The 57,671-nt window shown below is 58.6% G+C and carries 52 protein-coding genes, 1 pseudogene and 1 riboswitch (1 of these 54 running past the window's edge); of the genes and pseudogenes, 39 read left to right on the top strand and 14 right to left on the bottom strand.

What is annotated here, in order from left to right:
- The 3 genes from GE107_RS12775 to GE107_RS12765 all read left to right on the top strand — a co-directional run.
- On the top strand, positions 1-358 hold the 3' portion of the coding sequence (locus tag GE107_RS12775) for an RNA polymerase sigma factor (protein WP_219640364.1). Its footprint begins 188 nt before the window's first position; 358 of the gene's 546 nt are visible here — the last part of the coding sequence; the start codon falls outside the window, past its left edge; the stop codon is at positions 356-358.
- Positions 359-483: 125 nt separating this feature from the next.
- Entirely contained in the window at positions 484-1,884 is a 1,401-nt protein-coding gene (locus tag GE107_RS12770; RefSeq protein ID WP_219640363.1) for a methyl-accepting chemotaxis protein, read from the top strand.
- 98 nt (positions 1,885-1,982) lie between these two features.
- Positions 1,983-2,339, top strand: coding sequence for a hypothetical protein (locus tag GE107_RS12765; RefSeq protein WP_219640362.1), 357 nt, complete (start codon positions 1,983-1,985; stop codon positions 2,337-2,339).
- 1,040 nt (positions 2,340-3,379) lie between these two features.
- Here the strand turns inward: GE107_RS12765 and GE107_RS12760 are convergent.
- Entirely contained in the window at positions 3,380-4,657 is a 1,278-nt protein-coding gene (locus tag GE107_RS12760) for an ammonium transporter (protein ID WP_219640361.1), read from the bottom strand.
- A gap of 251 nt (positions 4,658-4,908) precedes the next feature.
- Between GE107_RS12760 and liaF the strand changes: the two genes are divergently transcribed.
- The 17 genes from liaF (at position 4,909) to GE107_RS12675 (ending at position 21,357) form a co-directional block, all read left to right on the top strand.
- Positions 4,909-6,045: a cell wall-active antibiotics response protein LiaF gene (gene liaF, locus GE107_RS12755; protein WP_219640360.1), complete on the top strand. Its 1,137-nt coding sequence runs from the start codon at positions 4,909-4,911 to the stop codon at positions 6,043-6,045.
- Positions 6,046-6,049: 4 nt separating this feature from the next.
- On the top strand, positions 6,050-7,105 hold the full coding sequence (locus tag GE107_RS12750) for a sensor histidine kinase (RefSeq protein ID WP_370636401.1): 1,056 nt from the start codon (positions 6,050-6,052) through the stop codon (positions 7,103-7,105).
- Between the two features lie 29 nt (positions 7,106-7,134).
- Positions 7,135-7,776, top strand: coding sequence for a response regulator (locus GE107_RS12745; RefSeq protein ID WP_219640586.1), 642 nt, complete (start codon positions 7,135-7,137; stop codon positions 7,774-7,776).
- Positions 7,777-7,820: 44 nt separating this feature from the next.
- Positions 7,821-8,234: a YugN family protein gene (locus GE107_RS12740; protein ID WP_219640359.1), complete on the top strand. Its 414-nt coding sequence runs from the start codon at positions 7,821-7,823 to the stop codon at positions 8,232-8,234.
- 195 nt (positions 8,235-8,429) lie between these two features.
- On the top strand, positions 8,430-9,965 hold the full coding sequence (locus GE107_RS12735) for a S1C family serine protease (RefSeq protein ID WP_219640358.1): 1,536 nt from the start codon (positions 8,430-8,432) through the stop codon (positions 9,963-9,965).
- Positions 9,966-10,069: 104 nt separating this feature from the next.
- Positions 10,070-10,756, top strand: coding sequence for a response regulator transcription factor (locus tag GE107_RS12730; protein WP_219640357.1), 687 nt, complete (start codon positions 10,070-10,072; stop codon positions 10,754-10,756).
- Between the two features lies 1 nt (position 10,757).
- Positions 10,758-12,221, top strand: coding sequence for a sensor histidine kinase (locus GE107_RS12725; protein ID WP_219640356.1), 1,464 nt, complete (start codon positions 10,758-10,760; stop codon positions 12,219-12,221).
- A gap of 115 nt (positions 12,222-12,336) precedes the next feature.
- Complete coding sequence (locus GE107_RS12720) at positions 12,337-13,293, top strand: 4-hydroxy-3-methylbut-2-enyl diphosphate reductase (RefSeq protein WP_219640355.1); 957 nt, start codon at positions 12,337-12,339, stop codon at positions 13,291-13,293.
- 34 nt (positions 13,294-13,327) lie between these two features.
- Positions 13,328-13,831 carry a DUF2062 domain-containing protein gene (locus tag GE107_RS12715; RefSeq protein WP_219640354.1) on the top strand — a complete coding sequence of 168 codons (504 nt, stop codon included), beginning with the start codon at positions 13,328-13,330 and terminating at the stop codon, positions 13,829-13,831.
- A 316-nt stretch (positions 13,832-14,147) separates the two neighbouring features.
- The gene (gene aroF, locus GE107_RS12710) at positions 14,148-15,209 is read left to right on the top strand and encodes a 3-deoxy-7-phosphoheptulonate synthase (RefSeq protein ID WP_219640353.1); all 1,062 of its coding nucleotides are present in this window, start codon (positions 14,148-14,150) and stop codon (positions 15,207-15,209) included.
- Between the two features lie 310 nt (positions 15,210-15,519).
- Positions 15,520-16,944, top strand: a complete 1,425-nt coding sequence (gene glnA / locus GE107_RS12705) for a type I glutamate--ammonia ligase (protein ID WP_219640352.1) — start codon at positions 15,520-15,522, stop codon at positions 16,942-16,944.
- 127 nt (positions 16,945-17,071) lie between these two features.
- Positions 17,072-17,929 carry a helix-turn-helix domain-containing protein gene (locus tag GE107_RS12700; protein ID WP_219640351.1) on the top strand — a complete coding sequence of 286 codons (858 nt, stop codon included), beginning with the start codon at positions 17,072-17,074 and terminating at the stop codon, positions 17,927-17,929.
- A 51-nt stretch (positions 17,930-17,980) separates the two neighbouring features.
- Entirely contained in the window at positions 17,981-18,343 is a 363-nt protein-coding gene (locus GE107_RS12695; RefSeq protein WP_219640350.1) for a VOC family protein, read from the top strand.
- Between the two features lie 149 nt (positions 18,344-18,492).
- Positions 18,493-18,537, top strand: a riboswitch (PreQ1 riboswitch).
- 48 nt (positions 18,538-18,585) lie between these two features.
- Positions 18,586-19,251 carry a 7-cyano-7-deazaguanine synthase QueC gene (gene queC / locus GE107_RS12690; RefSeq protein ID WP_219640349.1) on the top strand — a complete coding sequence of 222 codons (666 nt, stop codon included), beginning with the start codon at positions 18,586-18,588 and terminating at the stop codon, positions 19,249-19,251.
- Positions 19,248-19,694 (top strand): 6-pyruvoyl trahydropterin synthase family protein, encoded by a 447-nt coding sequence (locus GE107_RS12685; RefSeq protein WP_219640348.1) that lies wholly within the window; start codon positions 19,248-19,250, stop codon positions 19,692-19,694. The genes queC and GE107_RS12685 overlap by 4 nt, the downstream gene beginning before the upstream one ends.
- Positions 19,687-20,412, top strand: a complete 726-nt coding sequence (queE, locus tag GE107_RS12680) for a 7-carboxy-7-deazaguanine synthase QueE (protein ID WP_219640347.1) — start codon at positions 19,687-19,689, stop codon at positions 20,410-20,412. Before GE107_RS12685 ends, queE begins: the two co-directional genes overlap by 8 nt.
- A 243-nt stretch (positions 20,413-20,655) precedes the next feature.
- The gene (locus GE107_RS12675) at positions 20,656-21,357 is read left to right on the top strand and encodes a CTP synthase C-terminal region-related (seleno)protein (protein WP_219640346.1); all 702 of its coding nucleotides are present in this window, start codon (positions 20,656-20,658) and stop codon (positions 21,355-21,357) included.
- A gap of 62 nt (positions 21,358-21,419) precedes the next feature.
- Here the strand turns inward: GE107_RS12675 and thpR are convergent, their stop codons facing one another.
- Positions 21,420-22,010 carry an RNA 2',3'-cyclic phosphodiesterase gene (gene thpR / locus GE107_RS12670; RefSeq protein ID WP_219640345.1) on the bottom strand — a complete coding sequence of 197 codons (591 nt, stop codon included), beginning with the start codon at positions 22,008-22,010 and terminating at the stop codon, positions 21,420-21,422.
- Positions 22,011-22,137: 127 nt separating this feature from the next.
- On the opposite strand from thpR, the gene serC reads away from it, so the two are divergent.
- From serC to GE107_RS12655, 3 genes are all read left to right on the top strand, one after another.
- Positions 22,138-23,226: a 3-phosphoserine/phosphohydroxythreonine transaminase gene (serC, locus tag GE107_RS12665; protein ID WP_219640344.1), complete on the top strand. Its 1,089-nt coding sequence runs from the start codon at positions 22,138-22,140 to the stop codon at positions 23,224-23,226.
- Between the two features lie 198 nt (positions 23,227-23,424).
- Complete coding sequence (gene trmL / locus GE107_RS12660; RefSeq protein ID WP_219640343.1) at positions 23,425-23,904, top strand: tRNA (uridine(34)/cytosine(34)/5-carboxymethylaminomethyluridine(34)-2'-O)-methyltransferase TrmL; 480 nt, start codon at positions 23,425-23,427, stop codon at positions 23,902-23,904.
- Between the two features lie 183 nt (positions 23,905-24,087).
- Complete coding sequence (locus tag GE107_RS12655) at positions 24,088-24,330, top strand: AbrB/MazE/SpoVT family DNA-binding domain-containing protein (protein ID WP_219640342.1); 243 nt, start codon at positions 24,088-24,090, stop codon at positions 24,328-24,330.
- Positions 24,331-24,545: 215 nt separating this feature from the next.
- On the opposite strand, the gene GE107_RS12650 is transcribed toward GE107_RS12655, so the two are convergent.
- Entirely contained in the window at positions 24,546-24,692 is a 147-nt protein-coding gene (locus tag GE107_RS12650) for a hypothetical protein (protein WP_219640613.1), read from the bottom strand.
- 199 nt (positions 24,693-24,891) lie between these two features.
- Here GE107_RS12650 and GE107_RS12645 point away from each other — a divergent pair, with 199 nt between their 5' ends.
- Together GE107_RS12645 and GE107_RS12640 are read left to right on the top strand one after the other, a co-directional pair.
- A complete protein-coding gene (locus GE107_RS12645; protein WP_219640341.1) occupies positions 24,892-25,029 on the top strand; it encodes a hypothetical protein in 138 nt (45 codons plus the stop codon).
- Positions 25,030-25,132: 103 nt separating this feature from the next.
- Complete coding sequence (locus GE107_RS12640) at positions 25,133-26,278, top strand: aminotransferase class I/II-fold pyridoxal phosphate-dependent enzyme (protein ID WP_219640340.1); 1,146 nt, start codon at positions 25,133-25,135, stop codon at positions 26,276-26,278.
- A gap of 24 nt (positions 26,279-26,302) precedes the next feature.
- On the opposite strand, the gene GE107_RS12635 is transcribed toward GE107_RS12640, so the two are convergent.
- Both GE107_RS12635 and GE107_RS12630 read right to left on the bottom strand, forming a co-directional pair.
- Positions 26,303-26,626: a Rieske (2Fe-2S) protein gene (locus GE107_RS12635; protein WP_219640339.1), complete on the bottom strand. Its 324-nt coding sequence runs from the start codon at positions 26,624-26,626 to the stop codon at positions 26,303-26,305.
- Positions 26,623-27,468 (bottom strand): DUF2161 family putative PD-(D/E)XK-type phosphodiesterase, encoded by an 846-nt coding sequence (locus tag GE107_RS12630; protein WP_219640338.1) that lies wholly within the window; start codon positions 27,466-27,468, stop codon positions 26,623-26,625. Before GE107_RS12630 ends, GE107_RS12635 begins: the two co-directional genes overlap by 4 nt.
- A gap of 158 nt (positions 27,469-27,626) precedes the next feature.
- Between GE107_RS12630 and GE107_RS12625 the strand changes: the two genes are divergently transcribed.
- From GE107_RS12625 to GE107_RS12610, 4 genes are all read left to right on the top strand, one after another.
- A complete protein-coding gene (locus tag GE107_RS12625; RefSeq protein WP_219640337.1) occupies positions 27,627-29,522 on the top strand; it encodes a PrkA family serine protein kinase in 1,896 nt (631 codons plus the stop codon).
- Between the two features lie 231 nt (positions 29,523-29,753).
- Entirely contained in the window at positions 29,754-30,140 is a 387-nt protein-coding gene (locus GE107_RS12620) for a LytTR family transcriptional regulator DNA-binding domain-containing protein (protein ID WP_219640336.1), read from the top strand.
- Positions 30,141-30,278: 138 nt separating this feature from the next.
- Entirely contained in the window at positions 30,279-31,052 is a 774-nt protein-coding gene (locus GE107_RS12615) for a class I SAM-dependent methyltransferase (RefSeq protein WP_219640335.1), read from the top strand.
- Positions 31,053-31,122: 70 nt separating this feature from the next.
- A complete protein-coding gene (locus GE107_RS12610; protein WP_370636400.1) occupies positions 31,123-32,484 on the top strand; it encodes an MATE family efflux transporter in 1,362 nt (453 codons plus the stop codon).
- Positions 32,485-33,346: 862 nt separating this feature from the next.
- Here GE107_RS12610 and GE107_RS12605 read toward each other — a convergent pair.
- Positions 33,347-34,231, bottom strand: coding sequence for an SDR family oxidoreductase (locus GE107_RS12605; RefSeq protein WP_219640334.1), 885 nt, complete (start codon positions 34,229-34,231; stop codon positions 33,347-33,349).
- Between the two features lie 150 nt (positions 34,232-34,381).
- On the opposite strand from GE107_RS12605, the gene GE107_RS12600 reads away from it, so the two are divergent.
- A complete protein-coding gene (locus GE107_RS12600; protein ID WP_219640333.1) occupies positions 34,382-36,448 on the top strand; it encodes a putative bifunctional diguanylate cyclase/phosphodiesterase in 2,067 nt (688 codons plus the stop codon).
- 9 nt (positions 36,449-36,457) lie between these two features.
- On the opposite strand, the gene GE107_RS12595 is transcribed toward GE107_RS12600, so the two are convergent.
- From GE107_RS12595 to GE107_RS12565, 7 genes and pseudogenes are all read right to left on the bottom strand, one after another.
- On the bottom strand, positions 36,458-37,864 hold the full coding sequence (locus GE107_RS12595; protein ID WP_219640332.1) for a SpoVR family protein: 1,407 nt from the start codon (positions 37,862-37,864) through the stop codon (positions 36,458-36,460).
- A gap of 86 nt (positions 37,865-37,950) precedes the next feature.
- A complete protein-coding gene (locus tag GE107_RS12590; RefSeq protein WP_219640331.1) occupies positions 37,951-39,039 on the bottom strand; it encodes a cation diffusion facilitator family transporter in 1,089 nt (362 codons plus the stop codon).
- Complete coding sequence (locus GE107_RS12585) at positions 39,026-39,361, bottom strand: ArsR/SmtB family transcription factor (RefSeq protein ID WP_219640330.1); 336 nt, start codon at positions 39,359-39,361, stop codon at positions 39,026-39,028. The genes GE107_RS12590 and GE107_RS12585 overlap by 14 nt, the downstream gene beginning before the upstream one ends.
- 797 nt (positions 39,362-40,158) lie before the next feature.
- Positions 40,159-41,288 (bottom strand): annotated as a pseudogene (locus tag GE107_RS12580) (IS256 family transposase).
- Between the two features lie 349 nt (positions 41,289-41,637).
- Positions 41,638-42,987 (bottom strand): DUF4129 domain-containing protein, encoded by a 1,350-nt coding sequence (locus tag GE107_RS12575; RefSeq protein ID WP_219640329.1) that lies wholly within the window; start codon positions 42,985-42,987, stop codon positions 41,638-41,640.
- A gap of 192 nt (positions 42,988-43,179) precedes the next feature.
- The gene (locus GE107_RS12570; protein ID WP_219640328.1) at positions 43,180-44,322 is read right to left on the bottom strand and encodes a DUF58 domain-containing protein; all 1,143 of its coding nucleotides are present in this window, start codon (positions 44,320-44,322) and stop codon (positions 43,180-43,182) included.
- Between the two features lie 7 nt (positions 44,323-44,329).
- Positions 44,330-45,313 (bottom strand): AAA family ATPase, encoded by a 984-nt coding sequence (locus GE107_RS12565; protein ID WP_219640327.1) that lies wholly within the window; start codon positions 45,311-45,313, stop codon positions 44,330-44,332.
- Between the two features lie 168 nt (positions 45,314-45,481).
- On the opposite strand from GE107_RS12565, the gene helD reads away from it, so the two are divergent.
- The 9 genes from helD (at position 45,482) to GE107_RS12520 (ending at position 55,283) form a co-directional block, all read left to right on the top strand.
- The gene (gene helD, locus GE107_RS12560; protein ID WP_219640326.1) at positions 45,482-47,827 is read left to right on the top strand and encodes an RNA polymerase recycling motor HelD; all 2,346 of its coding nucleotides are present in this window, start codon (positions 45,482-45,484) and stop codon (positions 47,825-47,827) included.
- Positions 47,828-47,851: 24 nt separating this feature from the next.
- Complete coding sequence (gene recQ / locus GE107_RS12555) at positions 47,852-49,681, top strand: DNA helicase RecQ (protein ID WP_219640325.1); 1,830 nt, start codon at positions 47,852-47,854, stop codon at positions 49,679-49,681.
- An 87-nt stretch (positions 49,682-49,768) separates the two neighbouring features.
- Positions 49,769-50,350, top strand: coding sequence for a guanylate kinase (locus GE107_RS12550; RefSeq protein ID WP_219640324.1), 582 nt, complete (start codon positions 49,769-49,771; stop codon positions 50,348-50,350).
- 535 nt (positions 50,351-50,885) lie between these two features.
- Positions 50,886-52,004, top strand: coding sequence for a ribosome small subunit-dependent GTPase A (gene rsgA, locus GE107_RS12545; RefSeq protein WP_219640323.1), 1,119 nt, complete (start codon positions 50,886-50,888; stop codon positions 52,002-52,004).
- Positions 52,005-52,100: 96 nt separating this feature from the next.
- Positions 52,101-52,268, top strand: coding sequence for a GGDEF domain-containing protein (locus GE107_RS12540; RefSeq protein WP_219640322.1), 168 nt, complete (start codon positions 52,101-52,103; stop codon positions 52,266-52,268).
- A 17-nt stretch (positions 52,269-52,285) separates the two neighbouring features.
- Positions 52,286-52,708, top strand: a complete 423-nt coding sequence (locus GE107_RS12535; RefSeq protein ID WP_219640321.1) for a VOC family protein — start codon at positions 52,286-52,288, stop codon at positions 52,706-52,708.
- A gap of 222 nt (positions 52,709-52,930) precedes the next feature.
- Positions 52,931-53,911: an aldo/keto reductase gene (locus GE107_RS12530; RefSeq protein ID WP_219640320.1), complete on the top strand. Its 981-nt coding sequence runs from the start codon at positions 52,931-52,933 to the stop codon at positions 53,909-53,911.
- 267 nt (positions 53,912-54,178) lie between these two features.
- On the top strand, positions 54,179-54,610 hold the full coding sequence (locus tag GE107_RS12525) for an SRPBCC family protein (protein WP_219640319.1): 432 nt from the start codon (positions 54,179-54,181) through the stop codon (positions 54,608-54,610).
- A gap of 211 nt (positions 54,611-54,821) precedes the next feature.
- Positions 54,822-55,283 (top strand): cupin domain-containing protein, encoded by a 462-nt coding sequence (locus GE107_RS12520; RefSeq protein WP_219640318.1) that lies wholly within the window; start codon positions 54,822-54,824, stop codon positions 55,281-55,283.
- 98 nt (positions 55,284-55,381) lie between these two features.
- Here the strand turns inward: GE107_RS12520 and GE107_RS12515 are convergent, their stop codons facing one another.
- Entirely contained in the window at positions 55,382-57,142 is a 1,761-nt protein-coding gene (locus GE107_RS12515) for a methyl-accepting chemotaxis protein (RefSeq protein ID WP_219640317.1), read from the bottom strand.
- Positions 57,143-57,671: the final 529 nt, after the last annotated feature.

Genomic DNA, 57,671 nt, shown 5'->3' with positions numbered 1-57,671 from the left:
CAAACTGATTCCGTGGGCCAAATCGATCGCCTTCAACCTGGCTTCGAACGCCAACCGGGCGAACAAGGCGCAATCCGTCTACGACAGCTATGCGCGTTACTTATCGGATTCGGTTCCGAGTCCGGAGCTCATCGCGGAGCTGTCCGACCTGCTCGGCCGGCTGGACCCGACGACGAGAACGCTGCTGCTGTACAAGTTTTATTACGGCTTCAAGGACGACGAAATCGCGGCCGTCATGGACGTGCCCGTAGGCACGGTGAAGGCCAGAATCCACCGCAGTAAAGCGAGGCTTCAGCAAGCGGAGCGGGAGGAGAGAAGAGCTTCGAACGGTGACGCGAACCGAACGTTCGCTACCTAATGACAATAATTATTCGTGTTTTGGAGGGATCCCCGAGGATTCCTCTTTCTTTTTGTCGCAACGGTGTCTATAATGTTAGAATAACTTACACCAATTGTCGAGAATACGCGACGGAGGGGAGCCAAATGGCGTCACAATGGGCACGTCTATTCCGCTCGAATCATTCTGCCGTTCCTCAAGAGACCGTTCCATCCTCCGAACCGGAAGCGCTCCGGCGGATGGCGGACGAGGCTCTCGTCATCGCGGACAGGCTTGGGGCCGCCGTTTCGGAAGTCGACGGCAGCATGGGACAGCTCGGGATGCTGGCCGACAAAGCGGCGGAGAAGGAAGACCGACTCCGCCGGCACAGCAGCGGCGCAATGGAATCCCTGAAGGAGGCGTTCTCTTCCCTGCAGGAGGTTGCGGGTGCTTCCCAGGAAATCCGCGTCGTTTCGGAAGAAATGAGCTTGCTGAGCAACGAAACGAGAGACGTGGTCATCGATGTCTGCCGGTCGCTGCAGCACACGGACGACGTCATGAACGACCTCTTCGTCAACCATGGAACGATGGAGGAACGGGTCAACGGCCTGATCGCCCAAGCTTCCAAAATCGGGGAGATCAATGCGCTCATTCAGGAAATCGTCGCCCAGACTTCCCTGCTCGCCTTGAACGCCGCGATCGAAGCCGCCCATGCAGGCGAACACGGAAGGGGCTTTTCGATCGTCGCGTCCGAGATCCGCAAGCTTGCCGAACAGAGCGGACAAGCGGTCAAACGCTCTTCCGCCATCGTGCACGAGATCGAAACGGGCATTCAGAGCGTCGTGAGCTCCGTGGATCGGGAGAAGCAGTCCGTTGCCCGGGGGCTCCAAGAGATGGGCAAAATGCGCGGCAGTATGGACGAGATTTTCAATTCCATTCACAAGGTGGACCGGCAGGCGGGCCGGACCCTGCACTATGCCGCCGAGCAGGCGGACAGGACGACGGCGGCGAGTGGGCGGCTGGAGGAAGTCGTCGAAGCGGTCGGGCTCACTATGAAGAGCGTGGAGGACACGCTTGAGCAGAACCGGAGGCAACGGGCGGAAATCGACAATCTGGGCCGGGTATCCGCCGAGCTGAAGGAAGCCGCGGCCGAATTGACCGAATCGGTTCGGAACGCGGGAGCGAAAGCTCGCATAACCGGCGTTTCCGCCGATACGTCGAAGTGGATCGAGATGCTGCGGGCCGTTGCTGAGGATCCGGGGGTGACCGGGATGGACGCAGGGCGGCATCGGGAGATTCTGGGGGCTGCGCTCAGCCGGCTTCCGGGGATGGAAGCGATATGGTCCAACCGGAGCGACGGTTCCTTCGTCTTCTCCGAGCCGGAAGCCGGATTGCTGAACGCCCGCGGGCGGGAATGGTGGAAACGGGCGATGGCGGGGGAAGCGTACGTGTCGGACGTGTACGTATCCGCGATTACGAAGCGGCCCTGTCTGACAGTCTCCATGCCGATCCGGGGGCCCGAAGGCGTCGTGGTTGGCGTCGTTGGCATCGACATTGTGGTTTCTTGACAATAAACCTGACATAAGTGTTCTCAAACGGCCGAAAATCCATTACAATAAGGGAAATTGTGATGAAAGTTAACAAAAATGACGGCAGGTGAGAATACGTGACGGAAGCCACAATCTCCACGCAGCCTTTGTCCGCCGTAAAGAGGAAGACCGCGGAGGTGCACTCTTTGCTGGCCGCCCTCATCGCCAAGCGGGAGCAGGAAATCGTGGAAATCGAGCAGATGGTGGAACGCTACGAGCGCCGGCTCCGGAAGGAAGAGCAGGCCTACCGTTCGTTGTCGCCGCTGCGAAGGATGCTCAGCGGGAAGAAGCCGGATCATCATTTGGCGGTCGAATATATCCATTACGTCAAGAAACCGATGGAGAAGGCCCGTCTTCTGCGCGAAGAGATCGATCGGTACCAGGAGATGCTGGACGGCTCCATCCCGGCCGACTTGCCGGATACGTGGGTCTGACAACGATGTAGCTTTGCTTTGCGAGCCCGCCTCCCTTGCGGCCTTCCCGCGGGAGTTCGGGCTTTTTGACTCGGGTTAGAGTGCCGCAACCCGGTCTGCTGAGTGCTGCAACCCGGAAAAACCCGGTTAGAGCGCCGCAAAGCGGATTGCTGAGCGCTGCAACCCGGAAAAACCCGGTTAGAGCGCCTCAACCCGGTCTGCCGAGCGCTGCAGCCCGGAAAAACCCGGTTAGAGCGCCTCAACCCGGTCTGCCGAGCGCTGCAGCCCGGAAAAACCCGGTTAGAGCGCCGCAACCCGGAATGCTGAGCGCTGCAGCCCGGAAAAACCCGGTTAGAGCACCGCAACCCGGTCTGCTAAGCGCTAGGCTTCAGCCCAAACGAAGACGCGGCAGATAAAGTTCTGCCGCGCTCCCCAACAGCAATCCACAATCTCGCAATCCACAATCTCGCAATCCACAATCTCGCAATCCACAATCTCGCAATCCACAATCTCGCAATCCACAATCTCGCAATCTCAGGTGATTGATGCCTTGCTTGATTGTGTTAGCAATTTTTGTTTATAGCGTATTCTTTGTTGCTAGGTGTTTGGTGCTCGGTACTCGGAACTCGGCACCCGGTACTCGGTGCTTGGTGTTTGGTGCTTGGTGTTTGGTGTTTGGTGTTTGGTATTTGGTATTTGTATTTCGGTGCCCGGTGCTCGGTGTTAGTATTTCGGAACTCGGTGCTCGGAACTCGGAACTCGGCACCCGGTGCTCGGTGTTTGGTGTTTGTATCTCGGTGCTCGGAACTCGGTGCTCGGAACTCGGAACTCGGCACCCGGTGCTCGGTGTTTGGTGTTTGTATCTCGGTGCACGGAACTCGGTGCTCGGAACTCGGTGCCCGGTACTCGGTACTCGGAACTCGGCACCCGGTGCTCGGTGTTTGGTGTTTGTATCTCGGTGCTCGGAACTCGGCACCCGGTGCTCGGTGTTTGGTGTTTGTATCTCGGTGGCACGGAACTCGGTGCTCGGAACTCGGTGCTTGTTGCTTGTTGCTAACCGATCACGACTTGCGAAGGTTCTCCACGTCCAGGAAGTCGTGCTCCTGGCTGTAAGCGGGTACGCCGTGGATGCCGACGTCCAGCCCGATCAGTTCCTCGTCCCGGGATACGCGAACGGGCTTGAAACGCTGGATCAAAGCGAACACGCCCCATGTCAGCGCGAAGCCCCATACCGCCACGACGGCGAGTCCCAGTGCCTGAACGCCGAGCAAGTACCAGCCTCCGCCGTAGAAGAAGCCGGCGTGGGCGGCCGTTCCCGGAACCGCGAACAAGCCCACGGCGAGCGTACCGATGCTACCGCTGATGCCGTGCACCGCGAAAGCGCCCACCGGATCGTCGACGCCTCTGGTCTCGAGCCACTCGCTGGCCAGCACCATCACGATGCCGGAGACGGCGCCGATCAGGATGGCGGCGGCGTCGGACACGAACGCGCAGCCGGCCGTGATGCCGACGAGCCCCGCCAGTGCTCCGTTGATGGCCATCGGCGGATCCGCTTTCCGGTAACGGAGCATCGTGAACAGAATGCACGCGGCGCACCCGGCCGCGGAAGCGAGCATCGTGGTGACGGCGATGTGGCCGATCGATTCGTTGGTCGCGCTCAGTGTGCTGCCGGAGTTGAAGCCGAACCAGCCGAACCACAGGATGAACGCGCCGACCGAGGCGAGCGGCAAGTTCGAAGGCGGAACGATGTTCGTTTTGCCGCCCTCGCCGAACCTTCCGATCCGAGGGCCCAGGAAGATCGCGGCCGCCAGCGCGGCGAATCCGCCCAAGGCGTGGATCGCGGCCGAACCGGCGAAATCGATCATGCCGAGCTTCGCCAGCCATCCTCCTGGCGACCAGATCCAATGTCCCGATATCGGGTAGATCAGACCGCACATGATGAGCGCGTAAACGATATAAGCGCGAAAATGGATGCGCTCGGCGACGGCCCCGGATACAATGGAAATAACGGCGATGACGAAGGCGCATTGGAACAGCCAATACGTGTCATGGGAAATGTTCAGCTGCAGATGGGAAAGGTCGCCTCCCAAGAAGAAGCCGCTCGAACCGATCCAGCCGCCGGCGTCCTTGCCGTACATGAGCCCGAACCCGATGGCGTAGAAGATCAAGGCGCCGAAGGAAATGTCGACGAACACCTTCATGATGATGCTGACCGCGTTTTTCTGCCGTACGAATCCGGCCTCAAGCAGAGCGAATCCGCCTTCCATCAGCAAAATCATGGCTGCCGTCAACACGACCCAGACCGTGTCCAGGCCTCTGGATAAATCCGCTAATTCCATGTTTCCAACTCCTGTTATGTTATAGAAACCTTACATAAAACAATGAAATTCGCCCTCATTATATCGGTGACATTCTACAATGTCAACGAAACGCGTTATGATTATTGACATGGATAAGCATGGAATCGGGGCAGGATCTCCGTCTGCAGACGGAGACCGCTTTCCACCCCGCGCCGCTGTCGGACCGCCGGAGGTTTCCCTTATACTGAGGACAACGAACATCTATCTTGCGACCATCGGAGGTTTACCTTATGCAACCGTCCTTTCTTCACCGTCTGTTCTGGGGAATCGTGCTGGTCGCCGTCGGCGTCGTGTTCCTGCTCAACCAGACCGGCGCGGTTTCGATCGGCATCGGCGAATTAATCGGGACGTTCTGGCCGGCTTTCATCATTCTGTTCGGCTTGCAGGGGCTGCTCATTCAACGATCGGGCGGCTCTCTGTGGAACATCATCGTCATTCTGGTCGGCGTTGTCTTCCTCGGCCGGAACATGGGGTGGTTCGAGTGGGAGCTGAAGGATCTGTTCAGCATGCTCGGCCCCCTTGTCCTGATCCTGTTCGGAATCGGCATGATTGCGAAGGGGGCCAGGCCGCGCAAGGAACGGAGCGGTGACGACCGCCCAAGCTACGGCTGGAATCCCGTCACTCCGCCGCCTGTACCGAACCCGCCGTCCCCCCCGCAGGGACCGCCGCCGGCGCCGCCGCTTACGGACGATCCGAACGCTTCTTTTACCGGCCATTCGCCGGAAAATCCGCCCCCGCCGCCGAAACCGGATTCGGGAGCGGCTCCGAACGAAGGCGCCCCGGTTTTCCGCGATCTTCGCCATGATCACAGCCTTAACCGCCGGCATGAACATTCTTATGAGCGGCTGCACGATAAGATGGAACGCCACGCAGAGCGTATTCGCGAAAAAATGGAGCGTCACGAAGCGCGAATGCGCGAGAGGATGGAACGCAGGGCAGAACGCTGGGAGCGGCATCATCACCACGGGAATTGGGGTTGGAATCCGAACGCCGCCCAGCATAACCGCTTCATCGGCGACGTGCATGTCGGCCACGATTACTGGGAGCTTCGGCCGATGAACATTTCCCTATTCATCGGGGATACGACGCTGGATTTGACGAAAGCGCAAATCCCTCTCGGCGAAACGAAAATTCATGTCTCATGCTTCATCGGCGACGTGAAAGTGTTTGTCCCCAATGATCTCAGCGTCGGAGTGCAAGTCGTCTCCAGCAGCCTGATCGGGGACGTCCGGGTATGGGACCACAAACGCGGAGGGTTCTTCAACCATATGTCCGTGGAAACGCCAAGCTATTCCGATACGGATAAACGGATCGTCTTGATTGCCAGCGCGTTCATCGGCGATGTCCGGGTGACGAAGGTAGGGTAACCGCATGATGCGTCTCGTTCGCAACGGGAAATGGGAAATGGCGATTTATTCGGGTGTCTCCACCCTTGTCATGATGATGCTCGTCTATTTCGGCTGGGTCGCCGTGACCCGGCACGCCCCGAGCATGGAAGCGTGGCTCAGCTGGACAGTCCTTTTCCTGCTCGTCCAGATGGCGGTCGCGTACATGTTCGGCCACCGGAATCAGCGGCGGCTCGACCAGCTGCAGCTCGCTTTCAAACAAGCGGCCGCCGGCAACTGGAACGCGCGGCTGCCCGAACTCGGCCTTGACGCTTATGCGGGCGTGTACCGGGATTTCAACGGCATGCTCTCCCTCTTGGAGGACAGGCTGATGCTGCTTCAGCGTCTGGGCGAGCGGGACATCACGGAAGAGGCGGCTTCCAAAGAAGCCGCGGTATTGGAGGAGCGCAAACGTCTCGCCCGCGACCTGCACGATACCGTCAGCCAGCAATTGTTCGCTTTGCATATGTCCGCGTCCTCCTTGCCGAAGCTGCTGCAGAAGGACGAAGAACAAGCCCGCAAACTGATGGACCAATTGATCGCGATGTCGTCTTCCGCGCAGCGCCAGATGCGGGGACTGATCGCCCAGCTCCGGCCGATGGAGCTGCAGGGCAGGACGCTTGCGGAAGCGCTTGAACGGTGGTTTCCGGATTACTGCCGCCATAACGGTCTGCAAGGCACGCTGGACATCCAGCTCAAGTCGCCGCTGTCGGAAGCGAAGGAGCATCAGCTGTTCCTCGCGATCCAGGAAGCGATGGCCAATGTGGTGAAGCATGCGGAAGCCCAGTCGGTTCGGCTGCTGCTGGGGGAAACGGAGCACCAGGTGAGCTTGCACATTGAAGACGACGGACTGGGCTTCAAGCCGGACCAAGTGCGGGAAGGCGCCTACGGTTTGTCCACGATGAGAGAGCGCGCGCTCAGGTTGGGCGGCGAAGCCGAAATCGTGACCAAGCAAGGAGCGGGCACGCGGGTCCGCATATGGATTCCCAAGTTCGGCATGGAGAAAACGGACGAAGCTAATCGGGGGAGAGATGGACAGTGACGGCACCTGAAGCGAACGTGTGGAACGTGATGATCGTAGATGACCATGAAATGGTCCGCATGGGGCTCAAAACGTATTTGATGCTGGATTCCCGGTTCGAGGTCATCGGCGAAGCCTCCGGGGGCGAGGAAGCGGTGCGGAAGCTGACCCAAGGCGGCTGTGGCGGCAAAATGCCGCACCTGGTCCTCATGGACCTCATGATGCCGGAAATGGACGGGGTGGCCGCGACCCGCGCGCTGCTGCAGAGGTTTCCCGAACTGCGCATCATCATTCTCACCAGTTTTCTGGAGGACGAAAAAGTCGTCGAAGCGATCGAGGCGGGGGCGGTCAGTTACGTGCTTAAAACGGTGTCCGCTGACGAGCTGATCTATGCGATGCAGGGGGCGCTGCGGAACATGCCGGTCATGAGCGGGGACGTCTCGCAGGCATTGACCCGCGGATTGCGCAAACGGTCCGTGCAAGACGAAGACGAAGGTTTGACGGAACGCGAGCGGGAGGTTCTTCTGCTCATCGCGGAAGGAAAATCCAACAAGGAAATCGGGGACGAGCTGCATATCAGCGTGAAAACGGTCAAAACGCACGTCAGCAACCTCCTCATGAAATGCGAGATGGAGGACCGTACCCAGCTCGCGATTTACGCCCACCGCAAAGGATGGGTCAAAGAGGGATAAATGGGCGCGAAATCGGAAACGCTGATGCTTAAAGGGGGATAAGCATGTTTCCGATCTCTTCGCCTTTGACATCGCAAGTGCAGGAATTCGTCCCCTTCCGCAGCGCCGCCGCCGAACGGGGCTTCACCCTGGGCGGCAATTGGGATTACGACCACGGTTCGTTCGATTGCGCCTTGGACGAGGCCAAGCAAGTTTGGCTCCGGCTTCCTTTCGAAGTGACGATCGGAAATTTGGACAGCGAAACCGAGGAAAACGACGCGAAAATCCGATTCGGCGAACCCTACGTGCTGAAACACGTTTATAATGAAGGCTTGGACCGGGAGGCGCATCCCCGGGGGATGGGGGCCATGCTCGACCAATTCTCCGATCCTGTCGACCCGGACGACGGCATCGAGCCCCATTGGATTGAACAGGCGAAACGGAAGATCAGAGAAATCGAGGGCATTTTCCCGGCATAGACGAAATGGACCCGCGCAACAAGAAGTCGCCCGAACCGCGTTCCGGCGATTTTTTGTTTGGGGCTTCTTTCGTGCTCGCCTGTTTTTTACTTCGTCTTCATTTCGGTTTAAGATAGTTTTAAGGTTCGGGCTTCAAGATAGAGTCAAGAAGAAGACAGCACGGCGCGATGACGAAGCGCCAAGGAGGAATGGGACATGGACGATCAAAATAAAAAGCCGGATGAGCTGCAGGGATTTTCCCATAACGAAGATCAAACGAGAGAGCGGCAAACGGATTTCCGCACCGAGAGGGACGATCCGTACGCGGGCATCCGCCGAGAGTCCGAGCCGTATACGTTCGGTCCTTTCGGCCGAACCCAGCCTTATGAAGCGGGAGCCGCTCCCGGGCAAAGCGATCCGGAACAGGCGGAAGTCGTGCCGGCCAGCAGAGAATACCGCCCCTTCACGGTTTCGGGCGGCGTTCGCGGAGGCGCTTGGCAATCCCCGCCGAGAAGAACCTCGCTGCGCGCCCTCTTCGCCTCCTTCATGGTCGGCGTCGTTGTCGTCGGCGGCTTGATGTTCGCGGCGGACCGCGGCAACTGGTTCACCCAGGAAACGTTCGCGGCATCCTCCCAGGGCGAGACGGCCAAAGCCGCAAGCGTCCCGGTGAGCAACGCGGTGGACACCGTGAGACCGAACAATATCGCCAAAATTTTCGAGCAGTCGTCCCCGGCGGTCGTCAAGATCGAAACGTACGTCAAAGCGAATTCCCGCAGAAGCAACAGCCAAATGGACGACTTGTTCCGCCAGTTTTTCGGGGAAGATCCGGGAAGCGGAGATAACGGCGGCGACAATGGAAGCGACAACGGAGGGTCTTTGCAGGAAAGCGGAATGGGTTCCGGCTTCCTCTTCGAATCGAACGGTTATATCCTGACCAACCAGCACGTCATCGCGGACTCGGACGATATCGAAGTGACGGTCGTCGGCCACAACAAGCCGTTTAAAGCGAAGCTTCTCGGCTCCAGCTACGACTTGGACCTGGCGGTGCTGAAAATCGAAGGCACGGGCTTCCCGACGCTGAAGCTGGGCGATTCGAGCAGCTCCAACATGGGCGACTGGGTCATCGCGATCGGCAACCCTTACGGCTTCGACCATACGGTCACGGTCGGCGTCCTCAGCTCCAACGAGCGCGAAATCAGCATCCCCGATTCGCAAGGAACGCGGAATTACCAGCATTTGCTGCAGACCGACGCTTCCATTAACCCGGGCAACTCCGGCGGACCGCTGCTGAATCTTCAAGGCGAGGTTATCGGCATCAACACCGCGGTCAGCTCGCAGGCGCAAGGGATCGGTTTTGCGATTCCGACGAGCACGATCAAGGAAGTGCTCGACAATTTGAAGAGCAACAAGGCCATTCCGAAGAAGCCGGTTCCGTTCATCGGAGCGACGCTCATGACGGTAACCCCGGAAATCGCCGACAAGCTGGGTCTCAGCGGGCAGACGGGTTCGCTGGTACGGGATGTCGTATACGGCTCGCCTGCCTACAAGGCCGATTTGAGGGCCTATGACGTGATCACGGGCATGGACGGCACGGATTACAAGGACAACGAGAGCTTAATCGCCGCCATTCAGAAGAAGAACGTAGGCGACAAGGTGAAGCTGCACGTTATCCGCAACGGACAGAAAATCGATATCACCGTACAAATCGGAGATAAAAACCAATTCACGAACAACGACTTCAACCAACAATAACGAAGGATCGAAAAACGCGGGACGGTTCGGTGACGGACCGCTCCCGCTTTTTCCGTATATCGAGTAAAATAAGGCAAGTGCGCGCGTAGGAAGGAAGGTAGCGGATGAGGCCCCACATTATGGTGATCGACGATGACGAGAAAATCACTTCGCTGCTGCGGCGGAGTTTGGCTTTCGAAGGCTATGAGGTGACGACCGCTTCGGATGGAGCCGAAGGGCTGCGGTTGCTTGGCCAGCGGCAGGCCGATCTGGTCGTGCTGGACGTCATGATGCCGAAGCTGGACGGTTGGGAGGTATGCCGGCGGCTGAGGGAAGCGGGCATCGTTGCGCCCGTGCTGCTGCTGACGGCCAAAGACGAGGTGCAAGACCGGGTCAAGGGCTTGGACCTCGGCGCCGACGACTACTTGGTGAAGCCTTTCGCGCTCGAGGAATTGATGGCGAGAATCCGGGCTCTGCTTCGACGCCGGCCGGAACAAAGCGAAGAGGACGGGCGGCTCCGGTATGACGATTTGGTGCTGGACACGGGCGCCCGGGAAGCGATCCGGGGAGACCGGCGCATCGATCTGACGGCCAAGGAGTTCGATTTGCTGCACCTGTTCATGCAGAATCCGAGACGGGTGCTGTCGCGCGACCAGATCATGGAGCGTATCTGGGGATACGATTACAGCGGGGAATCGAACGTTCTGGAAGTTTACGTCGCCATGCTGCGGCAGAAACTGGAGGAGCAAGGCGGCAAACGGCTGATCCAGACCGTTCGCGGCGCCGGGTACGTGCTGAAAGGGGACAGCTGAAATGTCCATCCGGCTCAGGTTGACATTATGGTACTCCGGTCTGCTGGCCGTGGCGCTGGTGGCGTTCGGAGTCGTCATTTATACGGTCGTTTACCGAAACACGATGAACGATTTGAAGAAGCAGTTGACGCAACTGGCGCTCAGCACGGATGTTTCCTTGACTCAGTTCGGCTTTCGCAGCCGAGCGCCTCGTGGATATGACCCCAACAGCATCTATATCCAACTCATCAGTTACGTGGATGACAAGAAAGGTACAGTCACTCAGAAAACCGAAAATATGGCCCAAAATGACCGGAGAGATGAGTTAACGTTTCCCCACCCCGACATCATTGACGCGGACCAGGACTTCTCCCGCACGGTAATCAACGGAATGCCCTTTTTGGTTTATCAAACGCCGCTTTTCCTGGATTCCGGCAGGCTGGTCGGATTGCTGCAAGTCGGGGCGTACACGGGGAAAGAAGAGCACTTATTCTCTCAACTCCGTACGATTCTTTGGATCGCGGGCGTGATGGGACTCGCCGCGGCCTTCGCTCTCGGCATGTTTCTGTCCCGCAAGGCGCTGCGTCCGATCAACCGGGTGACGGAGGCGGCCGAACGGATCCAGAGCGGCTCCGAGCTCGGTCACCGGATTCCAAGGGAGAAACCGAACGACGAAATCGGCAGGCTCACGGACACGCTCAACAGCATGCTGGCCCGGATCGAGAAAGCTTACAATCACCTGGAGGAAACGAACGCGGCGCAGCGGCGTTTCGTATCCGACGCCTCGCACGAGCTGCGAACTCCGCTTACGACGATCCGCGGCAACATCGACCTCCTTCACAAAATATGGACCGCGGACGAAGGGGCGGAGGAGCGTATGGCCTTGTCGCCGGCCGAACGGAAGGAGATGTCCCTTGAGGCGGTTCGGGACATCGCGGACGAAGCGCGCCGGATGAGCAGCCTGGTGGGCGACTTGCTGTCGCTGGCCCGCGCGGACGCGGGTTACGAGATGGAGATGGAGCCGATCCCTCTGCGGCAGCTGGTGGACGAAGCCGCGCGGCGCGCGTCGTTCCTGCCCCGGCAGGCGGAATGGAACATCGGGCCGCTGGATGCGCTGGAGGACGCTTGGGTCAAGGGGAGCCGGGACTATTTGCTTCAATTGCTGTTTATTCTCATAGAGAACGGATTCAAATATACCCCGGATGGGGAGGTAAGGCTGTTTGCCGTCCGCGACGGGGAAAGGATCGGTCTCGTCGTCGGAGATACCGGCATCGGCATTCCCGCGGAGGATCTGCCCCATATCTTCGACCGCTTCTACCGGGCCGACCCTTCCAGGGGTCAGACTTCCGGTACCGGACTGGGTTTATCGATCGCGAAATGGATCGCGGACATGCACAAAGGCACCTTGGACGTGAAATCGACTCCCGGCGTTGGGAGCGCGTTTACGCTATGGCTGCCTCTGCAGGAGAAACCCGTGTCAGAATGACCGGGAACCGGTCGACTTTTCCCGCCGCGCGGAATCGGCTATAATGGTAACAACCGCACGCTCAGCCGACGCGGGAGTTCCCATCGCCGCATAGGCGGGAAAGCAGGCGCTAAACATGGAAGTACTAAAAATATCCCCCCGAGGATACTGCTACGGCGTGGTGGATGCCATGGTGCTCGCGCTTCAGACGGCGCGCAACCTGGATCTTCCGCGCCCCATTTATATTTTAGGCATGATCGTCCACAACAGCCACGTGACGGAAGCCTTCGAGAAAGAAGGCATCATCACGCTCGACGGCAACGACCGGCTGGAGATATTGGAGAAAATCGACAAGGGCACGGTCATTTTCACCGCGCACGGCGTTTCCCCCGAAGTGCGGAAGCGGGCGCGCGAGAAGGGGCTGACCTTGGTCGACGCGACCTGCCCCGACGTGACCAAGACGCACGACTTGATCCGCGAGAAGGTGGCGGAGGGCTACGAGGTCGTCTACATCGGGAAGAAGGGCCATCCCGAACCGGAAGGGGCGATCGGCATCGCGCCGGGCCGCGTTCACCTGATCGAGCGGGAAGAAGACATCGGCAAGCTGCCGCTTTCATCGGAACGCGTCATCATCACGAACCAGACCACGATGTCCCAATGGGACATCAAGCACCTCATGGCGCGGCTGTTGGAGGCTTTTCCGCAAGCGGAAATCCACAACGAAATCTGTCTGGCGACCCAGGTTCGCCAGGAGGCGGTGGCCGAGCAGGCGAAGGAAGCCGATTTGTGCATCGTGGTCGGAGACCCCCGCAGCAACAATTCCAACCGGCTCGCCCAAGTGTCGGAAGAGATCGCCGGCGTTCCTGCCTACCGCATAGCGGACGTCTCGGAGATCCGGGCCGAATGGCTGCAAGGCATCAAGAAGGTTGCCGTCACTTCCGGCGCTTCGACGCCGACGCCGATCACCAAGGAAGTCATCCAATATCTCGAACAGTTCGATCCCGGCAATCCGGAAACTTGGCCGGTTCGCCGCACCGTGAACCTGAACAAGCTGCTGCCGACCGTCCGGGAGAAATCGGCCCAGGGACAGTAAAGCCCGGCTTCCGACTTCGGAAAGGTAGGTCCGTATGGCACATCGGTTCGTCCGATTCAAGCGTTGGTTGAGATACAAGTATGTCGGCCTGCTTCGCGCAAAAGGCGGAGCTTCCATGGTCGCGATGGGTTTCGCCATCGGGCTGGCGATCGAGATGTTCACGTTTCCGACGTTCGGATTCGCGTTCTTGCTGATCTTTCCGCTCGTCTATTTGCTGAAAGGCAACCTGCCTGCGGCGCTCATCGGCTTCGTCTTCGGCAAGCTCATCTACATCCCGATGGCGTTCCTGCACGCGATCGTAGGCGGCTGGGTGCTGCCCAAGCATTTTACCGTCCACATTCCGTTCCTGTACCCTTGGGTCAACGAAGCTCTCACGACTTCCCTGAAGCTGATCGTAGGCGGGATCATTAACGGTGCCTTGCTCGGCGCGCTGTTCTATTTTCCCATCAAGACCAGCCTGGAGGCTTTCAAAAACAAACGCCGGGAGAAGCGCAAGCTGAGGCGGGGCAGGTTGGAGCCTAAGGTGTCGGGGGAATAACGTTGTCCGCGCGGGCTTATCAAGGCGTTAAGCCTGCCAGGCCGGCTTAAAGTGTCTTGCCTGAGGCGGTTGGCTGGGGTTAAGCCTGCCAGGCCGGCTTAAAGTGTCTTGCCTGAGGCGGTTGGCTGGGGTTAAGCCTGCCAGGCCCGCTTAAAGTGTCTGGCTAGCCCGAATGATGACGCCCCCGAGGTCATGACGAATGGCTTGACAGGGGGCGTCCTTTTCGCTTATAGTTGCTTTAGTACTTAAAAGCGTATAAGCGTCAAAGCGTACAAGCGTCGAAGCGCTAAGTATAATCTTCAGGAGAGTGAACTTCATGATCGTCATTACTTCGCCCCACATCACCGAGGAACGGATCGCCGAAATCGTGCGGCACATCGAGCAAAGCGGCGTTCAGGCGCATGTTTCCCGCGGGACCGACCGGACGGTAATCGGCATCATCGGCAAGGCGGACCCCCATTTGGCGGAGCATCTCCGCTCCATGAAGGGCGTGGAGAACGTCATCAAAATTTCCAAATCCTATAAGCTCGCCAGCCGCGACTTCCACCCGGACGATACGATCATCGAAATCAAGGGCGTGCGGATCGGCGGGGACAATCTGGTCGTCATGGGCGGTCCGTGCGCCGTGGAGACGCCGGAGCAAATCGACGAAATCGCGCGCCTCGTGAAAGCGGCCGGAGGCCAAGTGCTCCGGGGCGGCGCTTTCAAGCCTCGCACCGGGCCCTACAGTTTCCAAGGAATCGGCGTGGAAGGGCTCAAGTGGATGAAGGACGCGGGAGAGAAACATGGCTTGCTCACGATCACGGAGGTCATGGCGCCCGAGTTCGTGGACATCTGCGCGGAATACGCGGACATCCTGCAGGTCGGCACGCGGAACATGCAGAATTTCGATCTGCTCCGCAAGCTGGGCACCGTGCAGACGCCGGTCCTGCTCAAACGCGGAATGAGCGCCACCTATGACGAATGGCTGAACGCGGCGGAATACATCCTGGCCGGCGGCAACCCGAATGTCATGCTGTGCGAGCGCGGCATCCGCACGTTCGAGACGTACACGAGAAACACGTTCGACCTGGCGGCCATTCCGGCCATCCAGGGACTTTCCCACCTGCCCGTCATCGCCGACCCCAGCCATGCCACCGGCCGGCGCGAGCTGGTGGAGTCGATGACCAAGGCGTCCGTCGCCGCCGGCGCGAACGGCTTGATCATCGAAATGCACACGGATCCCGACAATTCCGCGACGGGCGACGGCGTCCAATCGCTGTTCCCGGATCAGTTCGCGCGCCTGCTGAAGGAGCTGGAACAGCTCGCCCCGCTGTGCGGCAAGAAGTTCGATACCGCGAAGGAACCGGCCGAAGCGTTCGTGACCTGGCAGAAATAAACTTCGAAGAGGGACGTTCTCTCCTGAAGGATCGCATTCGGCCATTCACGAACAAACGAACTTATCGTCCAATCGCAGAACGGTCTGCATCCGCAGGCCGTTTTTCGTTGACCGGGAGACGGGTTTCAGGCAATCTTGAAGTTTTTATGAAGAGTGTAAGAATTGCTAACATATCGATAAAAAATACCTGACATAGCTATTGACGCTCTCTAAATCGGAGATTTATAATAGACCACATAGTTGGGTGAAAACTTGAACGTTTCGTCCAAAAATCATATCTAATGTTCGGAAATGAGGAGGAAACACGAAAATGGCTGTTGAAAAAGTGTTGGAACTCATCAAGGAAAAGAATATCGAATTCGTAGATTTCCGGTTCATCAGCTTGGCAGGCCAAGCGCATCACATCACGCTGCCGGCTTCCGAAGTGGACGCGGATACTTTCGTCAACGGCGTAGCCTTCGACGGTTCCTCGATCCCGGGTTTCCGCGGCATTGAAGAATCCGACATGGTCATGATGCCGGACACTGAATCCGTTTACGTGGATCCGTTCACGGCGCATTCGACCTTGGTCGTTATGTGTAACATCTATACGCCGGACGGCGAGCGCTATGAGCGCGACCCGCGTTCGATCGCCCAGAAGGCCGAAGAATACCTGCAAAAATCCGGCGTGGGCACGGCTGCATTCTTCGCTCCGGAATCCGAATTCTTCATTTTCGACGACGTGCGCTACGAAAGCACGATGAACTCTTCTTCCTTCTTCGTCGACTCCGAAGAAGCGGCTTGGAACACGAACCGCAAAGAAGAAGGCGGCAACCTTGCATTCAAAGTCCGCGTCAAAGGCGGATACGTGCCGGTTGCTCCGACCGACTCCCAGCAAGACATCCGCAGCGAAATGGTTCGCCTGATGCAGGAATCCGGCCTGCGCGTCGAGCGTCACCACCACGAAGTGGCGACGGCCGGCCAAGCGGAAATCAACTTCCGCTTCGACACGCTGACCAAAACCGCCGATAACCTGATGAAGTACAAATATATCATCCACAACGTAGCTCGCCAATACGGCAAAGTCGCGACGTTCATGCCGAAGCCGCTCTTCGGCGACAACGGAAGCGGGATGCACGTTCACCAATCGATCTTCAACGAAGGCGAGCCGCTCTTCTACGAGAAAGGCGCTTACGCCAACCTGAGCCAGCTGGCTCTGAACTACATCGGCGGCATCCTGTACCATGCCCCGGCCCTGATCGCGATCACGAACCCGTCCACGAACTCGTTCAAACGTCTCGTTCCGGGTTACGAAGCGCCGGTTAACCTCGTGTTCTCGAAGGGCAACCGTTCCGCGGCGGTCCGCATTCCGGTCGCGGCCGTTACGCCGAAAGGCTGCCGCATCGAGTTCCGCACGCCGGACTCCACGGCCAACCCGTACCTCGCATTCGCCGCGATGCTGCTTGCCGGCCTGGACGGCATCAAGCGCAAAATCGATCCGAAAGCGCTCGGCTACGGTCCGTTCGATACGAACATCTACGAGCTGTCCGACGAAGAGAAGAAAGAAATCCGCAGCGTTCCGGGCAGCCTGGACGAAGCGCTTGACGCTCTCGAAGCGGATTCCGACTTCCTCACCGAAGGCGGCGTCTTCACCAAGGAATTCATCGACAACTACGTGGCGTTCAAACGCGCCGAAGCGAAAGCCGTTTCGATCCGCCCGCATCCGCACGAGTACGGTCTGTACTTCGACTGCTAATCGTCGTCATAGAGCTCTTACCGAAGGGATTCGCCCGTGCGGCGGATCCCTTCTTCGCGTTTCGGGACGTGCTTCCCGGGCTTGCCGGTGGTAAGATGGAATCACAGGCCAAGGAGGGATCAACCTCTTGTCTTACCGCGAGTGGGAACCGCCGGAGGATTTGAAGGACGTCGTCAAATGCTTCTGGCACATGGACAAAACGTACGGAGAAGGAGCGGAAGGCAGCGAAACCGTGTGGCCGGACGGCCGGGTGGAGGTGCTGTTTACCTTCGGAGCCCGATACCGGGTCGCTTCGGACGGGGATCGCGTGCTGCCGGCGTTTTTCGTGATCGGGCCGCTGACGAGGCCGGTGGAGCTGCAGGCGAACGGAAGGCTCCGGCTGTACGGCATCCGACTGCAGGCATGGGGATTCGCGCGTCTGTTTCCCGTTTCGATGCGGCGTTTGAAAGATGCGCTGCTTCCGCTCGCGGCGTTCGCGGACAAGGAGGCCGGCAAGCTGGCTTCCGACCTTGAATCCGGGCCGCGCGAAGAAGCGCAGGAATGCCTTGCTGGTTGGGTGCGCGAGCGCCTGCAAAGCAACGCCCGGCCTCGGGACAAGCAGCTGGCGGAGCTGGCCGCGTTCCTCGAGAAGCCGACCGGCGGGCTTACGATCCAAGAATGGGCGGAAAACGCCGGCTGGTCGATCAGGCAGCTCGAACGCAAGTTCCAGGAAGAAATCGGCCTGCCGCCCAAGCAGCTGTGGCAAATCTACCGCTTTAACGAGGCGCGTCAAACGCTTTTTTTCCATCCGGAGACGGAGCTTATGGAAGTCGCGTATCGCTGCGGCTATTACGATTACCCGCATTTCTCCAAAGCATTCGTCCGTTATTTCGGCATGACGCCCAAATCGTTCCAACGCCGGTTTCGGAATAGAAGGGACGGCCGGCTTGCGGATCCCGAGGATGTCGTTTTCGTACAAGATTTCGAACCCGCGGATCGGACATAATGAAGTCGTTCGCCCAATCGGGTACCGAAACAACGGAGGAGAGATGGACTCGTGATTACGCAAATCGGCACCGTAGCGGTATATGTGGATGACCAGCAGAAAGCGAAAACGTTCTGGACGGAGAAAGCGGGCTTCGAGCTGCGCAGGGAGACGCCGATGACGCCGGAAGCGAGCTGGATCGAGGTGGCGCCGCCGGGAGCCCAGTCCTGCCTGGTCATTTACCCGAAAATGATGATGGCCGCCTCGGAAGAGATGAAGGCTTCCATCGTGTTCCTGTGCGACGATATCCAAGGGACGTTCGAGCGCATGAAATCGGCGGGCGTCAAGTTCCTGGAGGAGCCGAACGCGATGCCCTGGGGCACTTACGCGCGGTTCCAGGACGAAGACGGCAACGAGTTCATTTTAAAAGGGTAACACACGGAGCCGCGCCGAATTTTTTTACGTGTCCGGAAGAATCCGGTTCGCCTCCACGCGACGAAAAGGGTTGCTCCCAAAGCCGGTTCGTTGCTACAATGAAAGCAATCGCATACAAATCCGGGCGGGGCGGCATCAAGCCGGCGCGTCCGGGAGAGGTTCTAGACAAACCCTCTATAAAAAACTAAGGAAAAGCGGCGCCTCCTTGGTGCCGTTTTTTCATGACATGGAGGAATATGGGGATGAAATCCGAAAAAGCCGTCGTCGTCTTCAGCGGAGGACAGGACAGCACGACGTGTCTCTACTGGGCCTTGGAGCGCTTCGCGGGAGTGGGGGCCATTACGTTCGATTACGGTCAACGCCACCGGCGGGAATTGGAGTGTGCCGTGCGGATCGCGAAAGAGCTGAACGTGCCGCATCGGGTGCTCGACATGTCGATGCTCGGCCAGTTGGCTCCGAACGCGCTGACAAGATCCGACATCGCGATCGAACATAAGGAGGGGGAACTGCCTTCGACCTTCGTAGACGGGCGCAACTTGCTGTTCCTTTCGTTCGCGGCCGTGTTCGCCAAACAAGCGGGGGCGCGGCATATCGTGACCGGCGTCTGCCAGACGGATTTCAGCGGGTACCCGGATTGCCGGGACGTTTTCATCAAATCGCTTAACGTCACGCTGAATTTGGCGATGGATTACGAATTCGTCATCGACACGCCGCTCATGTGGCTGTCAAAGGCGCAAACGTGGCAGCTTGCGGACGATTTGGGCGCCTACGAATACGTACGCGACAACACGCTTACCTGCTACGAAGGCATCGTCGCGGGCGGCTGCGGAGAATGTCCGGCCTGCCGGCTGCGCGAGAAAGGGCTGCGGGAGTACGAAACGGCCAAACGCGGAGGCGTACGGTTATGATCCAGCAGATCTATCCGCAGGTTTCGCATCCGTACCGTTACGAGCTGAATAAGGACCTGCAGTTCGCCGCCGCCCACTATGTGCCTTCCGACAGCGCGGGGCAATGCGCCAGCATGCATGGACACACCTATTTCGCCAACGTGACGATCGCCGGAGACGAGCTGGACGGGAGCGGATTTCTCGTCAATTTTTCGGAGATCAAAAAATTGATTCACGACCGTTTCGACCATTCGCTGCTGAATGAGCACGCAGCCTGGTTCGGGGACGATGCTCCCGACCGTTACCCGACGACGGAGAACGTCGCCCGGACGCTGTGCGAACTCGTGCAGGCGTATTTGGACGGGACGCCGAATAAGCCGCGGTGCGTGCAAATCTTCCTTCGGGAGACGCCGACCAGCTATGTGGTATACCGCCCCGGCGATGGGGGTGCCCGCGGTGTCTAACCGGTTCCCCGTCATCGAGATTTTCGGGCCGACCGTGCAGGGAGAAGGGATGGTCATCGGACGGAAGACCATGTTCGTGCGGACGGCAGGCTGCGACTATCGGTGCTCGTGGTGCGATTCCGCGTTTACGTGGGACGGTTCGGGCAAAGACGAAATCCGCATGCTGACGGCGGATGAAATCATGGAGGAGCTGCGTCGGACGGGGGGAGACGCGTTTGACCATGTCACGCTGTCCGGAGGCAATCCCGCGCTGCTTCCCGGGTTGGGGGAGTTGATTGACCTGCTCCATCGGGAAGGCGTTCTGGTCGCCTTGGAGACGCAGGGCAGCCGGTGGCAGGATTGGTTCCTGCTCGTCGACGAGCTGACGCTGTCGCCCAAACCGCCGAGCTCCGGCATGGCGACGGATTGGGACGTTTTGGACGGCATCGTGGAGCGGCTGCAAGCGGGATGCCGGCAGAACAGCCTGAAGGTCGTCGTGTTCGATGAGCCGGATTTCCGTTACGCCGCAGCCGTGCATCGGCGTTATCCGGGGGTTCCCTTCTATCTGCAAGCCGGCAATGGCGACCTGAAAGAGCGGGATTCGTCGCGGCTGCTGGAGCGCCTCATGAGGCGGTATGAATGGCTCGTCGAAAGCGCGATGGCGTCGGCGGAACTGCGCAATGTTCGCGTGCTTCCGCAGCTGCATGCCTGGCTATGGGGCAACAAGCGCGGGGTTTGATCATGCTGGGCCCGTTCGCGATCGCGAATGGGCCTTCGTTCATGATTCAGAAAGTATAAAATCCGCCATCTTTTTTCTGAATCGCCTCCGATAAAACGTCTATCCGTCCGAAAAGGACGGCGTAGCCGTTTTACTTGGTTGGGCACTAAGCTTATCATTCCGTTTATCACCGAAATGATGGTTTACACAGACCTTATGAAGTGATACGATGGACGCTTGAAAAATGACGGGAGGGTGAGGCATTTGATCCGGGTCGGGCTAATCGGCGATTACAAGCCGGAAGTGAAGGCGCACGTGGCGATACCGAAAGCAATTGAGTTGGCGGCAAACGCAATCTCCGTCCCATTCGAGATCGAATGGCTGGCGACGCCGTCGCTTGAACGGGCCGCGGAACGGAAATTGAGGGAATACCATGCGCTCTGGGCCGTACCGGCTACGCCGTACGAGAGCATGGAAGGCGCGTTGAACGCCATCCGCTTCGCGCGGGAGCGGCGGATACCGTTCCTCGGCACATGCGGCGGCTATCAGCACATGCTCATCGAATACGCAAGGAACGTCCTTGACCTGAAGCTCGCCGACCACGCCGAATCGAATCCGGACGCCGAGCTCAAGCTGGTAACCCCTCTGTCCTGTTCGGTGAGCGAGCAAACGCATGCGTTCCGGCTCGTTCCGGGGTCGAAAATGGCGGAGGTCTACGGCACGAACGAGATCAAGGAGCAATACGGCATTTGCAACTACGGCCTGAATCCCGAATTCCGCCATCTGTTCGAGCGAGGAGACATGCGGGTGACCGGTGTCGACGGCAACGGGGAAGCCCGATTGGCGGAGCTGGTCTCGCATCCTTTCTATGCAGGGGCGCTCTACCAGCCGGAACGATCCGCTTTCAAAGCGATCGTCCATCCCTTGATCAAAGCCTTCCTGCGCGCGGCGGCCCAGGTTTCGTAACGCTCGGAGCTGAGGATCCGGGAAACGTCTGACGATGCCCGGCCGCAAAGAACGGGTTGGCGTTATGTTAGCTGCAATGGGAATTCGTGCAATCGTTCGTAGCTGGGACGCCGTCCGAGGTGCGAGAGAAACAGCGTCACCCGGTCGGCCGTCCATGTCAGCGGCATGACGGCTTCTTCTTTCGCGATCGCGGAATGCCATGCGGCTTCAATCGATTGGCGGCTGCATCCGGGCCCGCCGTTCCGTGCCAGCGTGACGTGGGGGCGGAACGGCCGGTCCTCCAGCCGGCAGCCGGCCTCAAGCAGCCCGGGCGCGAGCGCGGCATGAAGCCGTGCCAAAGCGCCGGGCGAGGAAATCTCGTTCAGGCCCAGCCACAGGATGCGGGGAGCCGCGGGCGGACCGAACGTGCCCGGGCCGCTGAGCGCCAGGGGAAAGGGGACGGTGTTCGCGGCCGCCTCCTCCAGGGTACGGCGGATCGCGCTCAGCCTGTCGCCCGGCGTGTCCCCGAGGAAGTGCAGCGTGACGTGCAGATCGTCCGGATGCGTCCAAGTCCGGAAGGGCAGGACGGAAGACATTCGGTTCATCGCGGGGGCGAGCCGGCCGGTTACGGAGGGAGAAAGAGCAATACCGATGAAAATACGAAAGTTATTCATGAGAATTTCACCTTTCGTTCGGAAATAAACTCACTTTCGATGAAAAAGGGCCTTTTTGTGGTTGCTCCCGTATCTCCCCCTTTGTTATGATAGGCCTATCATGATTATAAACGAAGGTGGGAATGTCATGGAGAGCCGCGCCTACAATTTCAACGCCGGACCCGCCGCGCTTCCGCTGGAAGTATTGCGGCAGGCGCAGGAACAATTCGTCGATTTCGAGGGGACGGGCATGTCTCTCATGGAGATGTCGCACCGCGGAAAAACGTACGAAGGCGTACATTACGAGACCGAGAAGCTGCTCCGGGAGCTGCTGTCCATTCCGGACGGCTACAAGGTCCTGTTCTTGCAGGGCGGCGCCAGCACGCAGTTCGCCATGGTGCCGATGAACCTGCTGTCTCCGGGCCGCAAAGCGGCTTACGTTCATACGGGGGCGTGGGCCGCGAAGGCGATCAAGGAAGCGAAAATGTTCGGTGACGTGACGATCGCCGCGACGACGGAAGCCGACGGCTTCATGCGGATTCCCGCCGCAAGCGAACTTGCCGTTCCGGAAGGCGCCGCGTACGTGCATCTGACGAGTAATGAGACGATCGGAGGAACGCAATGGCAGGCCTATCCGGATACCGGTTCGGTTCCGCTCGTAGGCGATCTGTCCAGCGACATTTTGTGCCGTCCCTTGAACGTTTCCCAATTCGGCCTGATCTATGCCGGAGCCCAGAAAAACCTCGGTCCGTCCGGCGTCACGATCGTCATCATCCGCGAGGATCTGCTCGCGCCGCCCGCGCACGCGGTGCCGACGATGCTGCAGTACGCGACCCATGCCAAGAGCGATTCGCTGTACAACACGCCGCCGACTTTCGCCGTCTACATGGTGAACCTCGTGCTGAAATGGGTCAAATCGAAGGGCGGCGCCGAGGCGATGGAACGGATCAACCAGGAGAAAGCCCAGCTTTTGTACGGCGCGATCGACCGCAGCGGCGGCTTCTACCGGGGTTGCTCCAGTCTGGATAGCCGCTCGATCATGAACGTGACGTTCCGGATGGAGAACGAAGAGCTCGAGAAGCGTTTCGTCAAGGAATCGGAGGAGGCCGGCTTCGTCGGTCTCAAAGGACATCGCGACGTGGGCGGCCTGCGGGCATCCATCTATAACGCGGTCCCGGCGGACAGCGTCCGCGCGCTCGTCGAATTCATGGACGAGTTCAAGCGGCGCAACGGGTAAACCGAGGGTGATGGCGAACGGCGGCCCGGCGGCCGCCGTTTTGTTTCGCGACCCGGGCCGTTCGGGTTTGTGCTGCTGGATCGGACTATCTCATCTTTTGGAGTTATCGCCGTTTTGTCCGATGTTTTACCTGACGCAGAGGGATACGGGTACAGAACCGGAATCCCGCGAAAGGTTCCTTGCGCAAGGAGGTTCGACATGCCGTTCCACATCGTACTCGTCCATCCGGAAATTCCCGCGAATACGGGCAACATCGCGCGCACATGCGCCGCAACCGGCACCCATCTTCATCTCGTCCGCCCGCTCGGCTTTTCCACCGACGACCGGGAGCTGAAACGAGCGGGGCTGGATTATTGGTACGCGGTGAACATCACTTATTACGATTCGTTCGAGGAAGTCCAAGCCGCCCATCCGTCGGCCCGGTTCTTTTTCACGAGCACGCGCTCGAAGAGACGGTACTCAGATTTCGAGTTCCGGGACGGGGATTTCTTCGTGTTCGGCAAAGAAACGAAAGGCCTTCCCCAGGAATTGCTGGACCGGCATCCGGACACTTGCATGAGGCTTCCGATGACCGACAAGGTCCGCTCTCTCAACCTGGCCAATACGGCGGCCATCCTGGTTTACGAAGCCTTGAAGCAAACCGGATTTCCGGGACTCGACGTTCCGGCTGGAGAATAATTCCTCCATTCTTTGAATAAATCCGCTAAATGCTGATGAAGTCGACAAGTTTTTTGTCGAAATTTGCAGGATATTAAGCAAATGTGTCGGCGGGGAGGATTATCCCGCCTTCTATCGAACCGTATAGAGTGGCTATAGGTTTCAGTTACTAGCTAGAAAAGCCGCGAATGGGAGGAACAGATTTTGAAACCTGCAGGCGTCGTCCGGAAAGTGGACCAATTGGGCCGCATCGTGTTACCCAAATCATTGCGTAAACGTTATCAGATGAATGAAGGGGATCCCGTCGAAATTTTGGTCCAAGGAGACCATATTATCCTGGAAAGATACCGGCCTCGCTGCGTGTTTTGCTCTTCAATGGATGGCGTTGGAGAGTTCAAGGAGCGCTATGTCTGCGCCGTATGCTTGAAGGAGATGCAGGGGCTGTAAACATACGTCCCTCGCAACGCGAAATCGCCCGACGCTCGCCGCAACAGCGAGCAACGGGCGATTTCATTTTTGACGCGTCCATTTTATGTCTCTCCGCCGCTATTCCGCTCGTTTTCCCGACGAACCATCAAAATCATGTCTCTCCGCCGCTGTGCAGAAATGTCTGCCAAAGAAAAATGCCGGGCGTCGAAGTCTCGACGGCCCGGCATTCGGGGTTACAGTCCTTTGGTTTTGTCGTCGTTATAAGCCGCCGTAAGGATCGCGGTGAGGAACAAAGCCATTACGATCATGATAATCCAGAATTTGCCGGACATGCCCAGGAACTCAATCGCCCGGGTCGTTGCCTCTTCTGCAAGAAACATCTCCCACACCTCCGCTTAACTTTCTCTATTATACCCAAGCACCGCCAAAAAGAAAACGCAAAATGTTGTGAACACCCGCGAGTCCAAGCGAACGAAGTGCGCTTACGGTTTGCGGCACCCTCGCGGCTGATGACCCGAAGGTGCTCGGCCCGGTCGCGGGTGAGATTATCGCTTACAGCAAGAATAATAAAACCCTGTCGTGAAACCGGTCCAAATATCCGGACGGCTTGACCGGGAAATCGGCGCGGCATTGCAGTCCTATATCCCGAAGAAGACCGACCGCAAAGAAATGTTCACGGCGATTGAAAGCGCCTGGGACCGGCTCAGCAAGCCATGATCCGCAAACCGAAAGACAAGAGACTTCTCGGGTCTTTCACATTTTACGAAACCTCACCCGCATACATATGGAACAGTTAGATGCTCGACGGGGGAGGGAAAGTATGAACAAAATCATCAATTGGATGGGCGGATGGCCGAAGGACGGGTTGGTATCGGCGGCCGATTGGGAGGAGAGGCTGGCGCATGCGGCGGAACGGTTCCGCCAGCAAGGCATCTCGGGATCGGCGGGGCCGGAAGAGAGCGACGATTTGAAAACGGTATTGGCGCGCGGATTGCTGCGAGGGAAAGCGGAAGGACGGATCGGGCGGCTGAAGCTGACGCCGGGAGCGGACGCCGCTTTATCCCTGCTGGCGGAGCGGTCGTGGAGGCCTGGGGATGTCGTGCTGGTTGAACGGCTTACGTCCCGTTCCGCGCTGCAAACGTTCCGCAAAGCGGGATTGCGGGTCGAAGCCGTGCAAGGGGACGGAGCGGGCGTGGATCCGGATGCGCTCAAGAAAGCGATTAGCCGGCACCGCCCGCGGGTCCTGTACGCAGCCCCGGCCTGTACGGATCCGGAAGGAGCCGTATGGCCGGAGGATCTTGTGCGGTCCGTGACCGCCGTCTGCCGGGAAACCGGCGTGCTGATGCTGCGGGATGACCGTCATGAGATGCTGGCTTATCACGGAGACGCGGGCGAGGCCGGGATCCGGCTTGCATCCGTGCCGGAAGGCGTCTTGTCGATCGGACAGCTGCCTCCGGGTTTGGTGGCGGAACTGCGGTTCGGCTGGCTTGCGGGCGAAGAGGAGACGCTCAAACGGTGGTATCCTGCGGCCCGAGGCGGCGAGGAGGTTCCGGCGGAACCGGGGGTCACGCCATTGGAGCGGCAAGCGCTGGCGGATTTGATTCGGGACCAGCCGCTGGAGCCACTGGTCGATATGCTGCGCGTGCAGTGCGGGGAACGGATGCGGCGGGTTACCGCGCTGCTGGGTCAGCAGCGCATGCGCGGTCTCGGCTGGAGGAATCCCGACGGCGGCATTCATCTATGGCTGAAGCTTCCCGAAGGCCTGGACGGGGAGGCGCTGCTCCGGGGGGCCTGGATCCGAGGCTTGATGTTCCAACCGGGAGCGCCTTTCTACGCGGCGCAGCCGGAAGGGAACACGCTCCGTCTCACCTTCGCTTTCAGCGACGAGCGGCAGCTGAAGACCGGCGTCTCGCGATTGCTGGAAGCGATAGGGGATTTTGTCGGGCGTTCCACCGATTTCGGGTAACCAACCGGCTCCGGACGCCGAATATCAGTAGTCCCTGCCTACGGCATACAGCCGTCCGTCCCCTCTCCGTTCCACTTCCCGCCGCATGAGCCTTTCGCCCGGAACGTTCCGGCAGTCGCCGTCCGGTTGGCCGAACGTCCAGAAATGCAGCGGGCAGAAGAACACGTCCCCATGCAAGGCGACGTCTCCGCCCGCGTGCGGACAGAGCGCGGAGAGCAGGCGAAATCCCGTCTCACCCTCTCGGACAAGCCAATAAGGCGCTCCGTTCAGCGTCACGGACGCGGGGAAAGTCCCGTAATCCTCGGGAGAACCCAGGCAGACCGTTTCTTGATCGTGTTCGTCCGTCATGGAAGAGCAGCCTCCCTGGCGCCGGCGGCATCGTCCGACGTTTGCCATCCGGCGGCCCAAGGGAACCGAGATGCCCATACGGCCGTCACGTCCGCATATTCCCGAAGAGCGGCTTCACCGGCCGGCAGGAGACGGTAGACGCCTTTCTCCACCCGGGCGAACCAGCCGTACACGTTGTCGCGCAGCAGGTTGCCGGCGCTGGCGACCCCCGTCCATTCGCGGATTTTCTTCGGAGAAGACGGACCGTGGCAGCGCAGCGCGAGCGCGCATTGCAGCGCCCGTTCCCGGTAAGCGGTCACGAGCTTTCTGCCCGTGCTGCCACCGACGTTGTAGTCGCCGCTGCGGGCGCCGAATTCCTGCAGCAGGCGGGCGGCCGCCTTCCGGGATCGGCCTCTGGCCGGGGCCGGATCCACTCCGTAAGCGAGAGCCGCTTCCGCGGCGACCGAAGCGGGGACTCGGGATGCCGGGGCGGTCCCCCCGGGTTCGCACCAGACGTCGATTACGGGTTCTTTGGTTTTATAGAAGGAAACCGTCAGCAGCCCGAGCCGCAGGCGGCGGCAGAGCTCGGTCAGCTCGTGATATCGCTGGTTGTGGGCTCCCCGTTTGGTACGGTTGCGCTCGACGGCGAGCCACACGTAAGCGCCCGTCTTCTGCCGGTCGACCCCTTGCAGGAGCAGGGGGAGCGTGAAAATTTTCTTCATCTCGACGATCGTCGGATCCGGTTCGTCCGGGCGGACGGCAACGAGGTCGCAGCCGCGGATTTCCGCCTTTACCTCGTACCCCCGCCGCTCGAAAAACGATTTGACGGGAGGGTACAGCTCCGTTTCGCGGGCAATGGCCACGCCGGTTCCTCCTCTAATGACGGAGTCAAACTCTCTCCGCTATCGCGTATTGAAGACATTATAGCATGAGAACGAGCAGGTCACGGGCAACTTCGTCTACCCGCCCGCATAGGTATGTAATACGTTTTTGCAGAGACAGAGAGCGAGGAGGAAGCGGGATGGACATATTCAAGCGGATCGCGGAGTACCGGGCCGAGAGCGAGAAGCTGAGCTGGACGGGAACGTTTCGGGACTACATCGATCTGCTTCGCCGCGATCCCACGCCGGCGATGACGGCTCACGCCCGCGTTTATGAGATGATCGTGTCGCAGGGAGTAGAGGAATCTGGCGGCGTCAAACAATACAAGTTTTTCGAAAAGGAAATTTTCGGCTTGGATCGGACCATGGAGAGGCTGGTGGAGGAATACTTCCACTCCGCCGCCCGGCGGCTGGACGTCCGCAAACGGATTCTTCTGCTCATGGGACCCGTGAGCGGAGGCAAATCGACGATCGTTACCTTGCTGAAGAAAGGGCTGGAGCAATTCTCGCGGATGGATAAAGGTGCAGTCTACGCAATCAAAGGCTGTCCGATGCACGAGGAGCCCCTGCATCTCATTCCGAGCGAGCTGCGTTCGGACGTGGAACGGGAGCTGGGCGTCCGGATCGAAGGCAACCTGTGTCCCTCCTGCCAAATGCGGCTGAGGACGGAATACGGCGGAGATATCGAACGCGTTCCGGTGGAGCGGGTGCTGATTTCGGAAGAGAACCGCGTCGGCATCGGCACGTTCAGTCCCTCGGATCCGAAATCGCAGGACATCGCCGACCTTACGGGCAGCATCGATTTTTCCACGATCACGGAATACGGATCGGAATCCGACCCCCGGGCGTACCGGTTCGACGGGGAACTCAACAAAGCGAACCGCGGGCTGATGGAGTTCCAGGAGATGCTCAAGTGCGACGAGAAATTTCTGTGGAATCTGCTGTCGCTGACGCAGGAAGGCAATTTCAAGGCAGGTCGGTTCGCGCTGATCAGCGCCGATGAGCTCATCGTAGCGCATACGAACGAATCCGAATACAAGTCATTCATTTCCAACAAGAAGAACGAGGCGCTGCAGTCCCGCATGATCGTGATGCCCATTCCCTACAATCTGAAGGTGACGCAGGAAGAGAAAATATACACGAAGCTGATCGGCCAATCGGACATGAGCCACGTGCACATCGCCCCCCACGCCCTCCGCGCCGCCGCCATCTTTTCCATTTTGACGCGGCTCAAGGAATCGAAGAAACAGGGCATGGACCTCGTGAAAAAAATGAGGATGTACGATGGGGAAGAGGTGGAGGGCTACAAGGAAGCGGATCTCAAGGAAATGCAGAACGAGTACGCGGAGGAAGGGATGTCCGGCATCGACCCGCGCTACGTCATCAACCGGATCTCCAGCGCGCTGATTAAGCACGACCTTCCCTGCATCAATGCGCTCGATGTCCTACGTGCCCTGAAGGACGGCCTCGATCAACACCCTTCGATCACCAAGGAGGAACGGGAGAAGTACCTCAATTTCATTTCGGTGGCCCGCAAAGAGTACGACAACCTCGCCAAGAAGGAAGTGCAGAAGGCGTTCGTCTATTCGTTCGAGGAATCCGCGCGGACCCTGTTCGAGAATTATCTGGACAATATCGAGGCTTACTGCAACTGGGCGAAAATCAAGGACCCGCTGACCGGGGAGGAAATGGATCCGGACGAGAGGCTGATGCGGTCGATCGAGGAGCAGATCGGCGTCTCCGAGAACGCGAAGAAAGCGTTCCGCGAAGAAATCCTCATCCGGATTTCGGCCTTCTCCCGCAAAGGGCGCAAATTCGACTACAACACGCACGAGCGGCTCCGCGAAGCGATCGAGAAGAAGCTGTTCGCGGATTTGAAGGACATCGTGAAGATTACGACCTCGACCAAGACGCCGGACGAGAACCAGCTCAAACGGATCAACGAGGTGACCAAACGGCTGATCGACGAGCACGGCTACTGCCCGGTTTGCGCGAACGAGCTGCTGCGGTACGTGGGCAGCTTGCTGAACCGGTGAGGAACACGGCAGCGATAACGGGAATGCTCAAGGCAACGGTGACGAGTCCCCGTATTTCCGGCGATGCCGGAGTACGGGGATTCCGTTTCGGAAATATTTACCAACCGTCAACCTGCGATAACACTTTCCTATCGATGACCTGAATTGGTATAATTGGAGAAGTAACAGGATGATGGGAATCGTACGCCCGGATGGTTAGGCAAACGCGAATTCGTGAGGGGAGAGGAAAGCATGTCCGAGCAAATCCGGTTGCTGGACCGCGACGGCAATCCCTGTACCGTGAACGTGGAAGATTTGATCGCGATCCGTCCAACGGCGGGCGGTCCCGAGTTCGACACGAAGGACGCTACATACTTCTACCCTACCACGCTGGAAGAGCTGCAGACCCTGCTCAAGGGGACCGGGTTCGAAAGGCTCGACCGCACGAATCTCGTCAATCTCCATCACGCCGTTGCGTTCGATCCGAAAACGCGCAAAGTTTATTTCGAGTACCCCTGGTCGAAGGACAGCAAATTCGCAACCGTATCGGAAGCCAACGTGAGCAAAGTCCAGCATTTGGCCAAGGAGCAGGAGGCGGCTTACAAGATCGTGAGAAAACCGCTGTTTGGAAAAAGGTAAAGGGATGCCGGGGCCGGTCAGGGCCTCTTTTTTATTTTACGATAGGTAATATCTATATATTTTATCTATTTTATATATTTCCACAATCAAGCTCCCGCATGGTATAAACGGTTTACCAAGAAGCGGGAGGCGGGCAATATGGCAAACGAACAGAGTACCCATTGGGCCGCGGAAACCTACGACCGCACGATGGGCTTCGTGTCGAAGTACGGGGAGGACGTGCTCGAGTGGTTGAAGCCGCAAGCGGGAGAACGGATTCTGGATTTCGGCTGCGGAACCGGAGATTTGGCGGCGGTCATCGCGGAGTCGGGTGCCGCTGTCGCGGGTGTGGATATTTCCCCGGAAATGATCGAAAGGGCGCGAAACAAATACCCGCGGCTTGAATTCCATTGCGCGGACGGCACGAATTGGCTACCGGATGACCGATATGACGCCGTCTTCAGCAACGCGGCGCTTCATTGGATGACGGATGCCGAGGCGGCGGTCCGGACGATCGCGGACAGCCTCGTACCGGGAGGGAGGCTGGCGGCCGAATTCGGGGGTGCGGGAAACGTGCAAAGCGTGATTGAAGCGCTCTGGGAGACTTTGCGCCGAAGGGGAAGACTGGATGCTTGGGTGATGCCCTGGTATTTTCCCCGCGTCGGAGAGTATGCCGCGCTGCTGGAGCGTCATGGCTTCGAAGTTCGGTTCGCCATGCTGATCGACCGGCCGACGCGGTTGGACGGTGCGGATGGGATGAAGAATTGGCTGGAGATGTTCGGTTGGGCACTCGTTCCGGGCGCGAAGGAGACGGAAAAAGAGGAATGGTTCGCGGAAACCGCGGAGAGGTTGAGATCGAAGCATTACGAAAACGGACACTGGCTGTTGGATTACCGAAGGCTTCGCGTATTGGCGGTCAAGCGCGCGGAGTGAAGGCGAACCTTCGATTGACATCGATCCTTCTCCGGGTCAGAATGGGAACATCCGGTAGAGAGAAGGACGGATGTTCGTGATGGAACTGCTTCGCCAATGGAAGAAGATCATCGTGCTGGCTTTGCCCTCCTTGTTCGCTTTCGCCACGCAAACGATTACGGGAACGATATGTCTGATCATGGTCGGAGATTTGGGCGCCCTGATCATCGGAGTCGTCGGCGTTTCCAACATTATCATGTACAACGTGTTTGCCGTTTTTTCGGGGATCGGCCATTCGATCAACTACTTGGTCGCTCAAAACTACGGTTCCGGCGAGATGCCCAAAGGGATTCGGCGCACTTACACGGCTTTGGCCGTCAGCCTGGGCGTAGGGGCCTTCATCACGTTGGCCGGATGGCTGGCAGCAGGGTTGATCCTGAAAGGAACGGGCGGATCCCCGTCGCTGATCGCGGCGGGTGAAGCGTACCTGGAGCTACGGTTTTACGCAATGGCCATCGGCATGATCAGCTTCGTGTTCCACGGTTTTTTCCGGGGCGTCGGGGATACGCGCATCTCGATGATCATCTCCATCGTCGCCAATATGATCATCATCGGTTTAACCTACGGACTGACGTATGGGCATTGGGGGTTGCCGGAGCTGGGGCTGCGTGGGGCCGGCGCCGCGATGCTGATCGGCGAGGCGGCCGGGCTTATCGTCTGCTTGGCCGTTTTCTGGGGGCCCATGCACCGCAAGTTCGGAACGCGCACGCTGCCGAAGCCGGACGTCGCGGAGCTGGGGTTGATCGGCCGCGAAAGCGGGAAATTGGGCTTGATGGAATTTTCGATGAGCATCTCGATGTTTATTTTCACGGCCTTCGTCATTCGGCTCGGGGAAGTCCCGCTTGCCGCCAACGAAGTTTCGCTCAGCGTCATGTCGTTCGGCTTCATGCCGGCGTTCGCGTTCGGTTCGACCGCCACGATACTGGTGGGGCAAGGGATCGGCAGCAAGAAACCGCGGGAAGCCAGGCGGTCGGGCACGCATACGGCGATTCTCGGAACGCTGTTCCTCATTCTGCTGGGGACGGTCGAAATGATCTGGGCGGAGCCGATCGCAGGCATCTACACGGACGACGCGGCGGTCGCCGAACTGGCGGCTTACCTCATTTCGATTTCGGCTTACCTGCAAATCTTCGACGGCTTCTACAATTTCTATGCCGGCGGCCTGCGGGGAATCGGCGATACTTCGTTCCTGATGAAGGCTTCGCTCCTCTGCAGTTGGGCGTTGTTCGTCCCGCTCACTTACCTGTTCGTCAACGTGCTGGATGGCGGAAGCGTTGGCGCCTGGCTGGCTTTGTACGCCTTCCTTACCGTGCTGGGCACCGCCGTGATGGTCCGATACTACCGTACGGATTTCACCGCGGTACGGCTCAAGGAAGCGACTCCTTCTCATTGATGGCCGGCATCGAGTGGCATCAAGTGAAGTACGCGCGCGGATTCCCTCCCGTATTTGCTTAAAAAGACGGCCGAGCACGACCAGGACATTAACGTGTTGAAGAGCTAATTTTGAAATGTTACATCGATCTTTGAAGAAGCCGGCATCCCCGTGATGCCGGCTTTGTAAGTGTTGAAGACCGCTTGTTTGCGGCAAAATCTCCGTCGGCAGAAAGAGCCTTCGGCTTTAGGCAACGGTAGACCCGCAATCCGACTTCCGGACAGCGGGGTAAGACGATCAAACCGACTAGAGGACTTGGGAAGAGCATATTCGCCTCATGCAGCCCGGAAAAACCCGGCTACAGCGCCCCGCACGGTACATTTTACAGATGCAGCCCGGAAAAACCCGGCTACAGCGCCCGCACGGTACATTTTACAGATGCAGCCCGGAAAAACCCGGCTACAGCGCCCCGCACGGTACATTTCACAGATGCAGCCCGGAAAAACGCGGCTACAGCGCCCCGCACGGTACATTTCACAGATGCAGCCCGGAAAAACCCGGCTACAGCGCCCCGCACGGTACATTTCACAGATGCAGCCCGGAAAAACCCGGCTACAGCGCCCCGCACGGTACATTTCACCGCTGCAGCCCGGAAAAACCCGGCTACAGCGCCCCGCACGGTACATTTCACCGCTGCAGCCCGGAAAAACCCGGCTACAGCGCCCCGCACGGTACATTTCACAGATGCAGCCCGGAAAAACCCGCTTACAGCGCCCCACACGGTACATTTCACAGATGCAGCCCGGAAAAACCCGGCCACAGCGCCTGGTACGATACTTTTCACCGCTGCAGCCCGGAAAAAACCGGCTTAAGCATGCCGCGGTTACCCGTTTACGATTTCGCCTCCGTTAATGTGAAGCGTCTGGCCCGACATGTAGGAGGAATCTTCGCAGGCCAGGTACACGTAAGCCGGTGCCAGCTCGTCCGGTTGGCCGGCGCGTTTCATCGGCGTGTCCGAGCCGAACTTCGCTACCGCCTTCGCGTCGAAGGTGGACGGAATCAGCGGCGTCCAAATCGGACCCGGCGCCACCGAGTTGACGCGTATTCCTTGTCCGACCAAATTCATGGACAAGGAGCGGGTGAAGGCGACCATCGCTCCCTTGCTGGCGGAATAGTCCAGCAGCGTGGAGAAGCCTTTGTACGCCGTAATCGAGGTCGTGTTGATGATGCATGCCCCGGAGGATAAGTGAGGCAGAGCCGCCTGGGTCAAATAGAACATGCCGAATACGTTCGTGCGGAACGTGCGTTCCAGCTGCTGGGGCGTGATCTGCTCCAGCTTGTCCTGCGGATGCTGTTCCGCGGCATTGTTGACGACGATGTCCAATCTGCCGAACGTTTTGACCGTTTGGTCGACTGCGCTCGCGCAGAACCGCGGGTCCCCGACGTCGCCTTCCAGCAGAAGACATCTCCGGCCTTCGGATTCGACTTGCTTCATCGTCTCCCGGGCATCCACCTCTTCGTTCAAATAGAGGATGGCCACATCCGCGCCTTCCTTCGCGTAGGCGATGGCGACCGCTCGGCCGATGCCGCTGTCCCCGCCGCTGATGAGTGCCGCTTTGCCTTTCAGTTTGCCCGCCGGGCGATAAACGGGGGATTCCGATTCCGGCACCGGGTTCATGTCTTTCTCCAGACCGGGCTGCCGGTCCTGGTGCTGCTCCGGGAAAGAACTCGGCCGCTGGGGGGCGCTTTGCCGGGGTTCGTTTGCCATGTTTCCCACTCCTTTCCGTGAATCAGGATTAGGGTAAACCAATCCCTCCTCGTTTACGCATCCGAAAATGCCCGATCGAGAAGGGGAATGCGGCGCGGCGTCGAAAAGACATAGAAGGATAACGACACTTCACCCGGGGAGTTTCGCAACATGACGAAAAATGTCCATGAATGGTACGAGGCCTACCGGTCCCTGTTCGACTATAATCCGGACGCGAGCTACGCCATCGATCCGGAGGGCCGTTTCCTGTTAGCCAATCGGGCCGCGACCGAAATGATCGGATACGCGAAGGAAGAGCTGGCGGGCAAGCCGTTTACCCTGCTGATCCCTGAGAAAGACTTGGATAGGGTGATGGCGGCTTTCCGGAAAACGTTAACGGGTACCCCGCAGCAAATGGAGTTGACCCTGCTTCACAAAGACGGGCATGCCATCGAAGTGCTCGTCACCGCGGCTCCGATCGTCGCGAGCGGCCATACTTGCGGCGTCATCGGCATTTCGAAGAACATGACCGAGTCGAATCGGGTCCATCGCGAGCTGTCGGAGTTTCGGAACCAGCTGCAGAACATTTTCGCCAACCTGGACATCCTGGTATGGTCGTATGACGTGAAAGAAAAGAAATGCATCTATGTCTCCTCCGCCTGCGAGCAAATTTACGGAGTGACCGTGGAGCAGTATGTCCAACCGGATTTTTGGAAAAGCGTCATCCACCCGGACGATCTTGGCCGCGTAGAAGCGTCGCAGATCGATCTAAGGGCAGGCAAGACGCTGCATAACGAATACCGGATTTTTCATGCGAACGGGGAGATCCGGTGGATCGAGGATAACGCCATGCCGGTTCTGGACGCTTCCGGCGAATTGATCCGCTTGGAAGGCGTCGTCACCGACATTACCGAACGCAAAAAAATCGAGGAGCGCCTGCACCATATGGCGTTCCACGATTCTTTGACGGGACTGCCGAACCGGCTGCTGTTCAAGGAGAAGCTGGAGGCCGCGATCGCCCGGGCCAAGGCGAATGGAGAGAAGGCGGCCGTTTTGTATCTCGATTTGGACCGGTTTAAGCTCATTAACGACTCGCTGGGCCATGATGTGGGCGACCAGCTGCTTCAGGTCATCGCGAGGCGGCTCAAGGACGTCCTGCACCCGGACGACGTCGTTTCCCGCCAGGGCGGGGACGAGTTCGCCATCGTGCTGAACGGAATGAGAAACCAGGAGCACATCTACCGGAGGGTCCGCCGAATTCTGGATACGTTCCAAAGACCCGTGAAGCTGTTCCATCTGGAATTGATGGTAACGACCAGCATCGGCGTCAGCGTGTATCCGGATGCCGGCACGGACACGGCAACCTTGCTCAAGCAGGCCGATCAAGCGATGTATTTGGCCAAGGAGAAAGGAAAAAACAACTTCCAATCGTTCAGTCCCAAGCTCGATGAGACGTTGGCCCGCAAAATGTTCCTGGAGCAGTCCTTGCACCACGCCCTGAAGAATGACGAACTGCTGCTGCACTACCAACCGATCGTGGATGCCGCGACCTGCGGGTTGCACGGATTCGAAGCGCTGCTCCGGTGGGTTCACCCTACGCTGGGCTTCGTTTCGCCGGCCGAATTGATTCCGATCGCGGAGGAGACCGGGCTGATCGTCCCCATCGGCGAGTGGGTGCTCAGAACCGCGTGCCTCCAGACGAAGATTTGGCAAAGCAAAGGGTTTCCCCATCTTGGCGTGAGCGTGAACATTTCCGCCCTTCAGCTGATGGAGAATTTCATTCCGGTCGTAGAGAAAGCGCTGCTGCAGACCCGGCTCGCTCCGGGAAGCTTGACGCTGGAAATCACGGAAAGCACCGCCATGCAGAGCGTAGCCGATATCATTTCGAAAATCGGACAGCTCCGGGAGCTTGGAGTGAAGCTGTCGATCGACGATTTCGGAACCGGCTACTCTTCCTTAAGCTACCTGAAAAAATTCCAAATCCACGCGCTGAAAATCGACCAGTCGTTCGTCCGGGACATCGAAAAAGACACCAATCAGGAGGCGATCATCAAGGCGGTCATCGCCATGGCGGACAGCCTTCGGATCGGTGTCGTGGCGGAAGGCGTGGAAACGGAGGAGCAGATCCGGTTTCTCCGCAGCTTCGGATGCGGGCGTATGCAAGGATATTACTTCAGCAGGCCCTTGTCGATCGAACAGGCGGAGACGCTCTATTTCTGCGGCTCAAAATTGCCCTGATATGTCGGATCAACCGTTCTTCCGGGAAGTCTTTACTCCGTCGCAGGTGAAAACGACCGTTTTGCCGTCCAGGACCGTTTCCAGGTGGACCGGCTTGCCCCACAGCTGGACCAGATAGGGGAGCGTGCGTTCCATGTATTTCAGGTCCAGTTCGACGCCCTCGTAACGATGGGCGATAAACAGTTCCCCGGTGCGCTGCCAGTCTCCGTCCGTGACCTCCAAGTACGGGAAGCCGCCGTTCACGCGCGAAAACACGAGCTGGTCGCGCACGTTTTCCCAGGTTTTGTCGGTAATTTGCCAGTCCGGGCCTTTCTTCTCGAAAACGTACAGGTCGAGATCGTCCGCGAGCTCTTTGGTCATGTAGTTGCGGATGAAAGAAGGGTCCGAATCCATTTCCCGAACCTCGAAGATCCGTTCCCTGCCGAACCGTTTCTCGATGTCCTCGAACATCTTGAGCCCCAAATAATAAGGATTGAGCGAATGGCGGGACGGTTGTACGACCGAGGAATTCAGCTTGGCGTATTCGATCGTCTCCTCGCTCGTGAGAGGCAGCTCCCGCATGATTCGCTGATGCCAGAACGTCGCCCAGCCTTCGTTCATGATTTTCGTTTCGATCTGCGGCCAGAAGTAGAGCATCTCGTCGCGCAGCATGCTCATGATGTCTCGCTGCCAATCCTCCAGAACCGGGGAAAATTCCTGGACGAACCAGACGATGTCCTTCTCCGGGTGAGGAGGGATCCGGCGGGAATCGGCCGTTTCCGGCTTCGCGGATTCCTTCGATTTGTCGTTCTCCGTGTCGTCGAGCACCCACAGATCGTCATACGGGGAAGGCGGAGGCACGCGGGCGCTCCGCTCTTTCTCCTCCTTGCGGCGCCATTCCAGATACCGGTTTTTATCCTGCCCGTACGGCTTGTGCAGCACGGGATCGACGTGCTCCTGGATCGCCATGACGGCGTCGAGGAACTTCTCCACCTGATCGGCGCCGAAGTCCATTTCATACTGCCGAATCCGCTCCGCCGCGGCCGACATGCTTTCCACCATGTTGCGGTTGGTCCGCGAGAACCGGGCGTTGTTCTTGAAGAAGTCGCAGTGGGCCAGCACGTGCGCCACGATCAGCTTGTTCTGCACGAGCGAATTTCCTTCCAGCAGGAAGGCATAGCACGGATTGGAATTGATGACGAGCTCGTAAATTTTGCTCAGGCCGAGGTCGTACTGCATTTTCATGCGATTGAAGGTTTTTCCGAAGCTCCAGTGCGAGAAACGCGTCGGCATACCGTAGGCTCCGAAAGTATAGATGATGTCCGACGGGCAAATCTCATACCGCATCGGATAAAAATCGAGACCGAACGTTTGCGCGATTTCCGTGATGACTCCGATCGCTTCCTCCAAGTCCCGCCATTCCCCGTTAAGCGCCATATCGGCCAAGCCCCCTGTCCCAAACAGAGTTTCACCACTCTATTTATATGTGGGAACGAAGGCGCCTTGACACCGAGTCGGGCGATTCATCGGCACATCTCGCCATGGCCGATCTCCGGGGATTCCACCTGGACGGTCACGTGCGCGAGATGGAACCGGTCTTCGAGAATCCGGAGCGCTTGCTGCAGCACCTCCTGGCTGTCTCTGCGGCCGTCGGTCCGGACGTGGCAGCTCATGGAATCGAATCCGGACGTGATGGTCCAAATGTGGAGGTCGTGAACGTCCGTCACCCCGTCGATGGCCAGCAGCGCCTCTTGGACGAGGCCGCGGTCGACCGAGGCAGGCGTCCCTTCCATCAGAACGTGCACGGTGTGCCGGATGATGCCCCAGGCGCTTTTCAAAATGAGAACGGAAACGAGGATGGACACGATCGGATCAGCGGCGTACCAGCCGAACGCGGACATCAGGATCCCGGCTGCAATGGCGCCGAGGGACCCGAGGGCGTCGCCGATGACGTGCAGGTACGCGCTCCGCAGGTTGACGTTGTTCTTCACGTCGCCTTTGCGCATGAGCGCCCAGGCGCTTGCCAGGTTCGCGAGCAAGCCTATGGCCGCGATCGCCGTCATGGCGCCGCCCGCTACTTCCGGGGGCTGGGCAAAACGGCGCACGGCTTCCCAAATGACGAATCCGGCAATCAAGAAAAGCGCGACGCCGTTGAAGAGCGCGGCCAGAATCTCGAAGCGGTGGAAGCCGTAGGTTTTGCGGGGAGAGGCCGGGCGGGCCGAGAGCCGGATCGCGGCCAGGCTGAGCAGCAAGGCGCCGGCATCGCTCAGCATATGCCCGGAATCGGAGAGCAGCGCGAGGCTGTTCGTCAGAAGGCCGCCGATGAATTCGAGTAGCAGGATGCCGGACGTAATCAGCAGGGCGATCGTCAGCCCTTTCCGGTTTCCATCCCGGGAGAAATCGTGGGCATGGCCGTGATGAAACGCGTGCCCGTGTCCGTGGTGATGTCCGTGGTGGTGATGGCCGTGGTGGTCATGGCCGTGGTGGTGTCCGTGGGAATGTTCATGGGATTGTCCGTGGGATTGTCCGTGATCGTGTCCTTGCCCATGGGGGTGACCAGTATGGAGTCCGTGTCCACCGGGATCATGGCCGTGGCGGTCATTGCTGCGCATGGTCGCTCGCTCCTTCGCAATGTTCGGTATGGCGGATCGCCTGGTAAAGCAGCGAAATGACATGTCCATCATCGCAGCTGTAGTACAGCATGTTCCCCTCGCGGCGGTGTTTGACCAACCGGATGTTCCGCAGAAATCCGAGCTGATGGGAGACGGCCGACTGCGACAGCTCCAGCACCTCCGCGATATGTCCCACGGAGCATTCTTCCTGGGAGAGCAAGTAGAGGAGCTTGATCCGTGTCGGATCGGCCAGCGCCTTGAACGTTTGGGATACCGTTTCTATCGTTTCCGGATCAAGGAACGTATGATCGGACGGTTTCATGGGCAGGCTCCTTTTTTGAGGAAGGTTAAACTATTCACCAATATGAGCATATGCTCATATTCGGATTATGGTGCTTGGAGAGAAAAATGTCAAGAGATTCCGAAGGGGGAGTGCTGGCGCGAAAACAAGGTCGATCTCCCATGCCGCCTTCGGCGGGGCGTTACGGGATGGACATGGACCAGCATGGTACCGAAAGCCGGCCGGCTCCAACTCTGAGGCGTGAATCTGCCATGACCGGCGGCGATCAAGACGGGCAGGAACCAGGAAGGCAGTAACTTAGAAGGTAGCACCCAGAAGGTAGCAGTTCGGGCAGGCAGGAACCAGGAAGGCAGCAACTTAGAAGTAGCAACTCCGACAGGCAGCAGTTCGGACAGGCAGCAACCCAGAAGGCAGCAGTTCGGACAGGCAGGAACCAGGAAGGTAGCAACTCCGAAGGTAGCAACTCCGAAGGTAGCAACCCAGAAGGCAGCAACCCAGAGGCAGCAACCCAGAAGGCAGTAACCCCGAAGGTAGCAACTCTGACATGCAGCAGTTCGGACTCGCAGGAACCAGAAAGGACAACAACTCGGTGGGCGGCAACCCAGGCAGGAACCTCGTTACGGTTGGGAGCTAAAAGCAAAATTACCTTTATTTCTTTCTTAGACCCTTTATTTTCGGTTGTTAAAGCATAAATACATTTAACTTTCATCAATCAGGCCATTTTTTTGGTTTTTTTCAATTAATAAATGTATTTTTGATCTTAACGTCGCTATATCGGGTCAAGTCCAATATTGTGTGTAAAATCCCCGGCGGGTTGTCTAACGGATAGATACAACCTTGCCGGTTTGTTTTTCCTTAGCTCTCTTTTGTTCGTAGTAGTCGTTCATTTCAATGTACTTCTTCTGAGAAGCCCACTTCTCGTCCATATCCATCAGCAGAGCTCCGAATAGTCGAAACACCGATGCTCGGTTAGGAAAAATACGGACGACACGTTCTCTGCGACGAAGCTCGGCATTCAACCGCTCAACGGCGTTGGTCGTTCTTGTGCGCTTTCGGCAAACAGCGGGCAGCGCCAATACCGCTGTCGCGTCTTCAAAGCCTTCCTCAAGCACTTTCATGGCCTTTGAGGCTGTGTCCTGAAAGGTACCTAGCGTCCGCTCCAGAAGCGAACGCGCAGTCGCAGGCTCAGCCGCTTCGAATATGGCCCGGACGTGTGCTTTCACCTCATCACGTAATGCTTTAGGAGCGGCATCCAGAATGTTGCGCATAAAGTGAGTCTGGCATCGTTGCCAGGTGACGCCCTGAAAATGCTGACGAATTGCGTTTACCAGTCCCCCATGGTGATCGCTGGTTACCAGATCAACACCGCGGAGACCACGTTGCTTCAATTCGGCAAAACTCCGCGGGAGCGCACACGACCATCTTCGCGAACCTTCACGTACAGGGCGTCAACGATAAGAAACGGATACTCATTATCGTGTAACGGACGACTGCTCCAAGCTGTGATGACGGGATCCGGTTGCTTGCACAGCTCGCTTACCGTTGATTTGGAGAACTCGGTCCCGCACAACTCTTCTGTCACCTTCGTTACTTTGCGCGTAGATATGCCGTTAACCACCATCTCCATAAGGGAGATAACAAGTGCCTGCTCACTACGTTGGTAACGTGCAAATAATTCGGTTGAAAATGCTCCATCCCTAAAACGGGGAACCTGAAGCGTAAGGTTGCCTACGCGAGTGCTGAGTGAATGCGGATAAGAACCGTTACGATATGCCAACCGCTCCTCCGTACGCTCATAACGTTCCGCCTGCAGCTGCTCAGTCGCTTGTGCTTTAAGAACCTGGTTCAAAACCGATTGTAGTAGTGCTGCGACACCTTTATCTTGCGAATTTCCCAAAAACAACTGATGCAAAAGCTCCGAATCTACGTTAATCTGATATTGAGCCATAGCAAATCCTCCCCTAGAATGTTGTCTCGACAACCTCATTCTAACCGAGGATTTTGACTATGGCTCTCCTATTTCTCACCATAGCTTTTTACACAAGTATACGGACTCAACTCTATATCGGGCCCAATTTGTGCAAATTAACGGTATTTCGGCACTTAGTCGCGACGACTCCCAGTGCTCCCCGGGATTCCGACTCCGATTCCGATTCCAAGTGATTGAAATACATACTGTAAGGCTGGGGAATGACTCGAAAACATATCGAGCAACGCCCTGCCTTCGAACCATTCAATGCCTAAACGTACAAAAGCCGCTTGCCGGCGGACAGTTGGCAAACGGCCTAACCGGCATGCTACATCCGCGGTTTCCCGACGGCCGCAAGCTCCTCGGCGGTCGGTTCCTCCTCCGCGTACCTGCTTTTGTAATAGACGTCGATGAGCCGCCTTTCGTCCATCGCGCTGTCGGCGTCTGAGCGGCTTGCGCGCTTATCCCGGCTTTGCCGCCAACGCTTCGCGTCTTGCACCGTTTCTCGCGGCGTCAGATGGGGGGCGGCCGGATAGCCGTCGCGCGTGTGTGCCCGCAGCCAAACACGATACAGATAGCGGGCCCGTTCAAGGTTATTGGGGAGCTCGTCCCACCCCGGTTCCCAGCGCCTGGCCAGCAGCCGGCCGATTCGCCCTCCGCGAAGTTTGCCCAGCGTTTCTTCCCAAGAGAACACGGAGGACTGCTCGTCCGTGTAACCCGCAGCGGCGGGCGCGTTTGCGGATCGGCCCAGCCATTCGGCCATACGGCTCAGCCACCTCTTCCACCGGCCGCCGCCGAGCCGGTATAGACGGTACAAGCCCCATCCTAGCAGCGCGGCGCACACGGCTGCGGCGAGATACGGCAGCAGCTGATCCAGCAGTTGGGCGAACCAGCCCGGTTCTTTCGCCGGGGGAAGCTCCATCGGCGGCGGAGGCGTTGCCGGCCCGGACTGCGGGGGCCGTATCGGGTCCCCGCCGCCGGAAAACAGGGAGAGAAATCCGACGATGAGCGCCCGAACGGCCGATTTCAAGCCGCGGATCATCCAGCCGCCCAATCCTGCCGAGAGCAGAAGGATGCCGCCGAGAATGGCGGCTACGAACAGCCGGTTATGCTGCTTGAGGTCGGCCGGCACGCGCCGTGGATCGTCCGTGGACAACGCGATGATGCGCAGATGCAGCCGATTGACCGCGAAGAAGGCGACCGTCAAGCACGCCAAACCGCCGAGCGTAAGAAACGCCGGATCGCGCTCTCCGCCCGGTACGATCCGGAAGAGGACGCTCGCCAAGAAGTAGATGCCGACCCCTGTCCAAAACCAGCCGATTTTCGCGCATCGGTACGGGATCGTGAAACCCTGCAAGGCGGCGATCGCCAGCAGGACCGGCACAAGCGGAGAAAAGCTTCCCTCCGCGTGCATGATTCCCCAGGCGACCATCGCGGCAAGAAGGGCCAAGGCGCCTTGTTTCCACAACGCAAGAACGTGCACGCTTAAGGCGGCACAACATACGGATAACGCCGCAATGGCGGCCATCCAAGGCCAGACACCTTCGGCCAATTGCGGAACGTTGCGATAGGCGAGCAGCCCGAGCGGCAGCAGCATCCACAGCTCGTACGCAGCGGCTGCTGCTCGAACGGCGGCTTCCCGGACGGCCGTACCGCCGCGATTAAACCTGCGATTCATGTTCATCCCCTCCAGCATCCGCGCACGCCTCCGGAAGGATCAGCCGTTCGATTCCATGTCCCAAACCTGCGATTCATGGTTCATCCCCTTCAGCATCCGCGCAGGCTTCCGGAAGGATCAGCCGTTCGCCTTGTCCCAAACTTGCGATTCATGGTTCATCCCCTCCAGCATCCGCGCACGCCTCCGGAAGGATCAGCCGTTCGATTCCATGTCCCAAACCGGCGGTTCAAGTTCATCCCCTCCAGGATCCGCGATGGCCTCCGGAATGATCAGCCACTCGATGCCATGTCCCATACCGCGCAGCCTGTCCGCAGCGGCCGACAGCTTCTCTTCCCGGTGGCAAGTCACGATCACGTAATCCGAGCGGGACCCTCGGCGTTCCGCTTCTTGCTCCAGCAGGTAGGCCATGTTCGAGACGGTTTCCAGCTGCAGCTTGGCCAGACAGCCCAGCAGCGCATCCAGCTGGACGGCTCCGCCCCCCGGTTCGATCCGGGCGGGGTTTTTGGCTTCGCCCAGCACCCACCCGTTGCTGAGCAATCCGGTCTCGATGCCGCTCCGCAGCGCGTAATCGGCGACGGTGGCGGCATACCGGATCCCTTCCTCGATCCGTTCGGGCTCCGTCACGGTTTTCCACATGGCGGAGTCGATTTCCATGTTCAGACAGATCACGAGCCGGTGGTCGGCCGTAAAGTCCTTGCGATGAACTTGCAGGGAGCCCGTCCGGGCCGTCGCTTTCCAATGGATGCCGGACAGCGGGTCGCCCGGCGCGTACGCCCGGGTTCCCGCGGACAAGAACGGATCCTCCGCGATCCAGCGGCGGACGGCGAGGTTGCCGAGCCAGCTGTGGCTGGGCAACGGGAGATCGCCGAACCTCCCGATGCGGGGGTAGACAAGCAGCTCGGCTTGCGCCACCGGAAATTGCCGGGATACATGGACGAGCCCGAGCGGTTCCCCGGCCGTCATCGTCGCCGTTCCGAGCGTATAAAACCCTCTCTTCGCGCAACGGACTTCGTGGCGGCGAACGATGCGGCGGTAAGGCCTAAGGCTGAATAGGCTGAGATGGTTCTGCAAACGCTCGCCGCTGCGGATATCGAGATTCGTCTGCCGGGCGAACCGGAGATCGCGGGAGAGGAGCGACTCCAGACGAAGCCAGGGCACGGGGAGCAGTTTCCGGTTTTCGATCACCTCGACCATTTCGACCCGGTCGCCTTCGAAAGCGGATGAACGGTTGAAGCTGCGGGAATAGACGATGTTTTTCAGCGCCCGCTTGCGGTACATATAATGGAGAACGACCAGCAGTACGGCGCCGTTGAGGACGACCGCGTAGAAAGGCATCGCCGCGCTACCTGCTTCCTGCGGCCTCGGCCGCTTCGGCGGGCACGGCCGTTTCCCGCAGCAGCGCCCGGACCGTATCTGCCGCCCGTTCATCCCGGCCGTGCATCGAGTGGCGCAGCAGCAACCGGTGCGCCAGCACCGGCTCCGCGGCCGCCTTGATGTCGTCCGGCGTCACGTAATCCCGTCCCCGCACGAGCGCATAGGCTTGAGAGGCACGGAGCAGCGCTTGGGCTCCCCTCGGGCTGACGCCGAGCGCGACGTCCGGATGGCGGCGCGACGCTTCCGCCAGCCTCACGACATACCCGAGGAGGTCGGCCGAGATCCGGACATCGGCCGCGGCGAACCTCTGAGTGGTGAGCAGCGTCTCCGCATCCAGGACCGGCTCCAGTTCCTCGAGCGGATTCCGGCCGCGGAAGCGAGTCAGGATGGCCAGCGATTCCTCGTAGGACGGATATCCCATCCGGATCCGGAGAAGGAACCGGTCCAGCTGCGCTTCAGGAAGCGGGAACGTCCCTTGGTTGTCCACCGGATTCTGCGTGGCGATGACAAGGAAAGGAGCTCCGAGCGGGTAAGTGACGCCGTCGAGCGTCACTTGGCGTTCTTCCATGCATTCCAGCAGGCTGGATTGCGTCCGGGGCGTCGCCCGGTTGATCTCGTCCGCCAGCAGGACGTTCGCGAATAGCGGACCCGGCCGGAACTCGAATTCTCCGGCTTTCTGGTTATAGAAGTTGATGCCGCTCAGATCCGACGGAAGCAAATCCGGCGTAAACTGAACGCGGCGGAACGAGCAGCCCAAGGAGCGGGCCAGCGTCTTGGCGAGCAGCGTTTTGCCCGTGCCGGGCACGTCCTCCAGCAGCGCATGTCCTCCCGCGAACAGAGCGGTTAACAGAAGGTCGACTGCGTCAAGCTTGCCGACGATGACTTGGCCGATTTGGGAGCGTACTTTCTCGATGCCGCGAATCATCGTTTCGAGATCGGGGGATGCAGGCATGGGGGTCCGCCTTTCGGGATGGATATGAAATCGATAGAGGGCACATGCTATTTTTCCATTATAATGCACGGCTGGCAGAGCTGAAAGCGCAAACGGGTTGATTTCACCGGTAGCCCGTGATACAACAAGGAGTATCGATGGAATGGACGGAAAAGGAGAGGGTTACGCGTGGTGAATGGGCTATCCCCTCGCGAGGAGGAAGAGCAGCGGTTGTCCGAGGTGCTCCGACAAGTGGAAGCTCGGATGCACAAGGAGCTGACCGTGCTGAGCCAGCGGCGGGGCGACGTCGTCGGCATCCGCCAGGAATTCTGGGACGACGTCCGGATGAACTTCTCCGATGCCACGGAGATGGGCGAAACCTGGACCAGCATCATGCAGCAAAAGGAAATCCTCATCGAGCGGGAGCGCAGCCACAAGGTCGCTTTCGAAGCGGTGGAACGGCTGGCGAAAATGCACGACAATCCGTACTTCGCCCGGATCGATTTCGCGGAAGAAGGCGGAAAGCCGGAGCGGATCTACATCGGCCGGGCGTCCCTGGTCGGAGACGACGGCGAAACGTTCTGGGTGTACGACTGGCGCGCGCCGGTGTCGAGCCTGTTTTACGATCACGAGCCGGGACCGGCTTCCTACGAGACGCCTCAGGGGGAAATCCGGGGCGAACTCGCGCTTAAACGGCAATTCGTGATCCGGGCCGGCAAGCTGAAGCACGTGTTCGATACGGACGAGACGGTCGGCGACGAAATTTTGCAGGCGGTGCTGTCCGAGAAGTCGGACACGTCGATGAAGAGCATCGTGGCGACGATCCAGAAGGAGCAGAATCGGGTGATCCGCGACGAGAAGCACCGGCTGCTGGTCGTCCAAGGGGCGGCCGGCAGCGGCAAGACGTCGGCGGCGCTCCAGCGCGTCGCGTATTTGCTGTACCGTTTCCGCGGAACCCTGACGCCCGACCAGATCGTGCTGTTTTCGCCGAATCCCGTTTTCAAAGGCTACGTCTCCCGCGTATTGCCGGATCTCGGCGAAGCGAACATGCGCCAGATGACGTTCCGGGAGCTGATCGAAGCCCGGCTCGGCCGGCGTTTCCAGGTGGAGGACCTGTTCGCCCAGACGGAAGCGCTGAGCGCCGCGGAAGGATCGCCCGAGGGGGAGGCGCGCGAGCTGGCCGTACGGTACAAAGGCTCCGAGCATTTCTTCCTCACGGTGGAGCGGTATTTCGAACGGCTCGAGACGGAAGGCATCCGTTTCCGGCCGCTTCGGTTCCGGGGAGCCACGATTGCGTCAAGCGAGGAAATGGCGGAGCGGTATTATGCCGTGAAAGCGTCGGAAGGCTTCGCGTACCGCGCTTCCCAACTGCGCAAGTGGCTGCTGGGCAGGCTCGGGGAGTGGGCGGAAAGCCAGATGGGCGAACCGTGGGTGGAGGAAGCGGCCGAGCTGGCGGACGATGAAGAAATCCAGCGCGCGTACGTGGAAATCCGCCGGGGCGGCGGCTTCCACGAGGAAGCTTTCGACGACGAGGAACGGATGACGGACACGTTGATGAAGCGGGCGATCCAGGCGGCCGTCGAACCGCTCCGCAAAGCCGTAAAGGGCTACCGGTTTCTCGACGCGGTCGGCACGTACCGGGAGCTGTTCCGCAGCCGGACCCTGTTTACGGCTTGCTCGCCGGACGGCAAACTCCCGGAAGGATGGGAATGGATGGCGGGCCGGGCCGAGGAGACGATGGCGCGCAAAATCTTCGACCATGAGGACGCCACGCCCCTGCTCTATTTGATGGAGGGCCTCGAGGGCTTCCGCAAGGTGGAGGCCGACATCCGGCACCTGTTCGTGGACGAGGCGCAGGACTACACCCCGTTTCAGGCGGCTTATTTGCGGAAACGGTTCCCGCGCGCGATGATGACGGTGCTGGGCGATTTCAACCAGGCGATCTACGCCGGATCGCAGCTGAGCGGAGGGTTCGGAGGCTGGACGCGGCTCATGGAGCCGGAATACACGGCCGTATGGCGGCTGTCGACGAGTTACCGGTCGACGCGCCCGATCGTGGAGTTCAGCAAAAGGATCCTGCTTTCCGAGGAAGCGGCGGACATCCGTCCGTTCCAGCGGGAAGGAGAAGCGCCGCGGCTCGTCCGCTGCCGGGACGGCGCGCAGCTGGCAGATAGGGTGTCGGCGGACATCCGCGAGTTGCTGGATGCGGGACACGGCACGATCGGCGTCATCGCGAAATCCGCGCGGGAATGCGGCAACGCAGCGGCGCTTCTGAAGGAGAGGCTGCCGGACGAAGTGCCGCTCACGCACGTGACGGGCGGGTCGGCGGAGCTGCCGAAAGGCGTTTCGGTGCTGCCCTCGTATTTGGCCAAAGGCATCGAATTCGACGCCGTCGTCGTGTGGGACGCCTCCGCCTCAAGGTACGGCCGGGAACGGGACCGGAAGCTGCTGTATACCGTTTGCACGCGAGCCCTTCACGTTTTGCACGTGTATTATTTAGGGGAACCGTCTAACTGGCTTCCGATGGGAAGCTGAGCTGCCGGAAGAGGAGGGAAAGGCATGGCGATGGATCGGGCGAGGAGTGCGCTGCGGACTTATTTCGGATACGATTCGTTCCGCCAGGGCCAGGAGGAGCTGATCGGGGCGATTCTGAGCCATCGGGACGCCTTGGGCATCATGCCGACGGGTGCGGGGAAATCGATCTGCTATCAAATCCCCGCCGTTCTGATGCCCGGACTGACGATCGTCGTTTCTCCGCTCATTTCCTTGATGAAGGACCAGGTGGACGCGCTGAACGAGTCCGGCATATCCGCGGCGCTGCTGAACAGCACGCTCACGGTTGCGGAGATGAACCGCCGGTACCGTGAAATCGAAGCCGGCCGCTATCGCGTCGTCTACATCGCGCCGGAGAGGCTCGAGTCCGATCGCTTCACCGGGTGGCTGGACCGCGTGCCGGTGTCCCTGGTCGCGGTGGACGAGGCGCACTGCATTTCGCAATGGGGACACGATTTTCGCCCGAGCTACCTGTCGATCGCGCGGCTGACGGAACGGCTGGATCCACGTCCGGTCGTGGCCGCGTTCACCGCGACGGCGACGCCGGAAGTCCGGGAGGACATCGTGAACAGGCTCCGGCTCCACGCTCCGGTGAGAGTGACGACCGGTTACGCTCGTCCGAACCTGAGCTTCCGGGTCGCTCGCGGCGGCGACAAGCGGCAGGAGCTGCTCCGCTGCCTGCGGGAACATGACGGGGAAGCCGGCATCGTGTACGCGTCCACCCGGCGGGAAGTGGAGGAATGCCACGCGTTCCTCGCGGGGCAGGGCTTTCGGGCGGGCAAATACCACGCCGGTTTGGACGAGCGGGCTCGGGCGGAGGCGCAGGACGCCTTCCTCCGCGACGACCTTCAGGTGATGGTCGCAACGAACGCATTCGGCATGGGGATCGACAAGTCGAACGTCCGCTACGTGGTGCATTACAATCTGCCGAAAAATCTCGAGGCCTACTACCAGGAAGCGGGCCGTGCCGGACGGGACGGCGCTCCCGGCGAATGCATCCTGTTCTACTTCCCGCAGGACACGGCGACGCAGAAGTATTTGATCGAGCAAGGCGAAGGCGACGAAGAACGGAAGAAAACGGCTTACCGGCAGCTGAATGACATGGTACAGTACGCCTTCCATCAGGAGTGCCTGCAGCAGGCGATCGTCTCCTATTTCGGGGATGTCTGCGAACCGTGCGGAAAATGCGGGAACTGCCTGGATACGGCAGAGAGAATCGACGTCACGGAAGCGGCCAAAGTCGTGTTCGCGTGCGTGGCGGGCATGCGCCAGCGGTTCGGCGTTTCGTTGACGGCGAAGGTGCTCCGCGGCTCCGGCGAAGCGAAAATCCGCGAGTTCGGTTTCGACCGTCTTCCCGTTTACGGGCGGATGAGCAAGCGAACGGAGAAGGAGATCGTCGGCCTCATCCAGTCGCTCGCAGCTCAAGGCTACTTGAGGGTGACCGACAGCGCTTACCCGGTTGTCACCCTGACGCCTCGCGTCCGGTCCGTCATGGACGGGGAGGAGCGGGTCTATCGCCGGGTGGAGCAGGTACGGGCGGCGGACGTCCCCGGGGCTGCCGGAACCTCGGGCCCGGGCAGAAGAGGGCCGCGAGGAGGCGGCGACGATCTGGGCGCGGAGGGCGAGGCGCTGTTCGCCAAGCTGAGGACGCTGCGCAAGTCGCTCGCCGACCGGGAGAACGTGCCGCCTTTCGTCATTTTCAACGACGCCACGCTTCGCGAGATTTGCCGGATCCGCCCGACGACGGAACGGGACATGCGGTCCGTCAAAGGCATCGGCGAGGCCAAGCTGGCCAAGTACGGCCGGGTTTTCCTCGAGGTGATCCGAGAGCATTGATCCCCGCAGGAAACCGTTGACAGTCCATCTTCCCGGACGCTAAGCTGATAATAGTCTGACAATTCTGGGGACGGGGAGAGTGATTCGATGTACGAGCGCGATGGGCAGGATCGGATTATCGTTTTTACGGGTCCCGACGGGTCCGGGCGCAAGTCGGTCGCGGAAGCGGTCGGGCAAACTTTCGGCATGGAGAAAGTGGTATCGTACGTGACCCGCGACGCTCGTCCGGGGGAAGTGAACGGACAAGACTATCACTTCGTGACGGAGGAAGCGTTCCGGGAAATGGAAAGCGAGCTGTTGCAAAGCGTCGAGATCGGAGGCTTTCGGTACGGAATCCGCCGATCGGACGTCGAGGAGCAGCTGCGGGAGAAAGGGTGCGTCTACCTGGTCTTGAACCGGGAGGGGGCCGACCGGATCAAGGAGCTGTACGGGGATCGCGCGATCCGGCTGTTCCTGTACGCCGACCGCCGGACGCTGGAGGACCGCAACCGGGAGCTTGGGCTTGCGCCGGACGTAATCGCCGCCCGGATGCGCCGTTACGACGAGGAGATGGATTACCGCTCCGCTTGCGAGCACGCGTTCGGAAACTACGATTTGGGAGATACGGTTTCGCGGATCACGGAAACGCTGGAAGCTTATTTTCAGCGCGGGTTGGTCGACAAGGACTAACCGCAGGGGGCGGCAGGTAGGCGAAAAACGCAAGCGTTAAACGTACACGATGGGAATCGGTTGACAGGGGCTTCGGGGTCTCGTATAATAATTTACATCTTTTACAAGGAGGCTGATGAGTATGTTGTCCGTTTACACTTCGATTGTCGCAGGGCTTCAAACGGCATACGAATCGGTCTCATCGGCACGCAGGTAAAGGATACGCGCCGCGGGGGACCGTTCGGTCTCCCGCGGTTTTTTTTCGTGATTCAGAAAGTATAAAATCCACCATGCTTTACTGAATCACCTCCGATAGAACGTCTATCCGTCCGAGAAGGACGGCGTAGCCGTTTTACTTGGTCGTCGGCGCAAGTTCAGGATCCCCTGGGGGAGACCTCTGCGCCGCCGTGCCGGATCGGAACCCAGCCGCAGGGAGATTTCCCTGCGGTTTTTTGGTGTACAAGCGAACGACGCACCGAATGATACGGAGAGCAAAATTCTTAGAGAGCGCAAGCGCGTGCAAGAGCAAACACCCCATCAAAAAAGGAGCAATCGCATGAACATTCATAATCGAAACAAGCTGAACGAATACGGTTGGAACGAGTTCTGGGAGTTGGCCTGGCAGACGGCCGGCCTATCCGGAGATAACGGGCTGCAGCCGGCGAGGGTCACCGCCCAGTTCTCCCATGCATACCGCATCGTGAGCGCGGCGGGAGAACGGCTGGCAACGGTGACGGGCAAGTTCGAGTTCGCCGCCGCGGGCAAAAGCGATTTTCCCGCCGTCGGGGACTGGGTGGCGGCGGAGCTCGCGGACGGAGAACGCGCGGTCATTCACGCCCTGCTGCCGCGTCGGTCCGCCATGACCCGAAGGGCGGCGGGCAACCGGGAGGAGGAGCAGGTCATCGGGGCGAATCTCGATTTTCTGTTCATCGTGAACGCGCTCAACGAAGACTTCAATTTGCGCAGGATCGAGCGGTACCTCATCATGGCTTGGGAAAGCGGAGCCAGTCCGGTCGTCCTGCTCACGAAAATGGATTTGTGCCCCGATTGGGAAGAGAAGGCCGCCGAGGTCGAGTCGGTGGCGCCCGGCGTGCCGGTCCATGCCGTCAGCGCGGCGGAGAACCGCGGAAAGGAGCAGCTCGCGCCGTACTTGCTGCCGGGACGGACCGTCGCGGTCACGGGGATGTCCGGCGTCGGCAAGTCGACGCTGCTCAATTGGTTGGCGGAAGATGATTTGCAGCGGGTGCAGGGCATTCGCGAGGACGATGCCAGAGGGCGGCATACGACGACCCACCGGGAGCTGTTCCTTCTGCCTTCCGGAGCCCTGCTGATGGATACGCCCGGGATGCGGGAACTGCAGCTGTGGGAAGCTCGGGACGGCTGGCAGGAAGCATTCTCCGACATCGCGGAATTGGCGGCCAAGTGCCGGTTCCGCGACTGCCGCCACCAATCGGAAGCCGGTTGCGCGGTGCGGGAGGCACTGGAGTCCGGGGAGCTCGATCCCAAACGTTACGCCAACTACGGCAAAACCGAACGGGAACTGGCGAGGCTGGCGCGCAAGGAACAGACCGCGGCCGGACGGCGTCAGCGCGCCGGAGGCGGCAAGCCCGATCGCTTTGGCAAGAAGGGGCGGGCCGCCTCCAGAGGATCGTTATCCGAATTCGAATCGGATTGAGGCGGGAGTTTAAGCAAAATTGTCGTTTCATTTCAATCTTTGTCCATGCCAGATGCTATCAAGGAGAAAAGCGGAATCGGACGAAGGGGAAGACAAATGGCTGTCGGAATTCCGGTCGGGGACTTTCCGGCCCCTTGGGATGATCATGCGGACATGAACGGGCTTAAGCTCGCGAACGACGTTTTCGGCCATTTGCAGGGCGACGAACTGTTGACCCGCGCCGACGGCAATCGGAGCATGTTGGATGTGCTACGATCGAAATAAAAAGGAGTTGATCCGTCATGACAGTCCAACTAACCCCTTATTTGAATATGGAGGGGAATGCGAGGGAAGCGATTCAGTTTTACGAGCAAGCAATAGGTGCCGAAGTCCTCACGATCATTACTTATGGAGATATGCCGGAAATGCCGAATACTTTTACGGATGATTTAAAGGATCTTGTGGCGCACGCAAAGTTGCGAGTCGGTGCATCGGAACTCATGTTCTCGGATGCTCCAACGGGTTCATCGATTCCGAAGGGGAAACAGGTAACCATTTGCATCACAACGAACAACGTGGAGAAATCAAAACAATTATTCGAAGCCTTACGGCAAGACGGTCAAGTGAATATGCCATTTGAAGAAACCCCCTTTAGCCCGGGTTTTGGGGATATAACCGACAAATTCGGCGTGACTTTTCAAATCTATACGGAAATATTAGGATAGGACGCCAAGGAACAGCACCCAGCGGAGCGAGAACCGCAGGGTGCTTGTTTTCAGCCGAGAAAACGATCGAGGTGCTCGATACCGATGCTTTGGATCGGCTTCATGCGAAGGACGCAAGTTGCACCTTCTGATCGAAGCGCAGCGCACAGATGCGCTTCCTTCCATTTGTACAAGGGGGGATAATAGAGTAAATTGGAAAGGAGAAGGGAGAGGATCGATCAGATGGAATATGCGAAACTGGGACGTTCGGGTTTGAGAGTCAGCCGGCTGTGTTTGGGTACGATGAACTTCGGGGTGGACACGGACGAGAAGGAAGCGTTCCGCATCATGGACGCCGCGCTCGACGCGGGCATCAACTTCTTCGATACCGCGAACATTTACGGCTGGGGAGAGAACGCGGGGAAGACCGAAGAGATCCTGGGCCGCTGGTTTGCGCAGGGCGGAGGGAGGCGGGAGAAAACCGTCATCGCGACCAAAATGTACGGCGACATGCACGATCCGCTTGACGGCCCTAACCGCAAGGAGGGCCTGTCCGCTTACAAAATCCGGCGCCACCTGGAGGGCTCCCTGCGGCGCTTGCAGACAGACCATGTGGAACTCTATCAAATGCACCATATCGACCGTACCGTCGTTTGGGAGGAGCTTTGGGGCGCATTCGAAATCGCGCAGCAGCAAGGCAAAGTCGGCTACATCGGTTCTAGCAACTTCGCGGGATGGGATATCGCGGTCGCCCAAGGTGAGGCGAAAGCCAGAGGCCATCTCGGCCTCGTCTCGGAACAGCACAAGTACAATCTGCTCTGCCGCTTGCCGGAGCTCGAAGTGCTGCCGGCGTCGCAGGCGCTCGGCCTCGGCGTCATTCCGTGGAGTCCGCTGGATGGCGGCATCCTCGGAGGCACGGCGCTGAAGCCGAACGCCGGGCGCAGAAGCGGCGGAGATAAAGCGAGGATCGAGAAGCTCCGCCCGCAGCTCGAAGCATTCGCGAAGCTGGCCGCGGACCTCGGCGAGACCGAGGATATCGTCGCGCTGGCATGGCTGCTGCACCAGCCGGCGGTTACGGCACCGATCATCGGATGCCGGACCCAGGAGCAGTTCGAACGCAGCCTCAGGGCCGTCGAGCTGAAGCTGGACGAATCCGCGCTCGGGCGGATCGATGAGATCTTCCCGGGCCCGGGCGGCTCCGCCCCGAAGGCCTACGCTTGGTGAATCGCCGGCTGTGACACCGAAATGGATAGGCAAGCAAACGGTATGCCGGAAAGAACCCATATATCGGTCCCGCGGCGCCTTCGGTGACCCAAACCATGTCCGCAACTATCGAGTTGCGGATTTTTCTTGCCTTCCGACGCGTTTCCGGATCCCGAAACTTCCCGAACAACTTCCCGAAAGTCGGGGATGAAATCCCTTGAAGCGGGAAGGGCGTTTCTCGAAAATAGAAATAGCAAATCGATGAACGCAAAGGAGCGTATCGTCCTCATGATCAGCCATGTTTCGATCGAAGCTCCGGTCGGAGAAGTGTTCGAACGTCTCGTAAAGCCGGATTACCGTGTCCTGTGGATTCAAAACGCGTTCAATATCCGTTACGATGGCAATGCGCCCTGCACCGCCCCCGGAGCCGCTTTCGTGCAAGTCCAGAAAGACGGAGGGAATACGATTCGATTCCGAGGCGTCAACCTGAACGTGGAAGAACCGAATATGTTCCGATACCGGTTAATGGACCGCATGTTCGTCATCGATACCACTTACCGTCTCTTGACGCACCATTCCGGTACGTTGGTTCAGATGTCGGCAGAGCTCCGAGGCAAAAATCCGGTCTCCCAAATCATCGGCCGCTGGACCGCGGGAGTCCGGCAGCGACTAGCGAGCGAGGAATTAAGCGCTTTGAAGCGACTGTGCGAGGGGGCGTAACTCCATACCCAGCCAGGCGTGATTGTTTTCCGCTTGTAGCGAGAATCAGCACAGCCGCCGCGGCCCCGTTCCGGGCAGGCCCGGTGCTCACCTCGATCGATTAGGCATCGGAGGGGGAAATAGATTCCCGTTGGCCCAAAAAATAATTTGCCGGTCCGGCGGGGAACCACTATACTGGTACGCATACATAGACAAATAGGAGAGAAGCCGCATGAACAAACAACTGCTTTCGCCATTGGTCAAGACGTTCGACCTGCAGCCTCACATCGAGGGCGGTTGGTACAAAGAGACCTGGAAGGCTTCGTTCGACATACCGAAGGACGTGCTCGGACCGAAGTATTCCGGAGTCCGCGCGGCGGCAAGCGCCGTTTACTTCCTGCTGCATCCGGGGGAAGTGTCGCAATGGCACAAAGTGCTGTCAGACGAAATGTGGCTGTGGCACTCGGGCGGTCCGCTCAAGCTCACGCTCGGAGGAGACGGGGAATCACCGGCAAGCGGGGAAACGATCGTCCTCGGCATGGACGTCCATCAAGGCCAGGTTCCGCAGGCGCTCGTGCCAGCGAACGTATGGCAGACCGCGGAGCCGCTGGGGGACGAGCCGGTTTTCGTGACTTGCATCGTGGCGCCGGCGTTCCATTACGACGATTTCACGTTGATCAAGCAGCAAGCATAACTGAGGCCGAATAGCCTGTCCGACGCAAACCGGACGGGCTTTTCGCCCCCATCGCCCCCTTTCGACTCCTTTAGACCCAAACTACAGCGTGCTAACAGTTACAGTTTGAAATTCTCTACCAAGCCTTGCAATTCTCCTGCCATGTGGGTAAGGGCAGCAGAAGATGAAGAGATTTCTTGCATGAAAGCCAGTTGCTCTTCCGTAGCGGCGGAGACATTTTCTGTACCGGATGCTGTCAATTGGGCAACCCCTGCGATTCTTTCGATGGCATGAACAACTTGCTGGGTTCCTTCCGAGATTTGCCCTGAAGCCGAAGATACTTCACGAACTTGCACGTTAACATCAGCGACAAAGCGCTCGATCTCGGCAAATAAATTACCTGCCAGTTGCACGACCTCCATACCAACACTTACTTCTTTGGTTGCAGATTTCATGGAAGTTTGGGCATTTTCTATCTCGCTTCGGATGGCTTGGATCAGTTCAGCGATTTGTTCTGCCGATTTGGAGGATTGTGCCGCGAGCTTTTTCACTTCATTTGCTACAACAGCAAAACCACGTCCATGTTCTCCGGCTCGAGCCGCTTCAATTGCCGCATTGAGTGAAAGCAGATTGGTTTGATTGGCTATCTCCGTGATGGCTCCCGTAATTTGTCCGATTTCCAGAGAAGTGCTTGCCAGATGGTTAATGACCTGTGCCAGCCCATCGACCGAAATGCTGATCGAACTCATTTGACCTGCAGCGGTTTGAATCGCTTTGCCGCCCTCTGACGATTTTTCTGCTGCCTTTGTCGTGGTTTCGGCGACTATCTTAGCATTTCTGGCGATCTGTTGTATTTTTGTCGATACCTCATGAATCGTATTAGCGCTTTCCTTAACCGTATGAACCTGCTGATTGGCTCCGTCCGCCATTTGTTCCACGGTACCTGCAATATGTTCGATAGCTTTGGAGGTTTGTTCAGCGCTCGCTGATAACTGTTCCGATGAAGCAGCCAATTGATTCGATGATTCGCTGACTTCAACCAATACGGAGCGAAGTGAATATATCATTTGGTTAAAGCTCGTCCCAAGTAAACCAAATTCATCGTTTCGCTTCACTTTCAGCGTTTCCGACAAATCCCCTTCGGCAGTCAATCGTGTGATGCGAATCATGTCGCGGACAGGCTTTAGCGCTAAAGCAACGACAAAGCAAATCGCCGCAACAGCAAGACACCCGAAAATAAGTCCGACAAACAGTGTGTTTATCAGCCTAGCCCTCATCTCAGAATTGAATTTTGCGTAATCGAAATCGATGCCCATCAACGCAACCGTTTTACCGCTTTTATCTTTAATCGATCTGAGCATGCTGACCCACGTCCCATACTCGTCAGAATATACGTCCGTCATACCGAAACCGGTTACAATCGCTTTATTCGCAGCAGTCTTGAAATAATCGGGCATTTCGTAGGGAATCAATGGAGAGACCCCCGCATCGTACAAAGCTTGGTTATTTAACATACTGGCGAGAAAGCTTTTCCCATTTTCTTCTTTCATATCGGGATACAATAAATAGGTGTTCGCAATACCTTCGCTCCCACTGAATTCATCCAGCATTTTTTGGAAAAGGGATATCTCGGGTTGAGTGCGATCAGCGTCTTTATTTTTCAATAAAAGAGCTTTGACCTTCTCTAATTCATCCACATTCTCCAGCACAGGCTTGCTAACCATGTTGAACTGCATTTGAAGTTCGTTGAAATATTGACTTCTTTGTTGGATGTACGATATGTACACCAGACTTGCGATCAGCAAAAGCACGCATAATGCAGCTAAAGCGCTTATTTTCACAATCAGACTATTTCTAAATATAATTATTTTTTGTAACATCAGAAAACTCCACTCCCATGAAAGGATGCTTTGATTAGATCAATTTTTGTCGAAACATAGTATGAATTACTCTAAACCGCCCCTACACGCGGATTTAATTTGGCCTAACGAAATCTATTTGAATCTCATTTTCCTGAGAAATTCCCCCTCGTTTCATCTGTTTGTTACATAGATGGTTGGAGTTGCAATCCATTCAGTCGATTTCCTTTGAAAGTATGTTAAATCGTACTACAAACAAATGAAAAACGTTTTAAATTATTATGAGTTCCCTTTTGTGATTCTAACGATTACCTCACAATTGCATTGTAAAGTGCCTATGCTAAGAGAATGCTGTGAGAACATACAAGAATACCTCGATTGGCGCTCCCGTTCTTCTTCTGCTCGTCTTGCTGCCAAACCCTCCACAACAAACAACAAACAACAAACGCCGTAGTGACTTCCGGAGACGTTATTTTGCGAAACCCTTAGGTGAGCTGTAGGTATAATTGAGGAAGCAGAACCGCGCAAGCGGTCTTTTTTATTCCGCGCG

Source organism: Cohnella sp. CFH 77786 (assembly GCF_019400745.1).
In the GTDB taxonomy this organism is placed as follows: domain Bacteria; phylum Bacillota; class Bacilli; order Paenibacillales; family Paenibacillaceae; genus Cohnella.
Note: the sequence above shows the minus strand (reverse complement) of the source record. Positions and strands in the feature narration are given on the sequence as shown.

What these genes read in the sequence shown, in the direction of transcription:
- GE107_RS12770 (WP_219640363.1), top strand. Translation starts at nt 484, where the DNA reads ATGGCGTCACAATGGGCACGTCTATTCCGCTCGAATCATTCTGCCGTT.
- GE107_RS12760 (WP_219640361.1), bottom strand. Translation starts at nt 4,657, where the DNA reads ATGGAATTAGCGGATTTATCCAGAGGCCTGGACACGGTCTGGGTCGTG.
- liaF (WP_219640360.1), top strand. Translation starts at nt 4,909, where the DNA reads ATGCAACCGTCCTTTCTTCACCGTCTGTTCTGGGGAATCGTGCTGGTC.
- GE107_RS12750 (WP_370636401.1), top strand. Translation starts at nt 6,050, where the DNA reads ATGATGCGTCTCGTTCGCAACGGGAAATGGGAAATGGCGATTTATTCG.
- GE107_RS12745 (WP_219640586.1), top strand. Translation starts at nt 7,135, where the DNA reads ATGATCGTAGATGACCATGAAATGGTCCGCATGGGGCTCAAAACGTAT.
- GE107_RS12740 (WP_219640359.1), top strand. Translation starts at nt 7,821, where the DNA reads ATGTTTCCGATCTCTTCGCCTTTGACATCGCAAGTGCAGGAATTCGTC.
- GE107_RS12735 (WP_219640358.1), top strand. Translation starts at nt 8,430, where the DNA reads ATGGACGATCAAAATAAAAAGCCGGATGAGCTGCAGGGATTTTCCCAT.
- GE107_RS12730 (WP_219640357.1), top strand. Translation starts at nt 10,070, where the DNA reads ATGAGGCCCCACATTATGGTGATCGACGATGACGAGAAAATCACTTCG.
- GE107_RS12725 (WP_219640356.1), top strand. Translation starts at nt 10,758, where the DNA reads ATGTCCATCCGGCTCAGGTTGACATTATGGTACTCCGGTCTGCTGGCC.
- GE107_RS12720 (WP_219640355.1), top strand. Translation starts at nt 12,337, where the DNA reads ATGGAAGTACTAAAAATATCCCCCCGAGGATACTGCTACGGCGTGGTG.
- GE107_RS12715 (WP_219640354.1), top strand. Translation starts at nt 13,328, where the DNA reads ATGGCACATCGGTTCGTCCGATTCAAGCGTTGGTTGAGATACAAGTAT.
- aroF (WP_219640353.1), top strand. Translation starts at nt 14,148, where the DNA reads ATGATCGTCATTACTTCGCCCCACATCACCGAGGAACGGATCGCCGAA.
- glnA (WP_219640352.1), top strand. Translation starts at nt 15,520, where the DNA reads ATGGCTGTTGAAAAAGTGTTGGAACTCATCAAGGAAAAGAATATCGAA.
- queC (WP_219640349.1), top strand. Translation starts at nt 18,586, where the DNA reads ATGAAATCCGAAAAAGCCGTCGTCGTCTTCAGCGGAGGACAGGACAGC.
- GE107_RS12685 (WP_219640348.1), top strand. Translation starts at nt 19,248, where the DNA reads ATGATCCAGCAGATCTATCCGCAGGTTTCGCATCCGTACCGTTACGAG.
- thpR (WP_219640345.1), bottom strand. Translation starts at nt 22,010, where the DNA reads ATGAATAACTTTCGTATTTTCATCGGTATTGCTCTTTCTCCCTCCGTA.
- serC (WP_219640344.1), top strand. Translation starts at nt 22,138, where the DNA reads ATGGAGAGCCGCGCCTACAATTTCAACGCCGGACCCGCCGCGCTTCCG.
- trmL (WP_219640343.1), top strand. Translation starts at nt 23,425, where the DNA reads ATGCCGTTCCACATCGTACTCGTCCATCCGGAAATTCCCGCGAATACG.
- GE107_RS12650 (WP_219640613.1), bottom strand. Translation starts at nt 24,692, where the DNA reads ATGTTTCTTGCAGAAGAGGCAACGACCCGGGCGATTGAGTTCCTGGGC.
- GE107_RS12640 (WP_219640340.1), top strand. Translation starts at nt 25,133, where the DNA reads ATGAACAAAATCATCAATTGGATGGGCGGATGGCCGAAGGACGGGTTG.
- GE107_RS12635 (WP_219640339.1), bottom strand. Translation starts at nt 26,626, where the DNA reads ATGACGGACGAACACGATCAAGAAACGGTCTGCCTGGGTTCTCCCGAG.
- GE107_RS12625 (WP_219640337.1), top strand. Translation starts at nt 27,627, where the DNA reads ATGGACATATTCAAGCGGATCGCGGAGTACCGGGCCGAGAGCGAGAAG.
- GE107_RS12620 (WP_219640336.1), top strand. Translation starts at nt 29,754, where the DNA reads ATGTCCGAGCAAATCCGGTTGCTGGACCGCGACGGCAATCCCTGTACC.
- GE107_RS12615 (WP_219640335.1), top strand. Translation starts at nt 30,279, where the DNA reads ATGGCAAACGAACAGAGTACCCATTGGGCCGCGGAAACCTACGACCGC.
- GE107_RS12610 (WP_370636400.1), top strand. Translation starts at nt 31,123, where the DNA reads ATGTTCGTGATGGAACTGCTTCGCCAATGGAAGAAGATCATCGTGCTG.
- GE107_RS12605 (WP_219640334.1), bottom strand. Translation starts at nt 34,231, where the DNA reads ATGGCAAACGAACCCCGGCAAAGCGCCCCCCAGCGGCCGAGTTCTTTC.
- GE107_RS12600 (WP_219640333.1), top strand. Translation starts at nt 34,382, where the DNA reads ATGACGAAAAATGTCCATGAATGGTACGAGGCCTACCGGTCCCTGTTC.
- GE107_RS12595 (WP_219640332.1), bottom strand. Translation starts at nt 37,864, where the DNA reads ATGGCGCTTAACGGGGAATGGCGGGACTTGGAGGAAGCGATCGGAGTC.
- GE107_RS12590 (WP_219640331.1), bottom strand. Translation starts at nt 39,039, where the DNA reads ATGCGCAGCAATGACCGCCACGGCCATGATCCCGGTGGACACGGACTC.
- GE107_RS12585 (WP_219640330.1), bottom strand. Translation starts at nt 39,361, where the DNA reads ATGAAACCGTCCGATCATACGTTCCTTGATCCGGAAACGATAGAAACG.
- GE107_RS12575 (WP_219640329.1), bottom strand. Translation starts at nt 42,987, where the DNA reads ATGAATCGCAGGTTTAATCGCGGCGGTACGGCCGTCCGGGAAGCCGCC.
- GE107_RS12570 (WP_219640328.1), bottom strand. Translation starts at nt 44,322, where the DNA reads ATGCCTTTCTACGCGGTCGTCCTCAACGGCGCCGTACTGCTGGTCGTT.
- GE107_RS12565 (WP_219640327.1), bottom strand. Translation starts at nt 45,313, where the DNA reads ATGCCTGCATCCCCCGATCTCGAAACGATGATTCGCGGCATCGAGAAA.
- recQ (WP_219640325.1), top strand. Translation starts at nt 47,852, where the DNA reads ATGGCGATGGATCGGGCGAGGAGTGCGCTGCGGACTTATTTCGGATAC.
- GE107_RS12550 (WP_219640324.1), top strand. Translation starts at nt 49,769, where the DNA reads ATGTACGAGCGCGATGGGCAGGATCGGATTATCGTTTTTACGGGTCCC.
- rsgA (WP_219640323.1), top strand. Translation starts at nt 50,886, where the DNA reads ATGAACATTCATAATCGAAACAAGCTGAACGAATACGGTTGGAACGAG.
- GE107_RS12540 (WP_219640322.1), top strand. Translation starts at nt 52,101, where the DNA reads ATGGCTGTCGGAATTCCGGTCGGGGACTTTCCGGCCCCTTGGGATGAT.
- GE107_RS12535 (WP_219640321.1), top strand. Translation starts at nt 52,286, where the DNA reads ATGACAGTCCAACTAACCCCTTATTTGAATATGGAGGGGAATGCGAGG.
- GE107_RS12530 (WP_219640320.1), top strand. Translation starts at nt 52,931, where the DNA reads ATGGAATATGCGAAACTGGGACGTTCGGGTTTGAGAGTCAGCCGGCTG.
- GE107_RS12525 (WP_219640319.1), top strand. Translation starts at nt 54,179, where the DNA reads ATGATCAGCCATGTTTCGATCGAAGCTCCGGTCGGAGAAGTGTTCGAA.
- GE107_RS12520 (WP_219640318.1), top strand. Translation starts at nt 54,822, where the DNA reads ATGAACAAACAACTGCTTTCGCCATTGGTCAAGACGTTCGACCTGCAG.
- GE107_RS12515 (WP_219640317.1), bottom strand. Translation starts at nt 57,142, where the DNA reads ATGTTACAAAAAATAATTATATTTAGAAATAGTCTGATTGTGAAAATA.